We start from the raw sequence: 57,671 nt of genomic DNA, 5'->3' as shown, positions 1-57,671 counted from the left end.
ACCCAACGCAAATTTAAAAGAGCGTCTATTTAAGATTGCGGGTTCAAAACTACAAATAAATCAGGGAGCTAATAGCTCCCTTTTTTGATGAATATTTTCAACTTTATATTTACTTGACAAATAGTCGGTTAAATCGGCAGGAAAAAATAATTTTTCTTAAAATAGATAAAGATTACTTAATTTGGATTGTGACAATATCTACTGAAATATTACCACTGGTTAAAGAACCAGAACGACTGGAAAACCGTCTAGCCGAAATTCCACCGGAACCGGGGGTTTATTTCATGCGGGACAAGAGCGATCGCATTATATATATAGGTAAATCACGTAAGTTGCGATCGCGTGTCCGTTCCTATTTCCGCGATGGCTACAATAAGAGTGAACGCATCGCCACGATGGTCAAGTTGGTGACAGAAATTGAATTCATCGTCACTGATACTGAAGCCGAAGCGCTAGCGCTAGAAGCCAATTTGATCAAGCAGCACCAGCCATACTTTAACGTGCTGCTCAAAGATGATAAAAAATATCCCTATCTCTGCATCACTTGGTCAGAAGATTATCCGCGAATTTTTATTACCCGTAAACGTCAATTTGGCAAAGAAAAGGATAAATTTTATGGGCCTTATACTGATGCTGGTTTATTACGAGAAATTGTCCGCATCTGCAAGCGCATCTTTCCACAGCGACAACGACCTCAACCACTTTTTAAAGACCGTCCTTGCTTAAATTATGATTTAGGGCGTTGTCCGGGTGTCTGTCAACAGATGACTTCACCAGAAGAATATCGCAAAATTGTGCAAAAGATCGCGATGGTCTTCCAAGGTCGAACTCAGGAACTGATGGATATTTTGACCCAACAGATGAATGCAGGCGCTCAGGACTTGAATTTTGAGTCAGCAGCACGAACTCGCGATCAAATTTCTGGGTTAAAGTCGCTGACAGCTGACCAAAAAGTTTCCTTACCAGATGATACAGTTTCACGGGATGCCATCGCACTGGCAGCCGACGAACAACACGCCTGTATTCAACTATTCCAGATTCGCGCTGGGCAATTGGTAGGACGTTTGGCCTTTGTGGCAGATGCTCACGGGGAACCGGGGGCTATTTTACAACGAGCTTTAGAGGAACATTACCAAACTGCTGACTCAGTGGAAATACCCATAGAGATTTTGGTACAGCATGATTTACCAGATGGAGAAATATTGGCGGATGTCTTAACTCAACGTAAAGGTAAAAAAGTCACAATTTTAACTCCTTTGCGGCAAACTAAGGCAGAATTAATTGAGATGGTAGAGCGAAATGCTCAGTATGAATTGCAAAGAATGCAGAAATTTGGCGATCGCAATCACCAAGCAATGCAAGATTTAGCCGCCATTCTCGATTTACCAGATGTACCGCACCGTATCGAAGGTTATGACATTTCCCATATTCAAGGGTCAAATGCTGTAGCTTCGCAAGTCGTATTTATCGACGGTTTACCCGCTAAACAGCACTATCGTCATTACAAAATAAAAAATCCCACAGTGACAGCAGGACATTCAGATGATTTTGCCAGTCTTGCTGAAGTTATCCAGCGTCGGTTTCGCAAGTATGGGGAAGATCAGCAATTAGCACGTTTGGGTAATCCCGACTGGCCTGATTTAATCATGATTGATGGTGGTAAAGGTCAGTTATCATCAGTTGTCGCCATCTTGCAAGAGATGAATTTATTAGAAGACTTGCGAGTTGTGAGTTTAGCGAAGCAGCGAGAAGAGATTTTTTTACCGGGAGAATCTCAACCCTTGATAACTAATGCAGAACAACCGGGGGTGCAGTTGTTGCGGCGGCTGCGGGATGAAGCGCATCGGTTTGCAGTCAGTTTCCATCGTCAGCAGCGCAGTGATAAATTGAAGCGATCGCGTTTAGATGAAATTCCTGGTTTAGGACATCATCGACAAAAGCAGTTACTAGGGCATTTTCGCTCAGTTGATTATATTCGGCAAGCGACACCCACACAACTAGCTGAAGTAGCAGGAATTGGGCCGCGTTTGGCTCAAGAAATTTACGATTATTTTCATCCTGCTTAAAGTGACAACTCCCACTCTCACCTTGAATAGTTGTCGTTACCCACATTTACCTCGTTCCCAGTCTCCGACTGGGAATGCCACTCATTGAGGCTCCGCCTCCCTGACTCGCGGCAGAGCTGCAATGAGGAGCATTTCCAGCCATAGGCTAGAAACGAAGGTTTAAAATTTATTTCCAGGCTCTATGGCAACGAAGCCCAAGATTTATTTGATGTTAATAATTATCTCACCAGAATTTAATCTTATCAATATTGCCAGCAAATATTTATTAGACCTCTTGCAAAAGTTCCTAACACCCCACCCCCAGCCCCTAAGAGCAGGCTCTTAGGGGAGAATTTGACGTAAGTCAAAAGCGGGATGGAATTCTTTTTTTGATTTATGTAAGAAGTCTATTAAACAAATTCGCAATTACGTTTTGTAACAGAAATTTTAATTAGTTATCAAAACGTGCTGCCTCCCTGTAGATGTATATGAATTAAACCCCCAAACTTTGTTAACTAAATCTTAAGATAAAAATTTTGTTACTAAAGATACAGTAATTTCCGCGTTTTAATTTTTCAATACAAGAACGGCTTTTTTTCTAGTCGTCTGAAATAACTATAAACAAGGCTCTCTCAAGGGATTAATTATAGGGATCAGTAAATCTCTAAGCAGCATTTAATTAAAAAATAATTTATGTATCTAAAGTAGGAGGGTACAATCACCTAATTCTAGAATAATAAATTAGAGATATCGAAAAATTTTCAAACCTGAAATTTTGTTTAAAATAATCAACCAAATATTACAGCAGTTTGTTACGTTGGGTCGAACCAGAATTTTTCGTGGTTTAACTTGTAGCCTTACTAAGTAAAAAATAATTACCATCAGGAGTTTTAAAATGCAGACAGTACAAAAAATTTACTGCCCAAATTGTGGTAGTCATGCGGAGCGTTATTATATTTCTGATAGTCAATTAACTCGCACACAATGCCCAAGTTGTGACTACTTGATGATTAGTTGCACTCGCACAGGGAAAGTGATTGAGGCTTATGCCCCTGGCATTTACGCACACCGCTAGGCAATAAAAATTAAAAATTAGAGAAAACATTCTCCAATTTTTAATCATAAAGTTTTTTCTCAGAAATTTGCAACACTTCAAAGGTTGTTCTTCTGTTGTCTGAGTTCTTGCTGTCGTCTTTGTTGTTCTAATCTCAATTCTTCCTGTTGTCTAAATTCTTGATCTTGTCTGAGTTGTTGGTGTTGTAGTCTAAATTGTTGCTGTCGTGTAAATTCTTGCTGTTGTAGGCTTGTTTCTTGTTGTTGTAATCTTAGTTGTTGCTGGCGTCTAAGTTCTTGCCGTTGTCGTGAAAATTCTTGCTGTTGTATTTTCAGTTGTTGTTCTTGTTGTTGTGGTTCTTGAAAGTGTAGCCGTAGCCATGTTTCGTTAAATTGCTCTTGTGTTTGCTGAGTTTGTTCTTCTTGTTGTTGTCTTATTCTTTCTTGAAAAGACTCAGGTTGCTGAGGATTCGTCTGAATTATTTCTCCATAAGCAGGAGAATTCATTGTCAAAGCTTTTCCAAGAACAATCACTAATAACCATAATTTAAGCAGCAATGAGCGATTCAACATACAATTATTTGATCATTGGCGTGTGGCAATACACATAAGTGATAAGGCCGCTTCTGGTGAATTAGGATTGATACCAGAGCAGAATTGAGCAAAGCGATACTTCTTGTCAGATTCACCGTAATTACCTTGCAATACTTCTGCACCACAGGTATGGTTATGGGGATAAACTTTGACATTAAAGCCAAGTGGCTCCAGAATTTTGTAGTAGAGTTCTGGCGTTACTCCATCCCCAGGTCGGTGATGAACCTCAGTTGCTAATCCCCAAGTTTGCTCTGCTGCTGAGGTATGACCACCTCGTTTGATTAGCCGATATAGCCATAAGCGAAAGTTCCATAACCACAAACCTAGTCCTTGGAAGTTCCAAGCAGTCAAGTGAGGGTCGTGATCTGTGATTAGGATGCCGCCTGGACGCACTAAACGCGCTGCTTCCTCCAACACGACATCCATGTAGTCACAGTGATGCAGTGTAGCATTAAGTACTACTATATCAGCAAAATTAGAAATGAAAGGAAGTTGGTGGGCATCTGCAAGCACTGGTATATAGCCAAGACGTTGAGCCATAGACAATGCTCCATAGCTAATATCTACACCAATTAACAATTGTGGTTTTCCCCCAAGGGTTGCATACAAATTGCCCGGGCCACAACCAATGTCTACAACAATTTTATGATCCCAACTGCCCGTAGCCGCTTCCCAGCAGGACTTGAACAGTTGATCACGATGACAGTTTTCAAAATAGTTTTTTGCCCATTCTGGATGCCCAAAGTAATAACTATTTGCTTTGATGGCTGGACTGGAAGTAGAAATAGGAAAATTTACGATATCTTCTTGATCTAAATCCACCTTAAAATCAGCAGCAATATCAATATAAGGTTTGAGAACTGAATATGAAGAAGTTGGCATAGCTATCCCTGTATTAATATCCTGTTTCAGTTCACTACACGAGCCAACCCTTAAATTTCTGAACCGAGCAGTATTGCCAGGTATCTGTGAGATCAAAGTAATTAAGTTTACTGAGTACAACAGATCTAATTCTTACTTGCTCTTAGTTGTCCGCAAGCAGCATCGGCTTCTAAACCACGGGAATAACGGACAGTAACAGCAGTATTTTGCTGCTTGAGGACGTTGACAAATGCTTGAATGCGATCGCGGTTGGGGCGTTGATAGTCTACCTCTTGAATGGGATTATAGGGAATCAAATTTACATGACTTTGGAATCCTCGTAGGCATTTTGAAAGTTCTAATGCATGTTCTGGTAAATCGTTAACCCCAGCGAGGAGAACATATTCAAAGGTCAGGCGGCGGCCAGTGATTTCCACATATTCTCGACATTCAGTCAGTAAATCTTCTAGAGGATAGGCGCGGGCGCTGGGGATGAGTTTTTCTCGTAGTGCTTGGTTAGGGGCGTGGAGACTCACAGCCAGAGTGATTTGCAAATGGTTTTGCGCGAACTCACGGATGCGATCGCGAATCCCAACTGTAGAAACTGTAAGCGATCGCTGCCCAATGCCGACATCTTGATTCAGGCATTTCAGGGCTGCTAGGACATTCTCAGTATTTAACAACGGTTCACCCAGTCCCATGAACACGACATTACTAACCCGTTGCTGAAAATCTTCTTGTACAGTCAACACCTGATCGACAATTTCGTGCCGTGCTAGGTTGCGTTTGTAGCCTCCTTTACCAGTAGCGCAGAAATCACACGCCATTGGGCAACCCACCTGAGTAGAGACGCAAACCGTCAAACGCGATTTGGGGCCTTCTCCCCTTTCCGCGAAGGTTGGGATACCAACAGTTTCAATAATTTGTCCGTCTGTTAATCGTAAAAGATATTTTACCGTGCTATCGGGTGCCACAGAGCGGTAATGTAAAATTGAGCGCCCAATCGGAATTTCTGCTACTTCTTTCCGCCAATGCTTAGGGAAGACAGAAATATCAGATAGCGATCGCACCCCCTTGTCATAGATCCATTCATGTAGTTGCTTTCCTCTGTAAGCAGGTTGTCCCTGCTGTTGCACCCAAGTAGTTAACTCGGCAACAGTCGCACCTAGTAGAGGTGGAATTAGTTTTAATTTTTCTGGGTTGTGTAACTCAACTTGAGATACAAGAGGCGTAGCAGACATAAAAAATCACGAGTTGATGTATGATCTCTATCCTACACCTGCCAGATTAACTTAGTCTTGACCAAAGAAGATGGGTAATTAACCAAAGGTTTTGCCGTTCCAGCCCCACATTGCACCCTTGGCGTCTGCAAACTCTATGTAAATGCGATTTTTAGGCACACCTAGAGTTTCATTAATCTCCTGGCAAAAGTCCTGACTCATCGCTGCGGTTTGATCTGGCTTCATCGTGCCAACACTCTTAATTTCAATGTAGCAAACTGGGTCTGTATTCGCTGCAAAGGTCATGGTAATTCCTGCTTCAAAAGCAGTCATAATATATGATTCTGGTTTTCCCAAATGTTTCGCTAACTTCGCTGATAGGTTTAAAAGCATTGATTCAATTTCAGCTTTTTCAGGAGCAGATGCAGAAGTTTGCACTTTAATTAATGGCATAGCATCGAAATTAGAATTTATTTACATTGTTAAGTTTATTGAAACACAGAGGGATAGAGTACAAATATTAGGGAAATGGGGAGTTTTTCCAATGCCCAATGCCCCAGCATTTAGGAATGAGATGAGCGAAATAGATGACTATGTTCGGGATGATATAAACGCGATCGCCCTGTTGCTGTCGAGAGTGCTGGACTGATTATATAAAGTGTAGTACGAATTAGTTTTTCTTTATGAGTACAATCTGCCATTTGATTCAGGGGGACAACTCTAATTTTTTCATCAGGCCAGCCGATGCGAAAACAAATTGCAATCGGGGTTTCGAGTGGATAGTGTTCGAGTAGTTTAGCTTGGGCATTTTCAACGTGACGCGCACTGAGATATAGGCAGAGACTAGCCTGATGTGCCGCCAGAGAGCCTAATTCTTCAGTAGCGGGGACTTCTGTACGTCCACTGATGCGTGTCAAAATAATCGTTTGGACTAAACCGGGTACAGTCAGTTCTACTTTGAGTTTGGCAGCTGCTGCTTGAAAGGCGCTGATCCCAGGTATAACTTCAAAAGGGATATTTGCCTCTCTTAGGAGGTGCATTTGCTCATGGATGGCGCTGTAGAGACTAGGATCGCCAGAATGGAGACGGACTACAGATTTATGCTGCGATCGCACCCTATCGATCATCATCAGCAAAATCTCTTCTAAAGTCTGATTTGCAGTTCTAATTATCTCCGCATCTTCTCGGCAAAGTTCTAAAATTTGTTCAGGTACTAAAGAATCAGCGAATAAAATCACATCAGCAGCAGCTAGTAGTTTCTGCGCCTTCACCGTTAATAAATCAGGATCTCCAGGGCCTGCTCCCACAATATACACAGATGGTTCTACAGCATATAATGCTTTTTTATCCTTCAGGTTTTCTGTATATTCACCTTTAAAAGAACACACGGCAATCCCCCCAAAATTTTTTTGGCATTTTCTCAGTATCTTTCCGGATTCAGCCTCTTTCCTTAGTAGAGAGTAATGGTAGATGCACCCTGGTTAAGCCCTAGAGAATACTCTGGGGCATTTTTTATTTTTTGAGCATAGGGCATAGGGCATTGGTTATCTCCTTCTCTCCCTCATCTCCCTCATCTCCCTTGTCCCCCTAATCTCCCTCATCCCCTCATTTCCCCATTTCCCTTAGGAGTAGAAACTACATCGGGTAAAGGGCGTTTGAGTAAGTAAAGCCAAGCTAATCCAACTAATCCCAATAAAATTCCTAGACTACTGACTACTTGTGCCATCCGTAATGGTCCTAGCATCAAGCTATCAGTGCGAAAGCCTTCAATCCACAAGCGTCCTAAGCTGTAGGCTGGCCAGTAAACTAGAAACAGCGTGCCTACCTTCAGGCGTGGCTTACCGGATAAAGACCGGAAAAACAACGTTATTAATAGCGTAAACACCATTAAATCCCACAGAGATTCGTAGAGGAAGGTGGGATGAAAGTAATCGAAACTAGCATATTCTAGAGGACGATGGTCTGGTGGAATATACAGCTTCCAAGGTAAATCAGTAGGGTCGCCAAAAGCTTCGGAGTTGAAGAAATTGCCCCAACGTCCGATCGCCTGCCCTAAAATCAGCGAAGGCGCTACTAAATCTGCCAGTTGCCAGAAAGAAACCTGCTTAATTTTAGCAAAGATTAATGCAGCCAAAACGCCACCAAGAATTGCTCCGTGAATGGCAATACCTCCTTCCCAGATAGCGAAGATTTTTCCTGGAGTTGGGGCATATCTTGACCACTCAAAAAAAACGTAATATAGCCGTGCGCCAGGAATTGCCCCAATCAACAACCAAAAAAATAAATCCCCTAGCAACTCGGGATTAACATTACGGCGCTTTGCCAATTCCTGGGAAAGTATGACGCCAATTAACACTGCTGTAGCAATCAACAAGCCATACCAACGGATAGTTATAAACCCTATTTTCACCAGAATCGGTCCTGGAGAAGTAAATTGAAATGCCAAGGGCAAGGTGGAAAAATCCAGTGCCATGAAAAATTACCTAGAAAAGTTCGTTAACTACTCGCGCACTTTGCTAAGTACGGAGTTTCTTGCGTCTCGAATACTGGGGAGTTACGCTTGAATCTAGCACAATGGAATTGTGAAGATGTCGGTAAAAATCCAGTATCCATATTTAGGAGTCTAATTCCTAACGCCTAGTTGAGCATAACTTGTACCACTAAAACAATTGAAGAAAGCATCCTTACCGAGAGCGCAAGATGGTAGATTTGAGTAAGTTACACAAAACAGTTTCGATATAATCACCTAAACAACTTTGATATATTTAAAATTGTGATTGCTATTTATCCTGGTAGCTTCGACCCCATCACCTTGGGACACCTTGACCTCATCGGGCGCGGTAGTCGCCTGTTTGAGCGGGTGATTGTCGCTGTACTGCGGAATCCTAACAAAATGCCACTTTTTAGTGTGCAGCAACGCCTAGATCAGATCCGTCATTCTACACAACATCTACCGAATGTAGAAGTAGACAGCTTTGATGGTCTTACCGTCAACTATGCCCAAATGCGACAGGCACAAGTTTTGCTGCGGGGTTTACGGGCTGTGTCAGATTTTGAAGTGGAACTGCAAATGGCTCACACTAATAAAACTCTTTCTACCGAAATAGAAACAGTTTTTCTCGCAACCTCAAATGAGTATAGTTTTTTAAGTAGTAGTGTGGTAAAAGAGATTGCAAGGTTTGGTGGCTCTATCGATCATCTCGTTCCCCCACACATTGCCCTGGATATATACCAATGCTACAATCACAAGTCTCCAATGTTGAACCCAATCTCAACGGAAGCAATCCCCCCCCTAAAGAGTATCTCGGTGGAGAGGGAAGCATAGATATTCAGCAGGAACTCAACGGTCTAGAAGAAATGATTCTCTCTAGTCTCAGGATTCCACTGACGGGACGCACACTCATAGATGAAGAAAAGTTGCTGGATAAGCTTGATTACATCCGGCTGGCTTTACCATCACTTTTTCAAGAAGCAGCAGTGATCCTGGAACAAAAGGATGAAATTCTGCTGGAAGCAGAAGAATATGGGCAGCAGGTTGTTGAGGCCGCGCAAGCAAAAAGAGCGCAAATTTTAGCTGAAAGCGATATTATTCACCAGGCACAACAAGAAGCTGAACAATTGCGGCGACAAGTGCAACAAGAGTGTGAGACCATAATGCAAGAAACCCTCACCGAGATTGACCGCAAGCGGTATGCTTGTCAGCAAGAGTTAGAGGAAATGCGACAAACTGCGATCGCACACGCTCAAGAAATTGAAGATGGTGCTGATGTATATGCTGATGGCGTTTTGGGAAATATCGAGCAGGATCTCAAGCAGATGTTGCGAATTATCACCAACGGACGGCAACAATTGCAAATTGATAACCTCACTCAGCGCAATTCACCTCCTGCCAAGAAAAAATAAACTGTAGTCCTAGCATTTACCAGTTTAGGCTGACGGGGTTGTATAAAGATGGTTTGATGCATTTTTCTCATAGAGAGGCAATGTACACATCCCGTTTGTACAAAAGATGCTTTGCTAGAGGCGTGACAGCTGATTGAGCGGCATTGCGAGTATCAGGATATAACCAAGTTTTATCTAACGAGATTCAAAATTTCTCAGGTTGTACAGTCAAACTAGAACAAGGAGGTCTATTCTGTTTGTGAGCCACATCTGCTTGGCACATTTGCAATGTTTTCTGCCAACAGAGGAATATTATGCTAACTAGGTTGAAAGTTTCTGGTTTTAAGAACCTCGTCAATGTTGATGTCCGCTTCGGTCCATTTACTTGTGTAGCCGGGGCTAATGGGGTGGGGAAATCTAACTTATTTGATGCTATTAGATTTTTAAGTGCGATCGCGGATATTCAACTAATTGAAGCTGCCTTATCTGTGCGAGATGAAGGAGGTCGAACAGCTGATGTACGTAGTCTGTTTCACCGGGTTGGTGGCAAATATACAGATGAAATGTCCTTTGAGGCAGAAATGATAGTACCGGAGGAAGGCGTAGATGATTTAGGACAACAGGCAAAAGCTAGTATTACCTTTCTTCGTTATTCTCTCACTTTAGCTTACCGTTCAGATCATAGTTTACGGTCTTTAGGGTCGCTGCAAATCATCAAAGAAGAATTAGTTCACATTAACCTTGGTGATGCCAGAAAAAACTTATTGTTTCCTCATAGTGTTGAGTGGCGTAAATCCGCAGTTAAGGGAAAAAGAACTTCACCATTTATTTCAACTGAAGGTGATAAAGATAGGACAGTTATTAAGCTACATCAAGATGGTATTAAAGGGAAACCTCTGTCTCGATTAGCTGCCAATCTTCCCCGAACCGTGCTTTCTGTGGCTAATGCGGCGGAAAGTCCAACGGTGCTGCTGGCGCGAAGAGAAATGCAATCCTGGCGGCTACTTCAGTTAGAACCTTCAGCACTACGGCAGCCAGACGAATTTACATCGCCCACAAAATTAGACATGGATGGTTCTCACTTAGCTGCAACGCTCTATCACTTGGCACGGTTTAACAAAAATCAGCCAACAAATGGACTGTCAGATGATGAGGCGGAAGCACAAGTTTACAGCCAAGTTGCGAATCGGCTGGCAGAACTTATTGACGATGTGGATGAAGTAGGAATTGACCGGGATGAACGACGCGAAATTCTGACGCTAATAGTTACTGGCAAAGACAGTACATCACATCCAGCAAGGGCGCTATCAGATGGAACCCTGCGCTTTTTGGCGTTAGCAGTTCTAGAATTAGACCCTCAAGCACAAGGTCTTTTGTGTTTAGAAGAACCGGAAAACGGTATTCATCCAGAGCGTATTCCCAAAATACTCCAACTACTTCAAGACATTGCTACTGATGTTGATGAACCTATTGGGATAGATAACCCCCTTCGTCAAGTAATCATCAACACTCACTCACCTTCAGTAGTTATGCAAGTACCTGACGACAGCCTATTGGTTGCTGAATTAAAGGAAACAGTAGATTCAGGGAAGCGATTTAAGCGAGTGTCGTTTGCTTGTCTACCTGACACTTGGCGACAGAAAGACCCAGAAGGCATGAATGATGTACCTAAAAACAAATTACTTGCTTACTTGAATCCGGTAGTACTTGGTGAATCAGAGCCTGATAGCAATGGAAAAGTAGGAAATCTTCAGCAATCAAAACCAACACAACCCAAGAAACATCGAGTTGTGGATAGAGCTGATCTTCAACTACTAATTCCCGGTTTTCCTAGTGAATAAGCATGAAAGAACTTTGCTACACTTTGCTGTCAGACGGCAGTTCAGATAAAGCACTGATGCCTATCCTCACTTGGTTATTACGGGCGCATCAGGTAGAGTGTGCTATCCAGTCTAATTGGGCGGATTTGCGACGCTTACCCAAACCACCGAAAAAGTTATTACCACGTATTATCAACAGCTTAGAACTCTATCCTTGTGATCTCTTGTTTATCCACCGAGATGCAGAAAGAGAACCACGCGAAAAACGTATAACGGAAATCTTAGAAGCGCTAGAAGAAGCAGTTAAAAAACCAGTAGTAGTGCCACCTCATATTTGTGTGATTCCGGTACGTATGCAGGAGGCGTGGCTGTTATTTGACGAAGCAGCGCTACGGAAAGCGGCAGGGAATCCTAGTGGGCGTCAGGCATTACAACTGCCAGATATCTGTAGACTTGAACAACTACCTGATCCAAAAGATATTCTCTATGGACTTCTGTGCGAAGCTAGTGGGTTGACAGGTCGGCGGCTAAAGCAATTCTCGGTTAACGAACGTGTACACCGATTAGCTGAACTGATTGATGACTTTTCACCACTTAGAGCTTTGTCTGCTTTTCAATTACTGGAAACTGAAATTCAACAAGTTATAGAAACACAAGATTGGTGTTCCTAATAGAGATGCAAAATTTTGCATCTCCAAAAGATATTTGCATGAAATCATTACAAAGTATATGTAAAATCTTCCACCAGCATACCGGGAACCAAACTACCTCCAAGTTGACGACTTTCGTATGTACCTACTTCGGGAATGAATTCTTGAAAAGTGGTTAAATCTACTAAGTTTTCTCCCCAAAAGCCATAGAGACTTTCATCAAAACGTAAGTTTTCAATGGGAGCTATAATTTCTCCCTTTTCTACCCAAAAACAAGCATAACGGGTCATACCTGTGATTCTACCAGTTTGGCGATCGCTCCAATTCAAGTAATGCAAATTCGATACATATAATCCTGTATCTAAACTCGGAAGAATCTGTTCAAATACTAAATTTCCTGGACTCAATTCTGGCGCTCGTAAAGTCTCTGAACCATTAGCACCATTAGAAATTTTTTTATATTCCTTCGCAGTCCGAGAATTCACCAGAGTATTTACTAAATCTCCTTTTTCTATTATTGGTAACTCCAATGCTGCTATTTCTCCCAATTCATTAAATCGCGGTACTAATCCCCGTTGAAAGTTTTCTTTCAAACTAAATGCAGTCGAAAGTTGTTTTTCTTGACGCCATAGAGCAGCTAAAGAACTATTCCCTTGCTGAATATCAGCTTCGCTCACAGAACCCCAAGAAAGCATCATTAATAAATCTGCAACAGCAGCAGGTGCAAAATAAGTTTTGTACTGTCCCCGTGGCAATTCTTTAGCTGCGCGAGAAAGTAGTTCTAGTTGCTTTTTGGCTTCGCTGATTTTGGCTATATATGCAGATTTATCCCAATTACTCCCTGTAAATGTGCCCTTAACTGCTTGTCCATCGGTGGTAAATAGAGAATAATCTAAGGTAAAAGAATCAGTAGCAAACCAGTGTTTTTGCCCGTTGGAATCACCATAAGCTTTAATGATAAGACCTCCAGCGTATATACCAGTAAAATCCAATTCAGTAACTAGTTCTAGCACATTGGGTACTACTGCTTCCGCCGCCAATAAATTCCCAGAATGTAGTTCTCGACTGATATTATTTCCTGATGGCAAAACTAGATATGGGTCGATAGGTAATACAATAAGTTCCACACGTAGTTCTTGTAAAGCAGTATATGCTAACTGCCAATCTACCTCCCAATTTCCAGTAAAAGGAAACTGTCGAACACTGCTGCGTTGATCTGCCATCAAAGTTAGTTCGATCCAACCATCATCAACACAACCAGTTTGTCGTACTTTCGCATGATTGAAACGAGTAAATTGACTTCTTTCACTGCTTAGTCTCACAGTGAATTGTTCATTTTCTGCTTTTTTTATAAGTAGAGTTTCAATCAGTCGATTAAAGCTGATTTCTAGCGCAGATAATTCCTGAATTTGCACTTTTTCAAGTTCCTCCACCAAAAACTTCGACATTAGCAAATACACAAACTGGTGAACCGTGTCCTACCCAAATGGCCTGATTTGGTTCTCCTTTTCCACAATAAGGAGTACCATACATTTGCCAGTTATCAACATTCCCTACTTGGGTTAAGCTATGCCAAAACTCTGGTGTTGTGGCGCGATAGTTAGGATTACGGAGGGTTTTGGTGAATTTGCCGTTTTCAATTAATTTGGCGTACTCACAACCAAATTGAAATTTGTAACGGCGATCGTCAATTGACCAAGATCGGTTAGATTCCATATAAACGCCGTGTTGTATGCCGCCAATAATGTCTTCAAAGGTGGCGTTTAGAGGCTCTAAATTCAAGTTTGCCATGCGATCGATCGCTGGTCGATTCCATGAGGAAGCACGGGCACAGGCAACGCCTGCTACACCTGCTCTGGCTTGACTCTCCAGGCTCCCCAAACCCCGTTGGAGTACACCTTCTTTAACCAAATACTCCCGCGTTGCTACAGCACCCGTATCATCAAAACCATAGCTGGCATATTCACCAGGCACGGTAGGATCAAAAGTAATGTTCATCAGTGGCGAACCATATACTAGGTTGCCAAAATCACTTTTATTAACAAAGCTGCCCCCAGCATAGTTACGCTCATCTCCTAAAATTCGGTCAATTTCTAGGGGATGCCCGACACTTTCATGGATTTGCAGCATCATTTGGTCTGGGGCTAACACTAAGTTGGTGCGGGTGGTTGGGCATTCTTCTGCTGTCAAGAGTTCTATTGCTTGTTCGCCAATTTGCCGCACCCGATGCCATAAGTCTTCTTGTTTTAAAAGCTCTAGTCCGCCTTGGTAACAGTTGGCTTGCGAGCCGTTGTTGCTACGCTGCTGTACAATCACCCCATCTTGGGCAGTGGCTCCATAATTAGTGCCTATCAATAGTATTTTTTGATAGACTTCTGAGCCGTTGCTGCTGACAAACCAAGATTCTTTCTCGGTTGTGCTAGCACTAGCTAAGGTTTGCACTATCTTGTCGTCAACTTTCAGCGTTTGGCAAATCCGAACCAGTAAATCGTTGATTTCTCCCGGACTCAGAGCATCCAATGGCTGAAGATATGGAGATTTATATTCACCAACGACTTTAGGGCGCTCACTTTCACTGAAGGGATGTATCCACCATTCCCTGGCTGCTAGCGCCTGTTTATACGCTGTTTGAGCAGCAGCTTGTAAAGAAGACAGTTCTAGAGAGTTAGTTGCTGCATAACCCAGACAGCCATTTACTAAAACTTCCAGCATTGCTCCGACAGTGAAGGATTTGCCGTTTAGTTGGGGTAAGGCGTCACGGACCAAACGGGTAGTAGAAGTTTCCTTTACGGCTCTAATACCAATCCAATCAGCAGGAATGTCGAAACTAGCGATCGCTTTTTTAAGTTCAGACCACATAATTTAAGGAATTGGGAATTGGGAATTGGGAATTGGGAATTGGGCACTTGTACTGAGCGTTCGCGTAGCGTCTCGTAGAGAAGTTGTTGGCGTAGCCTCTCGTAGAGAAGTATTGGGCACTTGTAGTGAGCGTTCGCGTAGCGTCTCCTAGAGAAGTCGTTGGCGTAGCCTCTCGTAGAGAAGTATTGGGCATTGGGGAAAGAATTCTTATAACTCCTGTACAGACGCGATTAATCGCGTTTCTTAACTCCCCACTACCCTTTAATTCCGATGCCAGCGTGTGCCATCACGGCTATCAATTAGCGTAATACCTTCTGCTTGAAGTTGGTCACGAATGCGATCGCTTTCGGCAAAATTCTTGGCAATACGTGCTTCTTTCCTTTGCTGAATTCGCGCCTCAATTTCCGTATCGCTTAAACCATTACTCTGTTCAGGTTGTGTTTCTATCTCGGCTTCTAAACCTAAGACTCCAGCTAATGTAACAAGAGTTTGCCATTGACGCTGTAACTCCTCTGGTGATGTTTCGGTTTTCCCTTCATGCACAAGAAGATTTCCCTGACGGCGCAGTTCTTTGGCTAATTCAAATAGCACTGTTAACCCACCAGGAAAATTAAAGTCGTTATTCACAGTTTCTTGGAAACGTTCAACAGTTTCAGGGAGTAGTGAGACAGTTCCCACTCCCCAACCCAGTTTTTTCCCGTATTGGTAGCCGAAGACTAACCCTTCTTTAATGGTGTGCCAACCGTTGGTTGCTGCGGCGATCGCTTCATGGGTAAAATCAATTGGTGTGCGATATTGAGCGGTTAGCACGAACAAGCGCACCGCCATCGGGTCAACTCCTCGATCCAGTAAGTCTCTAATAGTAGTAAAATTGCCCAAAGATTTGGACATTTTTTCACCATCTACCTTCACCATGCCGTTATGTAACCAGTAACGCGCTAAGGGTTTTCCGGTAACAACCTCAGATTGGGCAATTTCATTTTCATGGTGGGGAAAAATTAAGTCAGTACCACCAGCATGAATATCTATGGTATCACCCAAGCGATCGCGCACCATTGCCGAGCATTCTATATGCCACCCCGGACGACCTGCGCCCCAAGGTGATTCCCAAGCAGGTTCTCCCGGTTTTGCTGCCTTCCATAAAGCAAAATCAAAGGGATCTTTCTTTTTCTGGTACTCTGGATCATCTACGTTGACGCGTAGGCGTAGCCCGCCGTAGGCATCGCTTTTCCCGGCTTGCATATCTTCTAACTTGCGTCCCGAAAGCTTGCCATACTCAGGAAACAGTCGTACTGCATAATACATATCGCCGTCAGCAGGGTAGGCAAAACCCTTATTTTCCAATTCGTGAATTAAGCGTTGAATGCCATTCATCGTGTGGGTAGCGCGGGGATACTCATCGGCTTCTTTGATCCCCAGCCGCGCCATATCCTCAAAATATGCTTTGATGAAGCGATCGGCTACAGCCTCCATTGATGAATGTTCAACACAGGCTCGATTGAGAATCTTGTCATCAATATCAGTAAAATTTTGGATATATCGGACTTGATAACCGATAAACTGGAGGTATCGGCGCACTACGTCCCAAACGATGCAAGCTCTAGCATGACCCAAATGGCAGTAATCATATACCGTCACGCCGCAGTAATACATCTTAACCTTGCCTGGTTCGACTGTTTCAAACGGTTCTTGACGACGGGTGAGGGTATTGTAAAGGGTTAAGGTCATAACAGAGTAATGCTGAAATAAGGAGATAGGTAATAATAGGGTAAAGCAGCTGGGATGACAGTCCAGCATCCCTATGCTAGTGTTTTCTGGACTATCTGCGCTACATTACTATTTTTTGACTCTTTGAATAACAGCGCTATGCAATCAGCAGTTACACCCCAATCTCAAGCAATGGATACGCCCAAACAAGGAATGCCAGTAACGATTATTACAGGTTTTCTCGGTAGTGGCAAGACGACTTTACTTAATCATATCCTCAACAACCAACAGGGTTTGAAAACCGCCGTTCTCGTGAATGAATTTGGCGAAATTGGCATCGACAATGAGCTAATTGTTTCCACTGGTGAGAACATGGTGGAGCTAAATAATGGTTGTATCTGCTGCACTATTAATAATGATTTGGTAGATGCAGTTTACAAAGTTTTAGAACGCCAAGAAAATCTAGATTATCTAGTAGTGGAAACAACTGGATTGGCAGATCCGCTACCAGTAGCTTTAACGTTTCTAGGTACAGAATTGCGGGATTTAACCCGCTTGGATTCGATTATTACCGTAGTAGATGCGGCGAATTACAGCCTAGATTTATTTAACTCTGAGGCAGCATACAGCCAGATTGCCTATGGTGATGTAATTTTACTGAATAAGACTGATTTGGTAGATGAAGCCACTTTGAAGGAGTTAGAAAGAAAAATTAACGAAGTGAAGGAAGGAGCAAGAATTATCCGCACTACGCGATCGCAAGTGCCACTTCCTTTAATTCTGAGTGTTGGTCTATTTGAGTCTGATAAATATTTTGACACAGTGGTAGATGACCACGACCATCACGATCATCATGACCATGATCACTCAACATGCGGTCATGACCATCACGATCATGATCACCATCATGACCATCATTCTGACCATTTAGAAAATGATGGTTTCACTTCCATATCTTTCCAAACTGACAAGCCTTTTTCTATTAAGAAGTTTCAGTATTTCTTAGATAACCAGCTACCTACAAATATCTTCCGGGCGAAGGGGATTATGTGGTTTGATGAAAGTCCGAAGCGTCATATTTTCCACCTTTGCGGTAAACGCTTTACCTTGGATGATGATGAATGGCAAGGTCAATTGAAAAACCAACTAGTGCTGATTGGTCAAAATTTGGATCGTCAGGCTTTAATTGCTCAACTCGAAAACTGTATTAGTCTACCTTCAACCAGTCGCGGTAAAGGCTTTGGGAAATAAAAGTTACAGACGCGATTAATAGCGTCTGTACGTTTAATGCTCGTTCCCAGGTGGAACCTGGGAATGCCTTCCTAATAGCTCCGCCATCGATTTTGAGCAATGAAAATCAGTGAATAGCGATCGCAATTATCGATAAAAAGAAATGGTATTAGGAGTTTTGAAGTAAACTACCCACCACCATACCGCATCTACTAATATCTAAGCTTTATTTAAACGTCTATTTTTTATCCAAGACATGATTAGATTTCTAAACCTGCCTGTTTTTGCTTCAGTAAAATGTGCTATCACAACCGCATACAAAAATACAAATACACCTATAATCAATCCTAAGAATAAGTGAAAAATATCTGGTTGCCAAGGGCGGTCATCAATTATATATGCTCTGATAAAGCACAGTATCGGCATGTGGACAAGATAAAGAGTGTATGAATATCCAGCTAAACCTTTAGAAAATTTTTCGTATGCTCCTTCTTGTCTAATTTTACTAGGATTATTAACTAGAAGATATACAGCGTATTGCAGGTTTATGAGGTACAGTAACAACAGTTTGTAAACCAGTTTTTTAAATGCACTGGATTAATCAAATCGAGTGCAGTCGCAATTAAAACATCAACCATTTTCGCAGTGGTTGGAGAAAAGGAGCGGAGAAAAGATTTTAATTGTGACCACCAATGTTCGATTGGATTAAAGTCAGGAGAGTAGGGTGACTGATAAAGAACACTTGCGCCCTTGGATTGAATTAAAGGCTCGATTCCTTCCACTTTATGTGCTGGAACATTATCCATAACAACTACAGCACCCGACCAGAGTTGAGGAACTAAGCACTTTTCGACAAAGACTTTAAATGCATTTCCATCCATTGAACCGTTTAAAGTCATAACAGCCAAAACTTGTTTCATACTTACTGCCCCAATTACTGTAACCTTCGCCCCCCGATAAAATGGTTTAAAATCATACACTCTACTTCCATGAGGGCTTCGAGCATGAGTTCGCGTTAAACCCAATAAAACACCCATTTCATCGATGAAAACTAAGTTTTCTGGGTCTATTTGTTGGACTTGCTGCCAATACTCAGTTCTCAAATAAGGTGATTCTAGCAACGCGATTGCTTTTGTACAATATTTAATTTCCCAGTATCCAAAAAGCCGAATTGCTCTAATTTGGGATGGAGCTAGTTATCATCGTTCTGCTGAATTTAAAGCTTACTTAGATCATCTGAATCAAGGGTTAAGTGAAGATGAATGGAAAGTTACTTGTATTCGATTTGCACCTAATGACCCAACGCAAAATCCTGTAGAGGACATCTGGTTGTACGCTAAAAAATTTATTAGAGAGTTTTACCACTTATGCAAATCGTTTCCTCAAGTCAAGAGATTATTTGAACTCGTTACTAATCATCAAGTTTTTGATTTTCCTAAAATATTTATGTATGGTTCATTTTTTTCACAACTCATTTAGGATTGCTATATTTATGTATGGTTCATTTTTTTCACAACTCATTTAGGATTGCTATAAACGTGTTAAACGAGTTACTAAATAATTAATCCATGACCATCGCTTTTGCTGAATTGTTCTTAGTACACTAGCTGAGATAAAAAATCCACTGAGAACAAAAAAAATAATTACACATTGATGACCCAATCCTGTTAATGAATTGAACCTTTTGATAAAAAAATTAGGATTACTAACTTCTGAATATTCTAGAAATAATAAGAATTTCAGATGACCGATAAAAACTAATAAAGAAGCTAATCCTCTTAATAAATCAAGATGAGTTGACCATCGATAACTCCTGATTGAAGGAATATTATAAATAGGCTGAGTATGAGTTTTTTCTACTAACATTTTTGTTCCGGGATAAAAGAGGCAATCAAAACTTGTATCGCAGCGATACAAAAATTAATATACAATTATCCGCTCTTAATATTTTCAAGATTACAATTTTTTTTTAAAGCTTTATAGCAGCTTTATTTTTTTTCAGAGAATAAAAGGATTCAGTCGCCATAACTCAGCATTAGTTTTGTACAACTGGTGGACTTCCGTGTGAGCGCTACTTCTCTACGAGAGGCTGCGCCAATCATAGGCTCAGTACAAGTCAGTTGAACGATGAATATAACTGTTCTCGGTTGAGTGAGGTAAGTGGGCGTGAATAATTAAAGGTTTGTATTAAGCGCTTCAGCCCTTACTAGAAGCAAGCCAATTTAATTAATTTTACATTGTGTAACATAGTTTTATTTATTCTTGCCCACTCACTTACTTCCAAAAAAATTGTTTCAGAAACAACAAAAACTTATGATTAGCATCTTTAGATATCAGGCTCATCTAAACAATGCTATGAGGATTCACAAACAGTAGGGTCGTATAAATAAATGTACGACCTTAAAGGTAGATTACGACTTGCTACTGATGACTACTTCGTTTAACACTAATTCTGGTTGTGGTACCTCCTCTTCTTCTTCTGGCAAACCGTAAATTGACCTGTACAACTTCACGTATTGCTTGGCAGATTGATACCAACTAAAATCTTGACTCATGCCCCGTTTTTGTAGTTCTTGCCATTGCGGTTTGAAACGGAAGCCTTCCCAAGCACGGATCATACAGGTGAAAAGGTCTAGAGGTTCATAGCGGTCAAAGCAATAACCTGTACCTATGACATTTTCGGGGTCATAATGGGTTACGGTGTCAACTAATCCACCTGTGCGGCGGACAATGGGTACAGAACCGTAGCGCAAAGCCATCATTTGGCTAATACCGCAAGGTTCAAAACGACTGGGCATTAAGAAGGCATCAGTACCAGCGTAGATCCGGCGAGACAGAGCATCGTTATACAATAAGTAAGTAGCCATGCGTCCGGGAAAGCGGGATGCTAATTGCCACATCTGAGTTTCATAGTAGCGATCGCCTGTTCCTAACAAGACAAACTGTGCATCTGTATAAGATAGGAAGCGATCGAGGATTTGTAATATCAAATCAATGCCTTTTTGTTCCACTAATCGGGTCACAATCCCAATTAAAAAGGCTTTGGAATTGACTTCTAATCCTAGTTCTTCTTGCAAAGCAATTTTGCTGGCTTTGCGTTTCTCTAAAGTATCAGCAGTGAAGGTTTGAACAATGTATTTGTCATTTTCGGGATTATAAACTTCAGTATCAATACCATTAATAATCCCAGATAATTTACCGCTAATAAAAGACAGCAAACCTTCTAATGTTTCACCATAGGTTGGTGTCTTGATTTGCTCGGCATAAGTTGGCGAAACTGTATTTACTTTATCGGCAAATTGCACCGCCGCCGCCATTACATTGTGTCCTTGCATATACCAGGGACACCAAGTAATTTTCTCTAAATACCAACGCCACGGACCTTGATAAGCCAGATTATGAATGGTAAAGACTGTGCTGATATCAGGATCTTGGTGCATCCACACGGGAATCATCCCCGTATGCCAATCGTGACAGTGGATAATTTCCGGTTTCCAGTAATTCCAGGCAAATTCGGCTGCTCCATTAGCAAACAGGGTAAACCGCCAGTCTTCACCATCTCCAGAATAAATGTGGCGAGGTAAAAAGGAGGGATGTCCAAATAAGTACAAAGGAACATCAGTACCAGGCAGAAGGCTTTCATAAACAGCAAATTCTTGGAACATGGCAGATCCCCGCCAGATGGGTTCTTTAGGAATTTCCATTTTGTCTGGGAGGAAGCCATAGTAAGGCAAGAATATCCGCACATCATGCCCCATTTCTCTCAGGAATTTGGGCAATGCCCCGACAACATCACCCATTCCTCCTACTTTGGCAATGGGTGCTGCCTCTGCTGCAACAAATAGAATCCGCATCGTAATTTTTGCTTCCCTGAGTCTATATTGTCAAATTAACTCTCTGATCCCGACCAACGCGATTTATCGCGTCTGGCACGTTTTTTGTGCAACGGCGATCAATTCTTATCTAATCACATCGGCTTACCTAATTGCTTAGGAACCGCGCTGAATCACCGCAAAAATTTCTGATAGAATTTCTTGCGCTCCCTGTTGCCGCAACAGTTCTGCTAGTTCTATGCCTAGTGCTTCGGCGTTGTTGGCAATGCCTGTGACGGTATCTTTTACCAGCTTTTGACCATCTACACTGGCGACTATCCCTGTTAAGGTCAAATTCTCACCAGATATTTCTGTATTTACACCAATAGGTACTTGACAGCCGCCCTCTAAGAAGCGTAGAAAAGATCGTTCCGCAAGACAGCGATCGCGTGTTTGGGGATGTTCGATCGCTTTGAGTAGAGATAGCAATTCACTATCATCAGAACGGCATTCTATCCCTAAAGCTCCTTGTCCAACGGCGTGGAGGGAGATTTCTTTGGGTATAACTTGATGAATGCGATCGCTCATTCCCAATCTTTCTAACCCTGCTGCTGCCAAAATCAAAGCGTCGTATTCGCCTGCATCCAGTTTGGCCAACCGTGTAATCAAGTTTCCCCGGACATCCTTAAATGCAAAATGGGGGAAGTGGTGGCGTAACTGTGCTAACCGCCGCAGTGAAGATGTACCGATTACTGCACCTGCGGGTAAAGTATCGATTTGTTTATCTTTGTGCTTTTCATGCACCACTAATGCATCTGCTGGATTTTCCCGTTCAGTAATTGCTGCCAGTGTTAACCCTTCTGGTAAGTGAGTTGGCAGATCCTTAAGAGAATGAACCGCAAAGTCAATCTCCCGATTGAGCATTCCAACTTCAAGTTCTTTAGTAAAAAGTCCTTTATCGCCAATCTTAGCTAATGCTACATCCAAGATTTTATCGCCTTGGGTAGACATGGTGTGGACTTCAAAAGTGATATCAGGAAAGCTTTTCTTGAGTTGCTCTTGTACCCAGTAGGTCTGAACCAGAGCAAGTTGGCTTTTGCGTGAACCAATCCGAATAGTGCGTGGGGGACTAGAAACTACTGTAGTCATAAAACAATATATCAAACCAGGCGATAAATTCACTCTGATCTAGACTACCGTAGTCAGGGACTCATACGAATTTTGGGTTTTGGATTTGGGATTTTAGATTACAATTCTTTACCAAAAGCTGGTTTTAGGCGATGTCTACGATGGTTACTGAGCTTGCCGTACCCTTCGGGAAGCCAGCTACGCGCAGCGTCTCGTAGAGAAGTACGGGCTACGCCTACGCAACCTGGGTAGCAAGTTGCTTCATCAACTCAATTTTCCAAGATTCCTATAGGCGAGGTACGATCGCGCGTAATACCCTTTGACTTTAAATACTGACGATTCGACTTGAGGAGGATGTCGTGAATTACTTTAAAGTTGTTGCTGAAGAAACTGGCATTTCCTATCAGAGCCTGATTAACCTTTATTTACAAGATTGTGTAAAGTCGCAGCGCAAACCCTCGTTGGAGTGGGTGAGCAACGCCTAACAAATCGGATTCCTATATAGGCAGGCGATCGCCTGGTTGTATCCAGCCAGTGCCAAACGTTGATAAACTGGATATAGTACTTTCGGAGTGGCAGAAGTCATGAGTGTTGCAAAATCTGCATTCCTAAGCTTAGAGGAGTTTCTGGAGTTACCAGAAACAAAGCCTGCAAGTATTTATATTGATGGTGAGATTATCCAGAAACCAATGCCGAAAAGCCGCCACTACCGACTTCAGACTAAGTTGATTAATCCCATTAATCAAGTCACAGAGAAAAGGCAAACCGCTTATGCTTTTCCAGAGTTGCGTTGTACTTTTGGTGGTCGGTCAATTGTTCCAGATGTGGCGGTTATTCGTTGGCAACAAATTGAGTTTGACGAGAACGGAGAACCTGTAGATGATCTGCTAATTGCTCCAAACTGGATAATTGAAATTCTTTCTCCCAGTCAGAGTTCCAATGGAGTTACAAGCAATATTTTGCACTGCTTAAAATATGGTTGTCAGTTGGGATGGTTGATTGATCCTAATGAGCGCTCAGTTCTGGTATTTAAACCACATCAACAACCAGAATTTTGTCATTGAGAAGATAGCTTAACTATTCTAGATGGTGTTGATTTAGAGTTGACAGTAGAACAGGTATTTGGCTGGTTAAAGATGAAAGCAGAGTCAGCAAGCCATTAACAGATTGTTTGGAAAGTAGTATAGTAAAGAATTTACACTGATACTTTATCAGTGTTAAAAAATCTAAAGTTAAAAAATCTAAAAATTTTAGTAAACATACTCAGTGCATTTAGCATCCTTGTATTTTTAGATATTTGTAAAGTGTCGGGGAGTGTAGTAGATGAAGATACTGGTACTGAGTTGGGAGTTTCCGCCAAGGATTGTTGGGGGAATTGCGCGGCATGTAGCGGAATTGTACCCGGAACTGGTAAAGCTAGGGCATGAAGTCCACCTGATTACGGCAGAGTTTGGTCAGGCGTCGATGTATGAAGTAGTTGAGGGAGTAAAGGTACATCGGGTGCCAGTCGGCCATAGTAACGACTTTTTCCACTGGGTAGTCAATCTCAACCTGAGTACGGGAGAACACGGTGGTAAGTTGATCTTGGAGGAAGGTGCCTTTGATTTAATTCATGCTCATGATTGGTTAGTCGGAGATGCCGCGATCGCACTCAAACATAATTTTAAAATACCACTAATTGCAACAATTCACGCCACAGAATACGGACGCTATAACGGCATTAATACGGACATCCAAGGCTATATTAATAGCAAAGAAATCTTGCTAGCTTACAACGCTTGGCGGATTATTGTTTGTAGCGACTATATGCGCCAAGAAGTAGAACGAGCGCTACATAGTCCTTGGGACAAAATTGATGTCATTTATAACGGTATCCGAGCCGAAAAGAAACAGCATCACGTAGATTTTCATGCTCTGGATTTTCGCCGCCAATTTGCCACAGACGATGAGAAAATCGTTTATTACCTCGGTCGTATGACCTACGAAAAAGGTGTACCTGTATTACTTCATGCCGCACCCAAGATCCTTTCTCAAATGGGAGGTAATGTTAAAATTGTGATCGTTGGTGGCGGCAATACTGACCATCTCAAGCGCCAAGCTTGGGATTTGGGAATTTGGCACCATTGCTATTTTACAGGTTTTCTCTCCGATGAATACTTAGATAAATTCCAAACTATCGCTGACTGTGCCGTTTTTCCGAGTTTTTACGAACCCTTTGGGATTGTGGCTTTAGAAAGCTTTGCTTCTCGTGTTCCTGTAGTAGTTTCTGATACTGGTGGTTTCCCAGAAGTGGTTCAACATACCAAAACAGGTATTGTTACTTGGGTGAACAATCCCGATTCTTTAGCTTGGGGAATTTTGGAAGTATTGAAAAATCCAGGTTATCGGCAATGGCTGGTGGATAATGCTTATGAGGATTTAGAGCGACGCTTTAGCTGGCCGAAATTAGCCAAGCAAACAGAGGAAGTTTATCAGCGAGTTGTGCAAGAGAAAAGGCAAATTGCGTGGTAAGACAGCACCCCGACTTCTTCAAGAAGCGGGGGATCTAAACGCTAACAAGTTTAGCCCAGTAGTACTTTTCTGTAATTTCCTGGTTGCTAATAAAATTAGTCGAATATAAATTAAGTACTTAGATAAGGAAAAGTGAAATGGGACTTAGCGACGGACTTTTGAACCCGACCAAAAAGGCGATGGTCATAGATGACTGTTGCAAGATGATAGAAGGACAGCTTGCATCCAAGTCAGGTATGAGCGGCCTCGCTTTGAAAACTGCCTTCGCCGCCCTCAAGGGGGTTAAGCCAGGGTATATCTCCTACGTCGTTGAGCAGATCCTGCCCCAGTGTTTCACCGCACTTGATCCCGTCTGGAATGAAGGCGTAGAGAAAGGCGATCCAATTGAACACCTGAGTACAAATCGCTCTTATACAGCAGACGCGCTACTCGGTGTTACCGATGCCAGAGTCAAGAACGCAAAGCGCCAAATCGTGCGCGGAACCTATGAAAAACTTCGCGGTTCCGCCAAAAAACACGTAGAAGAAGCAGTGCCAGACTTAGCAAAATTAATCAGTAATTACACTAAAGCCTGAGCCAGAAGGGAAAAATTATAATAAACGTATGCCGTCGTTCGATGCGTCGGTGGCTGGCATACGGAGCAGATATTATATCGTGTCCGATTAAATACTTCTCAATTTAATTTCCTGATATATACCGAGTAAGTTTGAAACAACAAATAATCAGAAACCATCTGAATTATTGTTTTAATCGGCTTACAACTTATGAAAAAAGTTACCGTTTCTCGATACCGTACTTATGGACTAATTGGGTTAATATCCTTAATTGGCGTATTAAGTACAACTACATCCGCTTTAACACAGTTAGCAAGTGATTCCCCAATTGGGCAAACTCCTATCCCTGCTTCTAACTTAATCTGGCCGACACAAGGGTTTATTTCTCAAGGCTTCCACAAATATAAACATGAAGGAATTGATATTGCCGGGGCATCTGGAACTCCTATTGTTGCTGCTGCATCCGGCACAGTTGTAAAAGCAGGCTGGGATGACTGGGGATTAGGCAATGCCATAACTATTAAACATCTCGACGGCAGCCTTACTGTTTATGGTCACAATCGCCGTTTGTTGGTGAGCAAAGGTCAACAGGTCATTCAAGGTCAAATTATTGCCGAGATGGGATCTACAGGCAATAGTACTGCACCTCATCTGCATTTTGAAGTTCATCCAAATGGTCGAATAGCAGTTGATCCGCTTCGTGTATTGACATCCTTAACTGCAAGTGTTGGTTCTGGTTCTATTCAGCAAGTGAATAACCCGAATCGCCCAGTCTCGCCACCCCCAGTAGCAAAGCAAGTTTCACCTTCACAGCCAATTCCAATAGATTTTGCACCTGTTAGCACTGATACTAAATGCAATGGAGTTACCATCATTGAGGGTCAGACTGCAAGTATTCGTGTAAAAGTCTGTGAAGAAAATGGTCGGTTCTTTTATATTGGGCAGTTAAAGCGAGACTCAAGCAAGCCTATAAAGATAGCAGCTTTGAATATTGGTAAAGGCAGATATCGAGCAGATAATGGGAGTTTTTATTATTTAGTCAGCCCTGAAAAAGTGGAAGTTTGGCGAAATGGCAGTAAGATACGTTCTGACAGTTTTTATAGTTTAACGAAATCGCCATAAAGTCCGCAATTATATCATGTCCGCTAAATTACTTGTGATATGTCATTGCGAACGCTGCCCTCGCAATGACAACATTTTGGTTTATTGTAATTCAAAGCTACACACGGTAGGGGCAATACCCTGCGGTCAGCTAAAGCTACATGAATTGCCCCTACGTGAAAATCATTCTTTTTGGCTATTGTTTGCGTAAGTCCTGCTATTTTCATAAACCATATGATGATTAATTTGTCCAGTGGGTAAGTCCTACTTTTGACTAATTTTATTTTTTCTTAATTTCGCTACCAGTAAAAATTTGTGAGAAAATAGTGATATAAAATATACTAAGAATAAATACAGAGAATAACCAAGTAATTCTCTGCCAAGACTCATTTTTTCATATAAAGGAGTGCATCATGGAATATCTTACTTATTCCCACATGTTTATTGCTCAAGAAGAAGCATCTGGAAATGCTAAATCTAATCCCCCTAAATCTCAATGGAATTGGAAAAAACTTTTTAAATCTTCCGAGATAATTATTACTCAAGAAGAGTTATCTGGAAACAGCAAATCTAAATTCAATTGGAAAAAACTACTTAAATCTTCAGCTTGGTTAGCTTTAGCTGGCGTTGGTGTATTAGTTGTTGCTGTCACCCAAATTCAAATGAGTTCGGCTGCATATGTAAAGACTAACGGCAGTTGTTTACGTATTCGTACAGGCCCAAGCGCCAACTACTCATCTGTAGACTGTGTACCAAATGGTGCAACACTTCCAGCGATTGAAAGGTATGAAAACGGTTTTGCAAGGCTTTCTACGGGGAGATACATTTTTGCCCGATGGATTGGTGATAAACCTAACAATCCTTCTGTGACTAGACCTGGTGGTGTTGGCGGTTCGTTGATTCTTACTCCTGGTTCTAAAGGTCTGCTTGTCAGAGACGTTCAGACAGCTTTAGGTAATCTCACGGTTGATGGAATTTACGGTCAAGAAACTGTTAGCCGAGTCCGAAGCTTTCAGGCAAGTAAAGGTCTACTTGTAGATGGTGTTGTAGGCCCCGAAACTCGATCAGCTTTGGGTATTTAGCCAGAAGCCATCCTTTGAAAATCTCCTTTCCAAGTTCTACCTTTTTTCTTCTGAGATACAGATATACATAGGTAGGGGCGTACATCTGTCATACGTGTCAACTTGAGATCAAATACGCAATTTACCGTAGTTTTAGATCCCCCAACCCCCGCAAATTGGGGGCAAAAGATTCTAGTTCCCCCTTTTTAAGGCTACGGTGTAAACACAAGTCCTAAAAACCTAGCTTGATGAGGTTTTCCTCGTTCCCATACTCTGTATGGCAACGCATTCATTGAGTCTCTGACTCAATATTTAACTGGAGGCGGCAGCCATTCTCATGATCTTCATGGAAACGAGAGACTTTGATTGGGAGATTGTATCAGTTTGAATCTACCTTTTTTGGCTGGAAACTCGCTCTAGGACTACTTGTGTGTACACCCTAGCTTTTTCAGGGGAGTTAGGGGGATCGAAAATCTAGGCAGTACAATCTTTGTTTAATCTAAATTCCTAAGTTGATATTTCTGATGAAAGACCCAAGTAATTTTGTACAATCTGCAAAATGCGCTCTGCTGCATGACCATCCCCAAAGGGATTAATTGCATTTGCCATTGCTTGATAAGCATCTGGATCACTGAGTAACTCCGCTGCTGCTGCAAAAATTTTCTGACTCGTAGTGCCTACAAGTTTAGCTGTACCGGCTGCAACCGCCTCTGGTCTTTCGGTGGTGTCTCTCAAAACCAACACTGGTTTTCCCAAACTGGGGGCTTCTTCTTGCAAGCCACCAGAGTCAGTCAGCAAAAGATGCGATCGCCCAATTGCTCCCACCAATTCGCCATAATCTAGAGGTTCTGTCAAGAAAATTTGCGGATGATTCCCTAAAAGTTCCTGCAATGGGACTCGCACTGTTGGATTGCGATGCAATGGTAGCAGCAAAGCTGTATCAGGAAACTTGTCTAAAATTTGTAAAAAGCCCTGAGCGATCGCTTGGAGTGGTTCTCCCCAATTCTCCCGGCGATGAACTGTTGCCAACAAAACGCGATATGATTCCCAATCTAAGCCTGGCACATTGCAGACTACTTGGGTTGCAGCTACATTTAACAGCGCATCAATTACCGTGTTACCCGTCATGTGAATTTCACCCAAAACACCCGAACGGTGCAAATTTTCTACAGCCCAAGGAGTCGGCGCAAAGTGCAACTGAGTAATTTGAGAAATCAACCGCCGATTAGCTTCTTCTGGGTAAGGATTGAATATATCATCAGTTCTTAACCCTGCTTCTACATGACCAACAGGGATTTTTTGATAAAAAGCTGCCAAAGCTGCGGCAAAAGCCGTGGTAGTGTCTCCCTGTACCACCACTAAATCTGGCTTTTTCTCCTGAAATAATGCTTCTAACCCTTGTAAACTTCGGCAGGTAATATCATTTAGAGATTGCCGAGCCTGCATAATTTCCAAATTATAATCTGCTTTGATGTTGAACAGTTGCATAACTTGCTCAACCATCTCCCGATGCTGTCCAGTTAGAATGACTTGCAACTCAAAACCGGAATATTTCTGGAAAACCTGAATTACTGGAGCTAATTTAATCGCTTCTGGACGAGTACCCAAGATAATGCAAACGCATTTTTGATTAGTCATTTGTCATTAGTCATCTGTCATTTGCCAATGGTTATAGTCAATGGTTTATGGTCAATAGTCAATAGTTGGCGGTCAATCATCACACAAATCATAAATATACCCCTCTTCTGTCACTCTCCGAAAACATTTGCCATTTCTGAACTCTAGAGCTTTTATCTACCAAGGGTTCACACGATTTTTTTCTAATAACAAATACAACACCCATTTTTTTCTAATAGGATAGCTTGTATTGATTGCCTGATGAGGCTTCTAGCTATTACCCTCCCAGAGAGTGACAAAAGAGGGATACAGCACATTTCATCTGAATGAGGTACACAAGGGCGGGCAGGATGCCCACCCCACAAGATTTATCATATTAAGATGTGTACTTAATTTACCTGCAAAGTGCTGTAAATGGGTAAATGACACAAAATATCAAAAAAACCCAGCTTAACCGGGCAAATGCATTGTTTCTCGAATTCAACTGTAATGACCATATCTTGATTTGACAAGTTCAAATCACAAAGAGCATGAAAAAACCCGGCTTAACCGGGCAGACGCACTGTTTTTTGAATTCACCTGTAATAACTACTTAATCTCACAAGTTAAAGGGCAAGCAGCATAAACAGTAGTCTGCATTTGGTCTACTTCTCCATGCAGCCAGCTTAACCATTTGATTTGATTAGGATGAACTCCTTTAAGAGTTAGGACACCCGCAGCCAATACAACTGCGATGACATTAAACATGATTAAAGCGCCTGCTACAAGCAAAACAGCACTAACAGGCATCACAGATTGCAAGACAATGGACAACAGACATCCCACCGTAGCCATCAAAACAACTAATGGAAAACCGACAACCAACAAGCATACTCCCAATGTAAAAGTCCATATCAAAAAGCTTTTAATCACCAACAAGGAGTAGGTCTTTCCTAGATTAGAGCTTTGAGCAGAAACCATGACTTTTCCTCCCAAAAATATAGAGCAAATTTTAACTTCAGCCATATCTCGCATTTGGCGAGTTAACTGATTTTCTTTCTCAGTGAAATTCAGTATATAAAAACTAATCAGGAAAATGAGCATTTATTTACTAAACTTTACAGTTAATTTTTTGTAATTATGATTTCAAAGTCAAGTCCGTATGTATTAAAAAAACTTATTTTATGCATCCCTCTTGAGGTATAGAAGCTAAAAGGTATGAGCTTTTAACCTTGATCCCCAGGATATTCCTCTGATTGAACTTAATATTTCTTATAAAAATTAGTAGTGGTTCTCATAATTAATAGATGGGCTGAATAAATGATCTGCTAGTGTTTGTGCTGTTAATTGCTGGCAATTCGTGTCCATATCTGGGATAAATTTCTCATCTAAATCCTGAGAATATTCATGTTGATATTAAAGTATTATAGTTTACTAAAAATCTAAGTATATTTACTGCTACACCTGGAGTCCTTATGTGTGTTAAACCAGGATGGATAGGTTAAATAATTTCTTTCAATTTTCTGAGTAGTAGAATTTTATGAAAAAAAAGATACAACCTGAGGGGGATAAAATGGATTGACCGTGGTTCACGAGTTTCAATCGCCTCCCATCACCGCCAGGGCTTGCACGCAAGCATCTTGCAAAAGTCATCGAAGCAAGTGACTTGACTTTTTGCTAATTCAACTTTTTAACTGCCAAATTTTAAGATATATGACAGAATCACAGTCTCCGTTAAATTCTAACTCTCCTGCCGGACGTAACCTGCCACCAATGCCGCCACCACCGCCACCCTCTAGCACGCAACGGCAGATGACACAAACAATAGATATGTCAATGGATAGGAGCGCCACCGCACCTGTTGTAGGTCATCGTCCGGTTAGTGCACCGCCAATACCTACTTCAGTACGCCCTCAAAACAGCACTCCACAACTCACTTTAGCCCAGTTAATCAGGCTAGCTTACGATCAGGGATATTCTGACTTGCACTTGGGCGTAGGTGAAGTACCCCGCTTCCGCAGCCGAGGAGAAATTCAATCAACGGATTATCCAGAAACAGATAAAGAAACTTTCATGAATTGGTTGCGGGAGGTGATGAGTCAGGGAGAAATTCAGCGCTTTGAAGAAAGCTTAGAATTTGACGGAGCAACTCAGTATGACTTTGCTCGCGTGCGGATTAATGTTTTTGGCTCCCTCAAAGGGCCTGCAATGGTGTTGCGGTTGATTCCACTGAAAATCTTAACTATGGAACAGTTGAATTTACCCACAATTTTTCGGGATATTTGTCATTACCACAAAGGTTTAATTTTGGTGACTGGCCCGACTGGTTCTGGTAAGTCCACCACAATGGCAGCGATGGTTGACTACATCAATAAGGAAATGGCCAAGCATATCATCAGCATTGAAGACCCGATAGAATTTGTCCATCAAAGCCGCAAGTCTTTAGTTAAACAGCGAGAAGTGGGAATGCACACCCGGAAGTTTGACAACGCTTTGAAAGCAGCTTTGCGGGAAGACCCAGATTTGATTCTGGTGGGGGAAATGCGGGATAAGGAAACAGTTAACACCGCCCTAAAAGCCGCTCAGACTGGTCACTTAGTCATGGGAACCCTGCACACCAATAGCGCTGTCAAAACCATTGAGCGGATTCTCAATCTCTTCTCTGGTGACGAACAGGATGCAATGCGGGTGGCAATTTCTGAGTCTTTAGTGTCAGTAATTGCTCAAGGTTTATGTCGCACAACTGACGGCAAGCGGGCTGCTTTCCACGATGTGCTGATTAATACTGAGGCTATTAAAGAATGGATCAAAGACGGTAAGTATGATGAAATTGGCGAGTTGATGAAACAAGCTAGCTTTGACGGCATGATTACGATGAATCAGTCGTTGCTCAACCTCTATCAAGCTGGTCGCATAACCGAAGAAACTGCTTTAGAAATGTCACCAACTCCTAATGAAATGGCACAGTTTCTCCGAGGTCGAGTTTAAGATTTGGGGCTGGGGAGTGGGGAGAGACGTGATTAATCGCGTCTGTACTAGGGAGTGGGGGTATGAGGGAGACGAGGAAAATAACCAATGCCCAATGCCCAATCCTAAATATCTTTGTATTCCTGGTTGAGGTTATAGCTAAGGTAAAAGGTAAAAGAGAGAATTTTTTACTTTTAGCTTCCTAGCCTCTGTGAATAACTTGACGACAAACAAACTATCTACACCCCAGTTGTTTAAAGGCATTGCGCTATTTACACCTGGAGGAGATTTAATTTATTGCATCGACCCTAGCAAGCAAGGTCGATGGCACTTGCATTTGTGTTCGGCTTTGCAAGAAATCCTAGATTTGCCAGAGCCGCCGCACTTTTTAGTGCCTTGTTATACTGCAACTATTGACCACTGGTTAGATCCGCGCACTCAACAAGTACAAACTTTTGCTGAAGCTTATCCGGCTGTCATTAGACATCAAGCTTTGCTTAATGCCATTTTTGGCACAGGGGAGTTAGTATGGCAAGCAGCTCCCTGGCAGGAGGGGTTGTGCGATCGCATGGTATTAACTACTTATCGTTCCTCATTCCCGCAGCTTTGGGAAGATCACGATTTAATTGTCCGTCTAGACCTTTCTGAACCTGTGCCAAAATACCACCAACCAGTTATAGTCCAAAAAAAGGAAGTGATTACACAAGGCTATGTTCTCCGCTTGTTTGTTGCCGGACATAGCAGTACTACTGAACGCATTCTCCAAAATTTACACGAATTATTAGAGCGATCGCTCGGACATCCTTATACTTTGAAGGTGATTGATGTTTTAACTCATCCAGAACAAGCTGAACTCAATCAGGTTTCGGCAACCCCTACCCTTGTCAAAGTTTGGCCTCACCCAATTCGGCGAATCGTTGGAGAGTTGGATCATGTAGAGAAGATTTTACAGATGTTAGCCGCTAAGGAAAATTTTAAGTAATCAGGCTAGTATTTTTGCCAACTGCGCGAATGGGTAGGTGTTGGGGAAGGGTAACAACAAAAATGGCTAGATTGCCGTATATGCAAGGAATTGAGGGTTGTAGCATCTTTAAAGTATCCGCGCACCTTATCTAGACTGACTTTCAGCTATTTACATCTTGCACAATTGCCTCTCCTGATGTTATGATTCTTGCATTCGCGCTATTGAACCTTGAAAACCAAATAACACACGGCTTTCAGACGCCTGCGATCGCAATGAACTAAAATCCCTATTAGGGATTGAAACCAACCCCTTTGGCGTTAATATTTATCTGCAACGACAAGATAATCGCAATGAACTAAAATCCCTATTAGGGATTGAAACGTGAACGCCAATTCACGACCTAGAAGAAAATTTTATATCGCAATGAACTAAAATCCCTATTAGGGATTGAAACTGCGCCAGATAAAAGCCTTCGCAGATTCTGCTCATTAATCGCAATGAACTAAAATCCCTATTAGGGATTGAAACATGAAGCGATCGCACATGGGATGACAGAGGCTATTGCATCGCAATGAACTAAAATCCCTATTAGGGATTGAAACGGGCTACTCTTATTGACTAGCCATGAATACAAACATCGCAATGAACTAAAATCCCTATTAGGGATTGAAACGTAAGTAATTTCTTGGGGGACATTTGTAGCGTACAAAATCGCAATGAACTAAAATCCCTATTAGGGATTGAAACTGACTGTTTACGATCCAACCACGACCCCAGCATCAGATCGCAATGAACTAAAATCCCTATTAGGGATTGAAACGATTAAATCGAAATCACCGCCAACACCTACCACCATCGCAATGAACTAAAATCCCTATTAGGGATTGAAACTGACGCGCTCCTCGAAGCATAAAATCGTAATGCATCGCAATGAACTAAAATCCCTATTAGGGATTGAAACCCTTCTCTACCTTGGGCTGCGCTCAGGGCAAGCCATCGCAATGAACTAAAATCCCTATTAGGGATTGAAACCAGTAATCGCACCTTTGTAATCAGGAGCAAGGAGCAAATCGCAATGAACTAAAATCCCTATTAGGGATTGAAACGGGGAAAGCGGACAGATCCCCAACCACTAAAAGCATCGCAATGAACTAAAATCCCTATTAGGGATTGAAACAGACTTATCAATCTATCCCCCCATAACTTTATCTATCGCAATGAACTAAAATCCCTATTAGGGATTGAAACCTCGAAGATGATGACTCCGGTAAGCTAACAAAAGTAATCGCAATGAACTAAAATCCCTATTAGGGATTGAAACAAGCGATCGCTCAACAGTTAGCAGGAACGAGCGTCATTAGGAATTATGAATTAGATTTATAACTACTTTCCCGAAGTGAGCCGCACTTTTGAGGTAATGATAAGCTTCCCGCGCTTCAGTGAAGGCGAAAACTCGATCAATAATCGGTTTTATTTGATGCTGTTGCATCGCCTGATTCATCGCTTCAAAGATTTCCCGACTGCCAACATAAATTCCCTGAACTGTTAAACTCTTAAAAAGTATTGGCATGGGGTCAATCTCATTTCCTCTGCCTGACAATAGGCCAATCAAACTAATACGTCCTCCAATGCGGACTGCTTGTAGGGATTTTGGCAAAGTTCCTGCACCGCCTACCTCAATTACATGATCTACACCCGTGCGATTGGTTAATTGATAAACTTGCTTTTCCCAATCTGGTGTTGTTTTGTAGTTGATTGTCTCGTCAGCACCAAGCTGTTTTGCTCGTGCCAATTTCTGATCACTGCTGGAAGTAATAATCACTCTAGCACCATGTATCTTGGCAAACTGGAGCGCAAAAATCGAAACTCCCCCAGTACCGAGTAATAAAATACTATCACCTGCGCGAATATTGCCTTTTGTCACCAGTGCCTGCCAAACTGTAACTGCTGCACAGGGCAAAGTTGCACCTTCAATGTCGGATAGATAGTCAGGTAATATCACCAAACTATCTTGGTGTAATACGACATACTCAGCCAGCATTCCATCAATACCGCCTCCGAGATCGAATTTCATTTTCTCTTTGGTTAAAGAGCCATAAATCCAGTCTGGGAAGAAAGTAGCAGCCACGCGATCGCCTATTTTTACCCGTGTCACACCTTCCCCCACGGCCACGACTTCTCCGGCACCGTCAGACAGGGGAATTAACGGATATTTCTGTCCAGCACCGTAAGCTCCTTCGGCAACAAGCAGATCACGGTAATTTAGGGATGTTGCTTTGACTTGAATCAGAACTTGTCCCGCAGTTGGTTTTGGTTGGGGGCGATCGACTAATGCCAAAGCATCAATCCCGGCGTTGCTTTGAATTTCGTAAGCTTTCATAGGCGGACTCCTTTTGCCAAAAAAGAAATTGTTTGCTGGTTATCTACACCAAATACCTCAGGACTTACGCAAACAATAACCGAAACCCTTATTTTTAGGTAGGGGCAATACCCTGCGGTCAGTCTTCATCTACATGAATTGCCCCTACAGTATGTAGTTTTGCATAAGTCTTATTTATACAGCATATTTCATCTGAATGAGGTACACAAGGGCAGGCAGGATGCCCACCCCACAAGATTTATCATATTAAGATGTGTACTTGATTTACCTACAAAGTGCTGTATAAAAAGCAGTGGTTTAATATAAAACCACTGCTTTTTAATAGTGACTATCCGAAGTTGATAGTCATTTCACCTTATGAGCTTGGTTGCTGATCGGGAAACATACATTTATCAGAGTCACAACCACTAGGTCCTGCCTCTGACATTTCGCCGGAATCGTAGCGGCTTAAGACTGCACAGAAATCATCTGTTTTGCGCCGTGCTTTCACCTCTTGATTCAAGCGATCGTAGGTTGATTTATCTATTGGTTCAAATGGCAAACGTGGGAATGATTGCAAGTCATCAAAACGGGCTAAAAGAGCGGCTGAAATATATCCTTGATCATTTTGGATAGTTTCATAGATACGCTCTGCTAAAGGTTCGATTTCATCAGAGCGAAGTTCTAAAGTAGCTGATGTGTTGTGAGTCACATACCAACGTTGAACCTGGAGGACAAAATCAAATTGGGCTAAAACTGAAAATTTAGAAACATCGATTTCATCACATCCTGATAAATCAGCCCAAGATACAGAAACAGGGATTTCTACTAGCCACTCATTCACCCGTGAATCAAAGGGATCGTTGAGCAAATTTCCCTGCTCATCTTTGTCGGATTGAGAGGGAATTACATTGTAACCATAGTCAATACAAGCTAAGGCTACTGGGTCATTTTTGCCGAAGGTGATGCGGCGAATAAATCTTTGGGCTTTCGGGGGATGCCATCCTGAACTAGCATTAGTTAATAAAGCCTTGGTGCCACTGGGTTGGACTGTGGTACAGCGATTTGGACGTTTGAGATTGTGGCGATCGCAGTAATCCCAAACAACCCGATGTACAATATCTCTCCAGGAACTTAGATATTTTTCTTCCTGACGTTTGAAAGCTAATCCTTGTGTAGTCGCAGGTCTTCCTTCTGACCACCAGCGCAGCCAATCAACACCAAAAGCATGGACAAAGAAATCAAATAAACCTGTAAAAGAAACTCCCACAATTGGGTCTAATTCACGGCTGTATTGATAGCGTGGTTCCAGGAATTTGTGATTTAAAAGTGCTGCTACAGATAGCGCCCCAGCAGTGAAAGCCTCCTCTTGTTCTTTGTAGTTATGTGGATCGATTTGATTCAGGTGAACCTCAGACAAATTGCAGTGGAAGTTACTACCGATGATTTCCAGATTTGTTACCCTAGAGGCTTTTTATCCTCTAGTTCTACTGCTTGATTATTTGCAGTAGCTCCGCGTACATTTTGCAAATGTGACTTCAGATAATAAAAGTCTTTTTCACATACGCCCCCGCACTCTTGGAGAGATTATATTCTAGACAGCAATTTTCGATGTAATCTAGTTTCACTCTCTACGCTGTACGGTGTTAAAGGCTTTTTAGTTCCTTTAATTACCACGGGATTAGCATCTCAGCCTTCCCCGTTTTTGCGAGGTTTTTAACGTGAGGCAAAATCACTTACCACACGGATTTAGCCCATACCGAGCCAAACGATGTTCTATCTCATTAGCATTAAGATTTGGATAACGTTCTTTTAACCACTGTTTTGCTGTTCCTTGTTCGTAAGCCTGCAAAAAATTAACTTTCAAAGCTTGTGTTGGCAGCAAATCAATGTTCGATCGCGCCACAGCTTCACCAGCCCATTGAATCGCTCCTTCGCCACTATAATATTGTTTGCGGACGGCATTCAGACATTCTTCTAAGGTTGGCTTGCGGTGAAAAACTCTGGTGTGGTTTGCCATCCTGAGTGCATCACGCTCTGGATCAATTCGCCAGTTGCCATTTTCATCTTGCTGCCATAAGTTATCTTTGGCATCGGCGAACAAACTATCTTCGCTAGAACCTTGCCTCATGCCAGCACTATTATGTGTCAGATAGCCATCACAATAGAAACAATGAGCTTCTTCGACTTCAATATCGTAAGTCTGGACATGATCATAACTCCCCAGTCCTTTAACACTGACTGGAATATCTAGCGAGATATCAGCTTCAACGATATAGCGTTCATAATTGGCATCAAGAGTGCGAGAACCTTGGAATCCCATGTCTCGCATTTCGCTATAGGTGTAAGCTTCCCGCATGATTGCACCAGGGACGGTGAAACCATACATTTTCGAGCCACTGCGTTGGGCGGGTTCCCCGACTTGTTCGCTTTTAGCGTTCCCGCAGGGTAGCAAGTGGCGTAGTCCTTTTTTCACACACCCTTTAACTGAGTGTGGTGCAATGAGTGCGTTGTAACGCTCTTTGAGGGCTGGTATTGTGAGGCTGTACTTAACTTGCCATCCTTGCTGTTGTGGATGGGTAATGCTAATTCTGCCAGCGATCGCCAAACTGGATAAAACTGCACTAACTTGTCTAATAAATGACCGATAGACTGAGGTAACTAAGTGAGGAGGTCGGTTATTCACAGCACCATCACTATCCATTAATCCAGCTAGATAAGCCGCCCTGATATCTACTGAACCCTGCAAAATAAAACTAGGAATTGCTAGGGGAATATTAGGCTGCTTGATATAGCGATAGAAGTACTCAGCTAGTCGAATAGATGAGCAGATTGATTTGGCAGTGTTTTCGCCCTTGATGATGCCATGAGTAGCAGTCAATCCAAATAAAGCTAAAGTAGCATCTATTTTGGCTTTAACTCTAGCTGTGAGTTCCGTATCTAAACTGTTCATTGCCCATTCAACCCGGCCATAAGGCTTATCATACTTATTGCGACCAAGAGCAATATAGCCGTCACCGTGGGTTAACCCAATTAGCCAAGCAACCTCAGCTGTCAATTCGGGAATTACAAACGACTTAGCTGTACGACTGTTTGAGGGTAGAGATTCAGTAAAATCAGCAGGTAGATGGGTAACTGTACCAGGTAGAACTTGTGTGTTGTGCAGTAGGCGATCGCCCTCAACTAGACTTGCAATGGACTTCCAGGTAATTTCCCCCTGAGCATTTGCTAGAACTGCTTGTCTGTGGTTTAAAGTTGCTCTAGGGTAAGTCGCATTAGTTTCAATTTCATAGACATCCTGAAATCCTTGGTCAAATTTATCAACAACTCGCCGAAATCCTAAAGGAGTTTGTACTAAGTCACCCACTTGGACATCGCAAATGGGAATAAGACCTTTAGAAGTATGAACTAAGGCATCTTCAGGTAGACAGCGGCGAATATTACCAGCAACAATTGTGACAGCCGCTTGATCAATTAACAAACAGCATTCAATTGAATTTAATTGCCGTCCTACAGCTTTATTCAGAATAGAGGCACAACGCTGATAAAGTCCGGGTAATTTCACAGGATTAGCAACTCCTCCAAAGCCGTTAAGAGTTTCTCCGGCTTTGCGGACATCGCTGATATCAACTAATACTTCAACTTCTGTTGAAAATTGTTGATCAGTGGAGAGTTCCAACAGGGTTTGATATGATTCAACCCAACCTTCACGGCTATCTCCAACGTGAATAGTGACGCTGTTGCCTTCTATATGAGTTTCAGTATATTCACGTCGTAATTGCACAGGAGTGCTGCCAATTTCACCTTGTACAGTGACATTCAGATGATTACGGATGGGGGGTAACTTGTTAATGAATTGTGGTTCTAGGACGGCTCCAGTGCCACAGCCCATCATTGCCAAATCCATCATTAATCCGAAGGCACTCCAGTCTTCGAGATTGGTAGAGGTGCAATTATAAGCCCCGGAAAAGTTCTTCGGCTTGGTGATCCAGTCTGTACCACCAACCCATAGCCAGCGTCCACTGGGCATAGCTTTCAAGTTGCGCTGCATCTGGTCGAGTATGGCAGCTTCTTCTGGAGTTAGCTTTCCCAGCTTGATTAAGCCGAGTAGAGTGCGATCGCACACGTCATCCCATGTTTCCCTTAGTCCCGCCTTTGTACGGCGGCTATAGGTTCTAAAAAATACGGGATTCGCAGCTGGTGCAGTTTCGGGAAAGTTTGCACTCTGGCGTTTTCTTTCGAGTTCTCGAACCATATATTAGGTGTCTTGCGTTCTGGTTGCGTGCGGACAGATTATGACTATACGCCAAGTAGTTTGAGTATTAAAGATTGTCAAATTGTCCACTTTACGCTAGGGATAGACCGTAATATTTGCAACAAAAATTTATGATGTATAATGTCCCTCACCCTTGGATAGAATCTCAATATAGAGTCTTAATAAGCACCGAGAATTACCCAAAACAAAAACCTCACCCTGTCCTAACAAACATCCCTCTCCTTAGCAAGGAGAGGGACAGGTTATGCGTAGCATAACCAGGGTGAGGTTTCTTTGGCCTTGTGTGTACAACCACGCTAGCCTCAGAGTGCAGGGGTTCCGTGAGAGGTCAGAAAAAGTTGGAGATCGCATTATGATCGAATTATTCAGAGAATCGGTAAATCCATCATGTTAGAGTACGATCCATTAGCTTGCTTGCCCTCTTCTGAGGAGCTACCAGACTCTGACGATACCCCTGTGGATAATGAATTACAAGATTTGATTCCCGGTTTACTCAAAGCTATATTGGCTATGGCTTGGGCAGAACGGATGGATTGGTTTTTTGGCGTTGATATGGGTATTTATTATCACCCAGATTTACCGCCGATAGTAGCAGATGGGTTTTTGAGTCTGGGCGTTGAGCGATTTTATGATGAAAACCTCCGCCCCAGTTATGTGCTTTGGGAAGAGAGGAGAGTCCCAATATTTGCGCTGGAAGTGGTATCTAGAAAATATCGCGGTGAATACTCGACTAAGAAGCAAGAGTATGCAAAGTTAGGGATTTTATATTATGTAGTTTACAACCCAACTCGTCGCCGCAAAGCCCAATTAGAAGTTTACAAGTTGGTTAATAATCTCTATCAATTACAAGATGAAAATCCCCTTTGGCTACCAGAGATTGGTTTAGGAATAGGTATGGAACGGGGAACTTATTTAGGCATTCCGCGCGAGTGGTTATATTGGTATAACCAGCAAGGGGAAAGGCTTTTAACACCAGAAGAACAGGCAAAACAAGCCCAACAACGCGCCCAATTATTAGCAGAAAGATTGCGATCGCTCGGTGTAGATCCTGATTCTCTATAGATGCTTGAGTATTTATAACCACAGCTTAAGTTGTATTAACCACAGCTTTAAGTTTACTTATAACAACATCAGCGTTTGTAACCACAGCTGAAGTTGTATGAACCACAACTTCAAGTTTACTTCTAAAAAGTTGAGGGTTCTTAATGTATTGTGTTAAAATTTGTAAGCCGATACAGCAAAGTAGCGAATATATGCTCTGCGATCGCTCTCAAGTAAAATAGCGATTTTCAAATGATTAGTTTTAGTTGATAGCCTTGAAAATCACTGGTGCTAAAACTACACCTTTTGCCTCTAACGCAGCCGCAACCCGTAAAATTAACGCTTCGTTATATGGTGCTGCGATCAATTGCACACCTAAAGGTAAGGCATTTGGGCGCTGAATTGGTACTGATAAAACGGGTAAACCGATGAAAGATAATGGTTGAGTAAATAGCCCTAAATGAGGACGGACAAGAATTTCTTCGCCATCCAAAATCATCGTTTGTTGACCAATTAGCGGTGCAGAAATTGGTGTTGTTGGGGCAAGAATTACATCCACATTTTGAAACACTTCCCGAATGCGATCGCGGTACCATCTTCTAAACCGTTGTGCTTGGAGATACCAGCTACTAGGAATTAACGCCCCAGCCAAAAAGCGATCGCGTGTAGCTGTGTCAAAATCTTGAGGACGACTTTGCAGTTTTCCCAAATGCAGATTTGCACCCTCGCTAGCTGTAATCACAAACGCTGCTGCACGGGCGCGGTGTGCTTCTGCTATGGTTACGTATTCAGTCACATCTAAAGCATCAGCTACTTTTTGGACTGCTGCTAAAGCTTCCGGTTGTGCGCCTTTGGTGAAATAATCAGCTGCAATTACAATTCTGATATCAGATATATCTTGTTTGAGTTGTGATAAAACCAATTCAGGCGGACGCTTTGTACAAATTGGATCGCGATCGTCTTCTCCTTGAAGCACATCAAACACTATGGCGATATCCTGCACCGAACGCGCAAAAGATCCAATATGGTCAAAACTGCTAGAAAATAAAGCTACCCCAGCACGAGATAAGCGTCCGTAAGTTGGCTTCAAACCAAAAACACCACACAACGCCGCCGGAACGCGAATAGAACCATTAGTATCAGAACCCAGCGTCAACGGTACTAACCCAGCAGCAACAGCCGCCGCCGAACCACCCGATGAACCACCAGCAACTCGTTGTAAATCATGGGGGTTGTGAGTAGCACCATAATGGGAGTTTTCCGTCACAAACCCATAAGCGTACTCATCCATATTCAAAGCGCCAACCAGCACCGCACCTGCTTGTTTCAGCTTCGCCACTGCTGTTGCATCTTGGCTAGCTGCTGGATTTTCTGCATTAATTTTCGATCCCGCCAGAGTTGTTAAACCAGCAATATCGAAGAGATTTTTCACCGCAAAAGGCACACCAGCCAGCATTCTGGGATGATTACCTTGGGCAATTTCCCTGTCAATGCGGGCTGCATCTCTTAAAGCTGTTTCAGCAGTCACAGCCGTAAAACAGTTGAGTTGATTATCGCATGCGGCGATTCGGGCGATCGCAGCTTTGGTAACTTCCACCGCGCTAACTTTACCTTCACGCACAGCAGCAGCTATTGATACAGCATCATTCATGGTTCAAAAACTGGTGCAACTTCAATATCCTCCGCTAAGGGAAACTCATTTACAAGATTAGCGATCGCCCTAATTCTCTCAAAATTTGCCACCACACCATCACGATACTCATCTCTTAACTCCAAATCCAACAACAACCCCATTTGGTCAACATAGTCACCCACATTAAACTCTTCTCTTCTCATCTCTCTTCCTTCTCTGTGAGACGCTGCGCGAATGCGCCCTTGTCTACGAGACGCTCCGTGAACGCGCCTTCTCTACGAGACGCTCCGCGTAGCTTGTCCTCCGCAGGAGTACGCGGTTCGTTATTCTAAATTTATAGCGGTTTTCGGCCTTTGTGAGGCACAAGAACCCCATCCCCGCCTGCCTACGGTGTACACACAAATCGAAGTAAACTACTAGGGGAAGGGATTTGAAGGGGCAAAAGAGAGTGGAAAATCCAATAAGAATTCATGCTCAACTGTAAGCAAGCGAGCAGGGAGACAGGTTTTGCGTAGTATAAAAACAAAAACCTCACCCTGTCCTAACGGACATCCCTCTCCTTAATAAGGAGAGGGACAGGTTTTGCGTAGCAGAACCAGGGTGAGGTTTATTTGAGCTATTGGATAAACCGTAAATTGCGGAGAGACTTGTGTGTACAGTGTAGGCACGCATTGGCATGGATTGAGTAAAGCTATGTCTTTTCTAATCTCTCTCGGATTTTGGCCTTTTCCTGCCAAACAAACTAGTCATACTTAATCCAGTAACCAACAACCCCAATAGTCCTAGTCCGTTCAAAATCGGGTAGATTCCCCCTAAACCGAAGATTTCACCACGATGAATCGAAAGCAGTAGACTACGCGGAACTCCAAGATTAGCTGACCACTCACCTACCAGCGTAACCGCAATCCCAGTTAACAATGTTAAAGCAAGCGGTAAAGCCAAAATAATTGCTAGAGTCCGGTGGTATTTGCGAAATGAACGCATTATCCAAATTCTCCAGTGGAAACTATAGCAGTTTGCAACTTGATAAGGTACAAAACTATTTATCTCAAAGTCAGATTTAAAGCTTGTTTTTTTACTGTCTTTTGACTCTTGCTGATATGTTAATTAACCTTTAGAAACAGTGGCGATATTTGTGTCAAGTGTTTGTAACCCCTTAAGAGCTTTCGCTTTATCTTTTACTTTCAGCGCACCCTTCACCTGGGTTGCAGCATCTTCGATCACATTATAGGTTTTTGAAGATTTAGTTTTGACACCATCCTCAACCTTAGACCAAGAGTTTTCAAACTTATCAAATTCCTGTTGAGCTTTGTCAAACTTTCCGGCTGACACCGCAGTTTTTGTATTTGAAACTACACTGACCAAAGTACCAAAACCTCCCTGCGTAGCACCAGGAGTTTTGGATACTGTTGTTGCCGCAGTAGTTTCAGTGGCAGCAGGAGTCTGGGTAGCAGATTCTTGAGCGCTGTTGCATCCTACCAATGTCAGTAAGCCAATTGCAGTAACGGGGATGATGTAGATTAAGCGTTTCATCACAAATACCTCTGGAATAATCATAAATCGCCAAGTACTGACGGTATCAGCTACTATATCAGCAAACCTGTCCTTTAAAGTTGCTGGAGAGGTTTTCGTTCGCGCAAATGCTGCAATCGGTTGTTTTTACATCTTAGTTGGGGGTTTATGCCGCATCATTTTTAATTGCTAATAAGGTATTATTTATTGCTTTCGTTCTGTTTAAAAAGTCTTGAATTCGGTTGACAAATTCTTCTAATTCTGAAACTAAGTTGATAGTACCTCTACGCTCTTGACAGTAAGCCAATTGTTCTAATTTGTCAGCTACTAGGTACATAGTTGTGGCTCCAATGTTGGCACTAGCACCTTTAAAGTGATGAGTTTCTCGCGCAATTTGCCCAAAGTCATGAGATGCGATCGCTTTTTTAATTATCTCTAAACGGGGTTTCATATCTTCAACGCATATTTGCAATAGACTTAATTCAAATTCTTGATCATTTCCCGATATTCGATGCAAGTGTTCCCAATCAATTGCGAGGTCAGAGTAAACTATCTGTTCAGACACAACTGCCTCTTGCTTTGAGAGAATCACGTCTGTCCAATGCTCTAAAGTCACAGCCAATTTTTCTTTAAACACTGGCTTACTCAAATAGTCGTCCATTCCGGCATTGAGACACAATTGTTCGTCTTCTTTCATCGCATTAGCCGTCATCGCAATCACCACAGGACGACGACGCAAGACAAAAGCATCCTCTTGCCAACGATGAATTTCTTTTGTGGTTTCCAAACCGTCGAGAATTGGCATTTGGCAATCCATTAAAATCAAATCGTAAGGAATTTTTTTTAATAGCTGCAAAACTTCCTTTCCATTCGCAACGACATCGGCTTTGTAGCCCAAACTCTGGAGTTGCTTCAAGGCAACTTTCTGATTCACCAAATTATCTTCTGCTAGCAGAATTCTTAACTTGAATTGAGTAGAAGGGTTGGGGGAAGAGGAAGTAAGAATGCTTGAAGTTTCTCTACTCTGGATTTCTTCTGTAGCCTCTAGCCTCCAGTCTCTAGCCCCTTGTTCTGATTCTGGCTGAGTTTCTAAAATAGTTATGAGCGTATTCAGGAGTCGTGATGCCTTAATGGGTTTGACCAAATAAGCAGCAATTCCGATTTTCAGCGCCTGCTGCACTTCATCCCGGTGATTACTAGAGGTGAGCATAATCAAAGGTATCTCAGCAATTGCCAAATTGGCTTTAATTTGTTGGCCTATTGTCATCCCATTTGTTTTGGGTATTTGCATATTAACTAAGACGATATGATATGATTTACCCTGCTCACCAGTTTCCTGAATAACTTTAAGCGCAGCAGCAACACTGTCAGCGTAATCTACCTGCATTCCCCAATGAGTCGCTTGATGGGAGATAATTTTGTAATTAGTAGTGTTATGATCCACCACTAACAAGCGGCGATTGTGCAAAAGTTCGCGATCGCTCTTGGCGTTGGTATTCGCGTAGCGTGTCGCAGACAAGCCATCGTATTTTGGCAAAACAGGCTCAACTTGCTTCGGAAAAAGCACCTCAAACCAAAAATTAGATCCTTTCCCCATCTGACTTTCTATCCCAATCACTCCTCCCATCAAGGTTACAAGTTGTTTACAGATGGCTAATCCCAAACCGGTACCACCATATTTGCGAGTCGTAGAATCATCAACTTGGGTAAATGGCATAAAGAGTCTGCGTTGGTCTTCACGACTAATGCCAAGACCCGTATCTGTGATCGCAAAATGGATGGTGGCTGTAGTAGAGGAAAGGGCTCGCAATTCGGCTTGCACTAATACTTCGCCAGCGCTGGTGAACTTGATCGCGTTGCTGATTAAGTTCATCAGAATTTGCCGCAGCCTACCAGCATCTCCTTTGAGGTAAATGGGGACGTTATGCTCAATCAGTGCGGCAATTTCTAACCCCTTGTTATAGGCTGAAGGAGCCAATAATTCCACCACTTCTTCTACACAAGTAGATAGGTCAAAATCTAGACTTTCGAGAGCCATCTCTCCAGCCTCAAGTTTGGAAAGATCCAAAATCTCGTTGATTAAACTTAAAAGGGCATCTCCACTACTACGAATTGTTTCAATAAAATCTCGCTGTTCTGCGTCTAAGGGAGTATCTAACATTAAACTGGTCATTCCCAATACAGCATTCATGGGAGTGCGAATTTCATGACTCATATTCGCCAAAAAGGCACTTTTCATCTGAGAAGCTATTTCGGCTTGGCGATAGGCAATTTCAAGTTCTTGTCGCTGACGAGTTTGTACTGCTAATAGTTCGGCTTGGGCTAAGGCAATACCTAATTGGTCGGCTATTTCGCGCAAGAGATGAGTTTCAAAGCTAGACCAGTGGCGGGAATTGTTAGACTGATGAACTACGAGTAAACCGCGAAGTTCTTGTTTAACCAGAATGGGCACAACCAAATTGAATTTGACCCCAAAGTGTTGCATTAATTCCAGATGGCTTTGTTCAACTTCCGGCAGATCCAAATTAGCTAGCCCCAAAATCCGTCCTTGACGGTACTGCTGTAGATAGTACTGTTGGAGATATTCGGCTTGAAAATAGGGGAGGGTGATATTTTCCTCTTTGATTGCTGCTAAACCAGAAACTACAGCTTCAACAACGGTGGTTACAGATTCATCGGGTAAAAACTGATAGATCAAAACTCGGTCAGCCTGGAGAATCTTTTGCATCTCCTGGACAGTGATTTGGAGAATTTCTTCGATTTGCAAAGACTGGCGAATCTTCAGGGTGATTTCGGTAAATAGTTGCGATCGCAAGTTTTGGCGTTGTATTTCTTCTTCAGCCTGTTTACGCTGGATAAACTGCCCCACTTGCTCACCGATAGAATTCATCGTTTTGATCAAATCTTGGTCAGGTGGCTCGATTTCCTGGTTGAAGCAGGTAATCACACCGAGGATTTTGTTACCGATGCGGATCGGAAAACCGAAGGCTGCGTGTAGTTGTACTTGATCGCTGATTTGGAAGCGGGAGAAACTGAGTTCTTTAACGACATCAGCAATCCAAACAGCTTCAGAACTCGCCCAAACACCACCAGGTAGTCCAATTCCTGGTGGAAACGTGGTTTGCCGATTCAGTGTTTCAAACTCTTGCACCTCAAAGGATGTTTTATGCCATGTATCGAGAAAACGCAGCACATTTGCTTCCTGATCTACCATCCAAATTTCACCCAAATCCCATCCCAAACTCTCGCAGATTCCTTGCAGGATTTGGTGAGTGGCTTCGTCCGTCGTAGCGGAATCTGCTAAAACGCGGGTTGCAGCATATTGTACACTCAGAAGCCGTTCAGATCGTTTGCGTAAGCGCAGATCCTCGTAAACATCGGTGATGTCAATGCCGGTGCTAACAATGTATTCTACCGCTCCTTCATAGTCTTTTAAGGTGGTATCTGACCAGGCAATCAGTCGCCGACTGCCATCCTTCATTAGCCAATAGTTTTCGTACTTCAGCAAGCCTCTACCAGCTTTCAATTGCTCAAAAACTGCTTTGACAGGCTCCACCTCTTCAGGAATTATAAACAAGTTCCAGAAATACCTATCCCTCACCTCATCGAAGGAGTAACCTGTTGTTTGCTCACAAGCTTGATTGAAGCGAACGATTTGCCCTTGAGAATTGAGAACTATTACCAACGCGCTGGCTGTATCCAGGACTGCTGAGATAAAGTTGCGTTCTTGGTTTAAGGTTTGTTCTGTTCTTTTGCGCTCACTCACCTCACGATAGATGAAGTAGTAGACTACAGCAAGAACGATAAAACTTAGGCAGATAGCGATCGCAAGTGTCAGAATTGTGTTGTGAGTCCGAACCCTTGCTACTTGTAACAGTTGCTGAAGCCGCCCCATTTCCTCGTTTTTGATCTCATAAATGATCTTCTCGATATCATTTATGAGATTTTGTTTATCATTTCTCAGTAATACTTGCAACGCCGATTCTAATCCCTTGTTCTGGCGCAACTTGATAGTCTGTTTTAGTTCAGTAACTTTAGCCGTTGTCAGAGATTCAAGCGTTGCGATCTGCTGTCGTTGCTTCGGTTGATCTGCTGTTAAACTCTTCAGCTTGGCAATTTCTTGATCGACGTTATTAAGTGCTGTTTGATAAGGTTTTAAATAAATTTTTTCTCCACTAAAAATGTAACTACTTTGTTCAGTTTCGGCATCCTTGATCTGGAACAGTAGTTGGTCTAGACTTTTGAGTTTTTGGTAAGTTTTTTTGGCTATACTACGATTATTAGTAGATCCTATTGTATTTTGATAAGAAACCATGCCAATCAGAACTAAAATTACCGACGCCAAACCAAAACCTGCTGCAATCTTTTGGAAAAACTGCTTGGGTACGTTCTGCGCCTGTTTGTCTTTCTTGGTAACAAGTGCCAAACTTGCTAAATTTCGGCGCAATTCCAGTTGCTTCATGACTTGACGACCCAAAGCTCGTAATGCCTCCACTTGTTCTGGAGTAAGTTCTCGTGGTACGTAGTCAATTACACATAGGGTTCCGAGCACGTATCCCTCAGGATTATTCAGAGGTACACCAGCATAAAATCGAATATTTGGATCAGATGTTACCAGTGGGTTTGTAGCGAACCGCTCGTCATCTGTTGCATCAGGCACAATCAAAACATCAGGCTGTAAAATAGCATGGCCACAGAATGCCAAATCTCGATGTGTTTCTAAGGCATCCAAACCGACATTTGACTTGAACCACTGACGATTTGTATCAATTAAGCTAATTAAGGCAATAGGAGTCTGACAAATATACGAGGCTAGATGGGTGAGGTCGTCAAAAGCAGCTTCAGATGGCGTATCGAGAATCTTATACTCCAAAAGTGTCTCGATTCTCTGTGCTTCGTTATCAGGTAATGGTGCTTTCATCCTTAAGCCTTATCTATATGGGAACTGGGGAAGGAAATAAGCAATGCCCAATGCCCAGTTCAACAAAGTTACTTTAATTAATGACAATAGTTTAGTTAAAAGTGTTAGCGTAATTTCACTGAGTTCGGCTTATTCAAAAATCGCTCAAATGATTAAGTCCCTGCTGTATTTTTTGTGGGCTGGTTTATTTGAAATCGGCGGCGGCTACTTGATCTGGTTGTGGTTGCGTGAAGGGAAGCCCTTCTGGTGGGGCATATTGGGGGGAATTGCTTTAGCTTTCTATGGGATTATTGCAACTCTTCAATCGGCAAATTTTGGCAGAGTATATGCGGCTTACGGTGGCGTGTTTATCGCAATGGCAATGCTTTGGGGTTGGAAGGTAGACGGGGTAACTCCAGATCGCTACGACCTAATGGGAGCTTGTTTAGCTTTCGTGAGTGTTTTAATTATCATGTTTGCACCCAGAACTTAAGTCAATTTTCTTCTATATGAATTTTGATCAATAAGTTTTATAAGACAAGCTTTTAAACAGATAATAACCTCACCCCCAACCCCTCTCCTTACTAAGGAGAGGGGAGATAAAGTACAGCTTTATCGGGGTGAGGTTTTCCTCGTTTCGATGCTCTGCATGGGAACGAGAGAAGCAGTAATTTACACACCTTTATTTAAATTTTGGCAACTACAATCAGGATTATATTTTTGTTAACATTTCCAGAAAATTATGGTTAAGTATCTTTTAAGACAAAAATGTGTCAACAAAAGTAATCAAATGTAGTTAAGAATACAAATCCTTAGTCTTAGAAAGAAAAAGAAGTGTTGAAGAAAGTTGTGATGATTGGGGCTATCACCCTACTGTTTTTGGGAGTCCCACTGGTGGGCAATGCTTTCGCCCAAACACCAGTCGCTCCTGTGCCGACTGCTGATACTGGAGATACGGCATTTATGCTGATTTCAGCAGCACTCGTGCTACTAATGACACCAGGATTGGCATTCTTCTATGGTGGATTTGTGCGATCGCGTAACGTCCTAAACACATTGATGATGAGCTTTGTGTTGATGGCGATCGTGGGTGTCACCTGGATTCTCTGGGGCTATAGTCTTGCCTTTGCGCCCGGTTTACCGTTTATCGGCGGATTGCAATGGTTGGGGTTGAATGGTGTTGGGTTAGAGATCAGCGATTATCTCAAAGGGTCAAACCCAGCGGAAGTCGTCTCCTATGCCGGAACGATTCCCCACCAGGCATTCATGATCTACCAAGCCATGTTTGCGATTATTACCCCAGCCTTAATTTCTGGAGCGATCGTAGAGCGGATGAGTTTCCGCGCCTATTCGCTGTTTGTCCTACTGTGGTCAACCTTTGTTTACGCTCCCCTAGCCCACATGGTCTGGGCGAAAGGTGGATTTTTAGGTTTGTATGGTGGTTTGGGTGCCCTCGACTTTGCAGGTGGCACAGTAGTTCATATTAGTTCTGGCGTTTCAGCTTTAGTCGCTGCGATCGTCCTTGGGCCTCGAAAAACCCATCCCGATCGCCTTAGCCCACCGCACAATGTCCCCTTCATTTTGCTGGGTGCTGCCTTGCTGTGGTTTGGCTGGTTCGGCTTCAACGCTGGCAGTGCCCTATCTGTTGCTAGTGGAACTTCTGGTAATTTAGTCACCAATGTGGCAACAACCGCCTTTGTTGCCACCAATGCGGCGGCGGCGGCGGCAGCTTTAATGTGGCTAATTTTGGAAGCAGTTTTACGGGGTAAACCGACAGCCGTGGGAGCGGCTACCGGAGCCGTTGCTGGTTTAGTTGGCATCACTCCCGCCGCCGGATTTGTCACACCGCTATCAGCGATTTTAATTGGTTTGATCACCGCCTTTGTTTGCTTCTATGCGATCAGTTTCAAGCACAAGCTAGAAATTGACGATGCTTTAGATACCTATCCCGTGCATGGCTTTGGTGGTACAGTGGGCGCAATTTTAACGGCCATCTTTGCCACGACTCAAGTCAACGGAGCAGGTAAAGACGGAGTGCTACGTGGTAATTTTGGTGAATTGGGAGTTCAACTAGCAGCAATTGCCGTTGCTTATGCGATCGCAGGTGTTGGTACGTGGATTATTCTCAAGATTATTGATGCGACAGTCGGGCTGCGAGTCAAAGAGGAAGCTGAATTGCAAGGTTTGGATATCAACGAACACGGTGAAGAAGGTTACAACTCCGAGTTTGGCGATCGTCCGACTCAGTAAAGAGTGGGGAGTAGAGACGCGATTAATCGCGTCTCTACAGGAGTTTGGAGAGACGCGATTAATCGCGTCTCTACAGGAGTTTGGAGGGAAGAACTTTCTGTTTGCTTCCCCCACTCCCTAGTTTAAAATTAGGTAATTTGCGATCGCTAGCGTTAAAATTTGATTCAAATAATTGGTAAATTTGGCTAGTCGTGTCTACTTCTGCAAAAACCTTTCCGATCTGGGCATTTTTATCGCTGTTAACCAACGGCATCCTCATGTTGGCGGTCATCCTGCTAATTTGGCAACAGCAAAGATTTACCGCTTTTTTTGGGGGGATAATCACATCCCCGGAGTCAATTAACCTGGACAACTCACCCGAAATTTCTACACCTGATTTGGGTCGCCATCACCAACTCACTTACCAAGAGTGGGTAGACATCCTCAAGCAAGAAGCCAACGTCGCTGCTGACCAACGTCCTCCGCATTTAACCATACTGGCGGGAGATTCTCTGAGTTTGTGGTTTCCCCCTGAGTTATTACCCGAAGGTAAAAATTGGCTCAATCAAGGAATTTCTGGCGAAACCAGCAATGGACTCTTGAAAAGATTGAAGATATTTGACCGCACCCGGCCAGAGGTGATTTTTGTGATGATTGGCATTAATGACCTAATTGGAGGGATAAGCGATCGGGTAATTTTAGATAATCAGCGGCAAATTATCAATTACCTGCGAAAGGTACATCCGACAGCGCAAATTGTTGTCCAATCGATTTTGCCACATGCAGCAGAGTCAGCAACTTGGAAAGGACGCGATAAACTTCTGGCTGTTACTAATAGTCGGATTCACGAGTTGAATCAACAACTGCAAAGCATATCTACCAAAAAAGGTGTCAAATATCTTGATTTATATCCCCTGTTTACGAACAAGCAAGGTAATCTCCGCCGCGAATTTACTACTGATGGCTTACACTTAAGTCCTGAAGGCTATATAGTTTGGCGTTCTGCATTGCAGATTTATAGCAATATCGAATTAAAACCCTAGCGTTAACTTGCTTCGGGGGAAAAAGGGTAAAGTACAAAAAGAAGTAATATCTTTGAATACAACTCTGTATAAATCGCGTCTGGGCGCGAGAAAATAAAAAATAGTGGTTGAAGTAGACAAATATAATGGATACAAAAGCTTTTAAGCGTAGCCTCCAACATTCAGAAAATTACAATCGCAAGGGTTTTGGTCATCAAGCAGAAGTTGCCACCCAGTTGCAATCTGAGTATCAGAGTAACTTGATTCAGGAAATCCGCGATCGCAATTACACCCTACAACAAGGTGATGTGACGATCCGATTAGCACAAGCTTTTGGCTTTTGCTGGGGTGTAGAACGGGCTGTGGCAATGGCCTACGAAACCCGTCAGCACTTCCCCACAGAACACATCTGGATTACTAACGAGATTATCCACAATCCGTCTGTAAATCAGCGAATGCAGGATATGGAAGTAGAATTCATTCCCATTGAAGCAAATCAAAAAGACTTTTCGGTTGTGGGAACTGGTGATGTAGTCATATTACCTGCTTTTGGGGCTAGCGTTCAAGAAATGCAGATACTTCACGAGAAAGGCTGCAAAATTGTTGATACAACTTGTCCTTGGGTATCTAAAGTTTGGAACACAGTAGAAAAGCACAAAAAAGTCGATTATACTTCCATTATTCACGGTAAATATAAGCACGAAGAAACAGTTGCTACTAGTTCTTTTGCTGGCAAATATTTAATTGTGTTGAACTTGCAAGAAGCGGCTTATGTTGCTGATTATATTATCAATGGTGGGAACCGGGAAGAATTTCTGACAAAATTTGCTAAAGCTTGTTCAGCAGGATTTGACCCTGATCAAGATTTAGAAAGAGTTGGCATTGCAAACCAAACTACGATGCTGAAAGGCGAAACTGAGCAAATTGGTAAGCTTTTTGAGCGGACTATGTTGCAGAAGTATAACCCTATTGAGTTAAATCAGCATTTCCAAAGCTTCAATACTATCTGTGACGCCACCCAAGAACGCCAAGATGCGATGTTGGAGTTGGTGCAACATAATTTAGATTTGATGGTAGTAATTGGTGGGTTTAATTCCTCGAATACTACTCAATTGCAACAAATTGCTTTTGAGCGCGGAATTCCTTCTTATCATATTGATACTGTTGAACGGATTAAATCAGGATATTCCATTGAACATCGGCAATTAAATGGGCAGTTAATAACTACAGAGAATTGGTTGCCAGATGGAGAAATTGTTGTGGGAATTACTTCTGGTGCTTCTACACCAGATAAGGTAGTAGAAGATGTGATTCAAAAGATTTTTGCAGTCAAGGCAACAGCAGTAGTAGTTTAAATTGTCGGGGCAATTCATTAATTGCCCCTACAGCGTATATTTTTTTGTAAATCCTAAATAAATTAACGTGAGTTCGATGAACCTCTCCCTCCCAGCCTCCCTCTCCGTTTCGGAAAGGGAGGAGCAAGAAAAATTCCGCTTTTTGCTCCCCTCTCCGCGTCGGAGAGGGGCTGGGGGAGAGGTCAAATAAGACTTGTCGAACTCACGTTAAATTACTTCTGAGATATCACTGCCCGTAAGCTGTAACTACCAGATTCTCCCGCTTCAAAAGTGTTAGCCAACAGATAATAGATACCATTTTCTGGTAAGGTAACAGTTAATCGAGAATTAAAATCCTTTGGGGAAATGTCGTCATTTTCTGCTATAAGTCGTTCTTTAGCAGGAAGCAGCAAGTATAAGTGAGAGTCTATTTGGTCACTATCCATCTCAATAGTTATCTGTTGACCTGCTTTACCTTCAAAGACATAAGTGTGAAAATAGCTATTATTTGGTAAAGTGCGATCGCCATTTTTCAGACTTGCTTGTAAAATTTGACCATTCAACGGTAAATCCGTGTCTTCATTATTACTAGGTTGTTTACGCCCACTTGCTAACTGAGCATTACCTTGTTCTACAGCTACCAAAAAAGGCTGGATTAATTCTGTAGGAATTGCAAAACTAATACCAATAAATCTTTTTATTTCAGTATCATTGAAAATTGCACTATTGACACCAATTACTTGCCCATTAGAGTTGAGGAGTGGTCCTCCAGAATTACCAGGATTCACAGCCGCATCGTGTTGGATTAAGCCTAATTTTTTATCAATACGACTGATAACACCATAGGTTAAAGTATTCTGTAATTCCAGACTTAGGGGAGTACCAATAGCATAGACAGATTGACCTACTTGTGCTGAACCGGGTGTAGCTAAACGCAGGTAAGGGAGATTTTTTTGATTGCGAATCTTGAGTGCGGCTAAATCTAAACCTCCAGATCCAAAACCAACCACATCAGCTAAAACTTGCGTACCATCAGCCAGTATTACTGCAACAGTTTTAGAACTATCTTCGACAACGTGAGCATTAGTTAAAATTAGACCATCTGGACTGACAATAAAACCACTACCATGTCCATCTGTAGTAACGATCGCAACTACAGCCGGACTAGCTTTTGCATATAGCTGAATCCGGTTTTGTTCTTCAGAATTTTCGGCGACAAAAATAGTTGATTTGATTTTTTCAGCCTGTTTACCTAATAAAGTAGGTTCACATTCTTGAGGGCTTTTGGCAATAGCAGGTAGTTGGCAACCAAATAAACTACTAATACAAACTCCCCCAATAACAGTTGTCAAAATTGCTGAAGTTCCTATTGTTAAAAATTTTCTGTTCATTTTTTAACCATCCTTAATAAGTGAAATAACCTTAGTAACAAAAAAATCCGCGTGCTTTATAGCGTTTCCTAATCGAGGTACATAATAGCCCCCTCCTCGCTTGCGGGGAGGGGGTTGGGGGTGGGGTTCTTGTACCTCACTCAACCGAGAACCGCTATATGTTCAGGAGACAGTTTTAAAAATCGTTCTTTTCCTACTCTTCTCTGGGCTTCTGCGTGAGACATAAAATATTTAACTTCTTCTACTAACAAGTATCTTATTCTGATTCAGCGAACCAACTCGCAATTTGAGAATAAATTCACCAATGGAAGATATTACACTATTTGAGTGAAGTTTTTTTCAACATTATCAGCTTCAGTTTCGCTAACAGACTTCAGTCTGAGGCTACTCCTAGACCCCCAGAGAGAGGTTTAAGGGAGGGTACAAACCCTGGCAAGCTTTAAACATTAAGACGCTACAGGAAGTCACTTTAGTATCCAGAGTTCGGGAATACAGAGAATATCGATGAGGTCACGCATTGACTTTACCAGTGCTATATTTAGAGACAATACCAATTGATAATACCCTGCGGGAAACTGCACTTCGCGCGTCTAAGTAATTAAGAAAGTTATATTTGAATGGCTGCAAGAGATATTTTTCATGGTGCTGTTAGAAAAGGGCTAGAGAAAGAAGGTTGGGTGATTACAGATGATCCTCTAGAAATTGAAGTCGGTGGACTTGAAATGTACATTGATTTAGGTGCAGAGCCGATATTAGCAGCTGAGAGAGCAGGAGAGAAAATAGCGGTTGAGATTAAGAGTTTTCTTGGTGCATCAAATATTTACGAATTTCATACAGCATTGGGTCAGTGTTTCAACTATAAAATTGCTCTAGAGATTCAAGAACCAGAACGAGTTTTATACTTGGCTGTTCCTTTAGGAACTTATAGCAGCTTCTTCGCATTGCAATTTATTCAAATTGTTATTCAACGCTCCCAAGTAAAGTTAATCGTTTACGATCCAGTGAATGAGGTGATTGTAGAATGGAAAAATTAGAGCAATATCGAGGTTATATTCAAGAGTTATTGGCAGCTTATGCTAGTCGAGGTTCGTCAAAAAGTGAAATAGAAAAACAAGTCATTTTTGATCCTATTCACGATCACTATCAATTAGTCTACGTAGGCTGGAAAAATCGACGACGGCAATATGGCTGTGTTTTGCATCTTGATATCAAAGATGGGAAGATTTGGATACAATACGATGGGACTGAGATTGGCATTGCTAATGATTTAGTAAAATTAGGAGTCCCAAAGGAAGATATTGTTTTGGCATTTAATGAACCGTTGGTAAGGCAATACACGGGATTTGGTGTGGGTTAAAAAGGCTAGAAGCACTGCCTATTGCTGTTATTAATTTGTTTGGTTATAAACACAAACTATTGCTTTGTTCGCAATGCTTGGATAGTAGGATGGGAAAGGAGTTTTCGCGCCTCATCAATTAGGTGTGTTCCCCAAAGATTTTGCTTGAGAACCTCGACATCAGCAAAACTTTTATCTAAATGCAAGGCGGCTTGTGCCATGTTGAGAGCTTTTTGTTGCTCACCTTTGGCATATAAAGCAACGGCCAATGCCATTTGCGGTTCTGCTACACTGCTATTGATCTGAACAGCTTTTTCCCACTGCCCAATTGCTCCATCTACATCTCCATTTTCATATTTGATGTAGCCAACATTGATGATAACTGCTACTAATTTTGAATCTTTAGCAAGCGCCTGATTGTATTCTGAGAGTGCGGCGCGATCGTTTCGTTGTATCTGGTAGATAACACCCCGCCCAAAGTATGCGTTAGCATTATCAGGCTGAAGTTTAATAACTTGGTTATAATCTGCTAGTGCTGCTTGATAATTTTTTAGTTGAGCGTAAACATTACCCCGCCCAAAATAAGCGTTAGCATTATCAGGTTGGAGTTTAATACCTTGACTATAATCAGCTAGCGCCCCTTGATAATTTTTCAATTGAATGTAAACATCACCCCGCCCAAAATAGGCGTTAGCATTATCAGGCTGAAGTTTAATACCTTGATTGTAATCTGCTAATGCTCCTTGATAATCTTTCAACTGAAAATGGACAACCCCCCGTGCCAAGTATGCTTGTACATTATCCGGTTGGAGTTTAATACCTTGATTGTAATCAGCAACAGCTAAATCCCATTTTTTCTGCTCATAATAAACATTTCCCCGATTTTTGTAACCTTGAGCATCCTGAGGATTAATCACAATGACTTTGGTGTAATCAGCAACAGCTAAATCCCATTTTTTCTGCTCATAATAAACATTTCCCCGATTTTTGTAACCTTGAGCATCCTGAGGATTAATCACAATG

48 protein-coding genes, 2 pseudogenes and 1 CRISPR repeat array (1 of these 51 running past the window's edge) are annotated in these 57,671 nt (G+C 42.3%); of the genes and pseudogenes, 24 read left to right on the top strand and 26 right to left on the bottom strand.

The window, feature by feature from the left end:
• From ACYTXL_RS10625 to ACYTXL_RS10615, 3 genes are all read left to right on the top strand, one after another.
• Positions 1-33: the final stretch of an NF038130 family PEP-CTERM protein gene (locus ACYTXL_RS10625; RefSeq protein WP_461924698.1), read on the top strand. Its footprint begins 846 nt before the window's first position; 33 of the gene's 879 nt are visible here — the last part of the coding sequence; its start codon lies off the left edge, out of view; the stop codon is at positions 31-33.
• 155 nt (positions 34-188) lie between these two features.
• Positions 189-2,066: an excinuclease ABC subunit UvrC gene (gene uvrC / locus ACYTXL_RS10620; protein WP_461924697.1), complete on the top strand. Its 1,878-nt coding sequence runs from the start codon at positions 189-191 to the stop codon at positions 2,064-2,066.
• Between the two features lie 874 nt (positions 2,067-2,940).
• Positions 2,941-3,120 (top strand): replication restart DNA helicase PriA, encoded by a 180-nt coding sequence (locus ACYTXL_RS10615; RefSeq protein WP_292836020.1) that lies wholly within the window; start codon positions 2,941-2,943, stop codon positions 3,118-3,120.
• A 77-nt stretch (positions 3,121-3,197) separates the two neighbouring features.
• Here ACYTXL_RS10615 and ACYTXL_RS10610 read toward each other — a convergent pair whose 3' ends face one another.
• The 6 genes from ACYTXL_RS10610 to lgt all read right to left on the bottom strand — a co-directional run bounded on the left by ACYTXL_RS10610 (position 3,198) and on the right by lgt (position 8,246).
• Positions 3,198-3,671 carry a hypothetical protein gene (locus tag ACYTXL_RS10610; protein WP_461924696.1) on the bottom strand — a complete coding sequence of 158 codons (474 nt, stop codon included), beginning with the start codon at positions 3,669-3,671 and terminating at the stop codon, positions 3,198-3,200.
• 12 nt (positions 3,672-3,683) lie between these two features.
• Entirely contained in the window at positions 3,684-4,574 is an 891-nt protein-coding gene (locus ACYTXL_RS10605; protein ID WP_461924695.1) for a class I SAM-dependent methyltransferase, read from the bottom strand.
• 125 nt (positions 4,575-4,699) lie between these two features.
• On the bottom strand, positions 4,700-5,794 hold the full coding sequence (gene rlmN / locus ACYTXL_RS10600; protein WP_461924694.1) for a dual-specificity RNA methyltransferase RlmN: 1,095 nt from the start codon (positions 5,792-5,794) through the stop codon (positions 4,700-4,702).
• Positions 5,795-5,872: 78 nt separating this feature from the next.
• Complete coding sequence (locus ACYTXL_RS10595) at positions 5,873-6,226, bottom strand: phenylpyruvate tautomerase MIF-related protein (RefSeq protein WP_461924693.1); 354 nt, start codon at positions 6,224-6,226, stop codon at positions 5,873-5,875.
• Positions 6,227-6,336: 110 nt separating this feature from the next.
• On the bottom strand, positions 6,337-7,161 hold the full coding sequence (gene cobM, locus ACYTXL_RS10590; protein WP_461924692.1) for a precorrin-4 C(11)-methyltransferase: 825 nt from the start codon (positions 7,159-7,161) through the stop codon (positions 6,337-6,339).
• Between the two features lie 209 nt (positions 7,162-7,370).
• Positions 7,371-8,246, bottom strand: a complete 876-nt coding sequence (lgt, locus tag ACYTXL_RS10585) for a prolipoprotein diacylglyceryl transferase (RefSeq protein ID WP_461924691.1) — start codon at positions 8,244-8,246, stop codon at positions 7,371-7,373.
• Positions 8,247-8,546: 300 nt separating this feature from the next.
• Here lgt and coaD point away from each other — a divergent pair, with 300 nt between their 5' ends.
• From coaD to ACYTXL_RS10565, 4 genes are all read left to right on the top strand, one after another.
• Positions 8,547-9,098, top strand: a complete 552-nt coding sequence (gene coaD / locus ACYTXL_RS10580; protein ID WP_461924690.1) for a pantetheine-phosphate adenylyltransferase — start codon at positions 8,547-8,549, stop codon at positions 9,096-9,098.
• Positions 9,008-9,676, top strand: coding sequence for a DivIVA domain-containing protein (locus tag ACYTXL_RS10575; RefSeq protein ID WP_461924689.1), 669 nt, complete (start codon positions 9,008-9,010; stop codon positions 9,674-9,676). The genes coaD and ACYTXL_RS10575 overlap by 91 nt, the downstream gene beginning before the upstream one ends.
• Positions 9,677-9,969: 293 nt before the next feature.
• The gene (locus ACYTXL_RS10570) at positions 9,970-11,496 is read left to right on the top strand and encodes an AAA family ATPase (RefSeq protein ID WP_461924688.1); all 1,527 of its coding nucleotides are present in this window, start codon (positions 9,970-9,972) and stop codon (positions 11,494-11,496) included.
• 2 nt (positions 11,497-11,498) lie between these two features.
• Complete coding sequence (locus tag ACYTXL_RS10565; protein ID WP_461924687.1) at positions 11,499-12,146, top strand: hypothetical protein; 648 nt, start codon at positions 11,499-11,501, stop codon at positions 12,144-12,146.
• Positions 12,147-12,193: 47 nt separating this feature from the next.
• On the opposite strand, the gene ACYTXL_RS10560 is transcribed toward ACYTXL_RS10565, so the two are convergent.
• From ACYTXL_RS10560 to cysS, 4 genes are all read right to left on the bottom strand, one after another.
• Positions 12,194-13,540: a TldD/PmbA family protein gene (locus tag ACYTXL_RS10560; RefSeq protein ID WP_461924747.1), complete on the bottom strand. Its 1,347-nt coding sequence runs from the start codon at positions 13,538-13,540 to the stop codon at positions 12,194-12,196.
• A 4-nt stretch (positions 13,541-13,544) separates the two neighbouring features.
• On the bottom strand, positions 13,545-14,984 hold the full coding sequence (locus ACYTXL_RS10555) for a TldD/PmbA family protein (RefSeq protein ID WP_461924686.1): 1,440 nt from the start codon (positions 14,982-14,984) through the stop codon (positions 13,545-13,547).
• Positions 14,974-15,177, bottom strand: a complete 204-nt coding sequence (locus tag ACYTXL_RS10550) for a hypothetical protein (RefSeq protein ID WP_461924685.1) — start codon at positions 15,175-15,177, stop codon at positions 14,974-14,976. The genes ACYTXL_RS10555 and ACYTXL_RS10550 overlap by 11 nt, the downstream gene beginning before the upstream one ends.
• 68 nt (positions 15,178-15,245) lie before the next feature.
• The gene (gene cysS, locus ACYTXL_RS10545) at positions 15,246-16,712 is read right to left on the bottom strand and encodes a cysteine--tRNA ligase (RefSeq protein ID WP_461924684.1); all 1,467 of its coding nucleotides are present in this window, start codon (positions 16,710-16,712) and stop codon (positions 15,246-15,248) included.
• Between the two features lie 138 nt (positions 16,713-16,850).
• On the opposite strand from cysS, the gene ACYTXL_RS10540 reads away from it, so the two are divergent.
• A complete protein-coding gene (locus ACYTXL_RS10540; protein WP_461924746.1) occupies positions 16,851-17,942 on the top strand; it encodes a CobW family GTP-binding protein in 1,092 nt (363 codons plus the stop codon).
• A 524-nt stretch (positions 17,943-18,466) separates the two neighbouring features.
• Here ACYTXL_RS10540 and ACYTXL_RS10535 read toward each other — a convergent pair.
• Positions 18,467-19,024, bottom strand: a complete 558-nt coding sequence (locus tag ACYTXL_RS10535; protein WP_461924745.1) for a transposase — start codon at positions 19,022-19,024, stop codon at positions 18,467-18,469.
• Between the two features lie 4 nt (positions 19,025-19,028).
• Between ACYTXL_RS10535 and ACYTXL_RS10530 the strand changes: the two are divergent.
• Positions 19,029-19,400: pseudogene (locus ACYTXL_RS10530) on the top strand (IS630 family transposase); the annotation flags it as partial.
• A 51-nt stretch (positions 19,401-19,451) separates the two neighbouring features.
• Here the strand turns inward: ACYTXL_RS10530 and ACYTXL_RS10525 are convergent.
• The 3 genes from ACYTXL_RS10525 to hemC form a co-directional block, all read right to left on the bottom strand.
• Complete coding sequence (locus ACYTXL_RS10525; RefSeq protein ID WP_461924683.1) at positions 19,452-19,787, bottom strand: acyltransferase family protein; 336 nt, start codon at positions 19,785-19,787, stop codon at positions 19,452-19,454.
• A gap of 545 nt (positions 19,788-20,332) precedes the next feature.
• Positions 20,333-21,775, bottom strand: coding sequence for a glycogen synthase GlgA (gene glgA / locus ACYTXL_RS10520; RefSeq protein WP_461924682.1), 1,443 nt, complete (start codon positions 21,773-21,775; stop codon positions 20,333-20,335).
• Between the two features lie 135 nt (positions 21,776-21,910).
• A complete protein-coding gene (gene hemC / locus ACYTXL_RS10515) occupies positions 21,911-22,882 on the bottom strand; it encodes a hydroxymethylbilane synthase (protein ID WP_461924681.1) in 972 nt (323 codons plus the stop codon).
• Between the two features lie 308 nt (positions 22,883-23,190).
• Between hemC and ACYTXL_RS10510 the strand changes: the two genes are divergently transcribed.
• The 6 genes from ACYTXL_RS10510 to ACYTXL_RS10485 all read left to right on the top strand — a co-directional run bounded on the left by ACYTXL_RS10510 (position 23,191) and on the right by ACYTXL_RS10485 (position 28,109).
• On the top strand, positions 23,191-23,346 hold the full coding sequence (locus ACYTXL_RS10510) for a hypothetical protein (RefSeq protein WP_461924744.1): 156 nt from the start codon (positions 23,191-23,193) through the stop codon (positions 23,344-23,346).
• A 99-nt stretch (positions 23,347-23,445) separates the two neighbouring features.
• Positions 23,446-23,925, top strand: a complete 480-nt coding sequence (locus tag ACYTXL_RS10505) for a Uma2 family endonuclease (RefSeq protein ID WP_461924680.1) — start codon at positions 23,446-23,448, stop codon at positions 23,923-23,925.
• 259 nt (positions 23,926-24,184) lie between these two features.
• A complete protein-coding gene (locus ACYTXL_RS10500) occupies positions 24,185-25,372 on the top strand; it encodes a glycosyltransferase family 4 protein (protein ID WP_461924679.1) in 1,188 nt (395 codons plus the stop codon).
• A 137-nt stretch (positions 25,373-25,509) separates the two neighbouring features.
• Positions 25,510-25,947, top strand: a complete 438-nt coding sequence (locus tag ACYTXL_RS10495) for a DUF6918 family protein (protein WP_461924678.1) — start codon at positions 25,510-25,512, stop codon at positions 25,945-25,947.
• A 189-nt stretch (positions 25,948-26,136) separates the two neighbouring features.
• On the top strand, positions 26,137-27,048 hold the full coding sequence (locus ACYTXL_RS10490) for a M23 family metallopeptidase (RefSeq protein WP_461924677.1): 912 nt from the start codon (positions 26,137-26,139) through the stop codon (positions 27,046-27,048).
• A gap of 392 nt (positions 27,049-27,440) precedes the next feature.
• Positions 27,441-28,109 carry a peptidoglycan-binding protein gene (locus tag ACYTXL_RS10485; RefSeq protein ID WP_461924676.1) on the top strand — a complete coding sequence of 223 codons (669 nt, stop codon included), beginning with the start codon at positions 27,441-27,443 and terminating at the stop codon, positions 28,107-28,109.
• 486 nt (positions 28,110-28,595) lie between these two features.
• Here the strand turns inward: ACYTXL_RS10485 and wecB are convergent, their stop codons facing one another.
• Together wecB and ACYTXL_RS10475 are read right to left on the bottom strand one after the other, a co-directional pair.
• Positions 28,596-29,726: a non-hydrolyzing UDP-N-acetylglucosamine 2-epimerase gene (wecB, locus tag ACYTXL_RS10480; RefSeq protein WP_461924675.1), complete on the bottom strand. Its 1,131-nt coding sequence runs from the start codon at positions 29,724-29,726 to the stop codon at positions 28,596-28,598.
• Between the two features lie 567 nt (positions 29,727-30,293).
• Positions 30,294-30,665: a hypothetical protein gene (locus ACYTXL_RS10475; protein WP_461924743.1), complete on the bottom strand. Its 372-nt coding sequence runs from the start codon at positions 30,663-30,665 to the stop codon at positions 30,294-30,296.
• Between the two features lie 732 nt (positions 30,666-31,397).
• On the opposite strand from ACYTXL_RS10475, the gene ACYTXL_RS10470 reads away from it, so the two are divergent.
• Entirely contained in the window at positions 31,398-32,672 is a 1,275-nt protein-coding gene (locus tag ACYTXL_RS10470) for a type IV pilus twitching motility protein PilT (RefSeq protein WP_461924674.1), read from the top strand.
• 190 nt (positions 32,673-32,862) lie between these two features.
• Positions 32,863-33,633, top strand: a complete 771-nt coding sequence (locus ACYTXL_RS10465) for a circadian clock KaiB family protein (protein ID WP_461924673.1) — start codon at positions 32,863-32,865, stop codon at positions 33,631-33,633.
• A 248-nt stretch (positions 33,634-33,881) separates the two neighbouring features.
• A CRISPR array of direct repeats spans positions 33,882-34,936; the repeat unit is 37 nt; unit sequence ATCGCAATGAACTAAAATCCCTATTAGGGATTGAAAC.
• A gap of 36 nt (positions 34,937-34,972) precedes the next feature.
• Here the strand turns inward: ACYTXL_RS10465 and ACYTXL_RS10460 are convergent.
• The 3 genes and pseudogenes from ACYTXL_RS10460 to ACYTXL_RS10450 all read right to left on the bottom strand — a co-directional run bounded on the left by ACYTXL_RS10460 (position 34,973) and on the right by ACYTXL_RS10450 (position 40,229).
• A complete protein-coding gene (locus tag ACYTXL_RS10460) occupies positions 34,973-35,995 on the bottom strand; it encodes a zinc-dependent alcohol dehydrogenase family protein (RefSeq protein WP_461924672.1) in 1,023 nt (340 codons plus the stop codon).
• Between the two features lie 355 nt (positions 35,996-36,350).
• Positions 36,351-37,424 (bottom strand): annotated as a pseudogene (nrdJ, locus tag ACYTXL_RS10455) (ribonucleoside-triphosphate reductase, adenosylcobalamin-dependent); the annotation flags it as partial.
• Positions 37,425-37,706: 282 nt separating this feature from the next.
• The gene (locus tag ACYTXL_RS10450; protein WP_461924671.1) at positions 37,707-40,229 is read right to left on the bottom strand and encodes an LAGLIDADG family homing endonuclease; all 2,523 of its coding nucleotides are present in this window, start codon (positions 40,227-40,229) and stop codon (positions 37,707-37,709) included.
• A 408-nt stretch (positions 40,230-40,637) separates the two neighbouring features.
• Here ACYTXL_RS10450 and ACYTXL_RS10445 point away from each other — a divergent pair, with 408 nt between their 5' ends.
• Positions 40,638-41,312: a Uma2 family endonuclease gene (locus tag ACYTXL_RS10445; protein WP_461924670.1), complete on the top strand. Its 675-nt coding sequence runs from the start codon at positions 40,638-40,640 to the stop codon at positions 41,310-41,312.
• 241 nt (positions 41,313-41,553) lie between these two features.
• On the opposite strand, the gene ACYTXL_RS10440 is transcribed toward ACYTXL_RS10445, so the two are convergent.
• The 5 genes from ACYTXL_RS10440 to ACYTXL_RS10420 all read right to left on the bottom strand — a co-directional run bounded on the left by ACYTXL_RS10440 (position 41,554) and on the right by ACYTXL_RS10420 (position 49,357).
• Positions 41,554-42,942: an AtzE family amidohydrolase gene (locus ACYTXL_RS10440; RefSeq protein ID WP_461924669.1), complete on the bottom strand. Its 1,389-nt coding sequence runs from the start codon at positions 42,940-42,942 to the stop codon at positions 41,554-41,556.
• Positions 42,939-43,127, bottom strand: coding sequence for a DUF4089 domain-containing protein (locus ACYTXL_RS10435; protein ID WP_461924668.1), 189 nt, complete (start codon positions 43,125-43,127; stop codon positions 42,939-42,941). Before ACYTXL_RS10435 ends, ACYTXL_RS10440 begins: the two co-directional genes overlap by 4 nt.
• 499 nt (positions 43,128-43,626) lie before the next feature.
• Positions 43,627-43,908 (bottom strand): peptidase, encoded by a 282-nt coding sequence (locus ACYTXL_RS10430; RefSeq protein WP_292796852.1) that lies wholly within the window; start codon positions 43,906-43,908, stop codon positions 43,627-43,629.
• Positions 43,909-44,031: 123 nt separating this feature from the next.
• Positions 44,032-44,457, bottom strand: a complete 426-nt coding sequence (locus ACYTXL_RS10425) for a DUF4363 domain-containing protein (protein WP_461924667.1) — start codon at positions 44,455-44,457, stop codon at positions 44,032-44,034.
• A gap of 145 nt (positions 44,458-44,602) precedes the next feature.
• Positions 44,603-49,357, bottom strand: coding sequence for a GAF domain-containing protein (locus ACYTXL_RS10420; protein WP_461924666.1), 4,755 nt, complete (start codon positions 49,355-49,357; stop codon positions 44,603-44,605).
• A gap of 148 nt (positions 49,358-49,505) precedes the next feature.
• Here ACYTXL_RS10420 and ACYTXL_RS10415 point away from each other — a divergent pair, with 148 nt between their 5' ends.
• From ACYTXL_RS10415 to ACYTXL_RS10400, 4 genes are all read left to right on the top strand, one after another.
• Positions 49,506-49,829 carry a YnfA family protein gene (locus ACYTXL_RS10415; RefSeq protein ID WP_334903930.1) on the top strand — a complete coding sequence of 108 codons (324 nt, stop codon included), beginning with the start codon at positions 49,506-49,508 and terminating at the stop codon, positions 49,827-49,829.
• A gap of 359 nt (positions 49,830-50,188) precedes the next feature.
• The gene (locus ACYTXL_RS10410) at positions 50,189-51,586 is read left to right on the top strand and encodes an ammonium transporter (RefSeq protein WP_461924742.1); all 1,398 of its coding nucleotides are present in this window, start codon (positions 50,189-50,191) and stop codon (positions 51,584-51,586) included.
• Between the two features lie 191 nt (positions 51,587-51,777).
• On the top strand, positions 51,778-52,608 hold the full coding sequence (locus ACYTXL_RS10405; RefSeq protein WP_461924665.1) for an SGNH/GDSL hydrolase family protein: 831 nt from the start codon (positions 51,778-51,780) through the stop codon (positions 52,606-52,608).
• A 125-nt stretch (positions 52,609-52,733) separates the two neighbouring features.
• Positions 52,734-53,942 (top strand): 4-hydroxy-3-methylbut-2-enyl diphosphate reductase, encoded by a 1,209-nt coding sequence (locus tag ACYTXL_RS10400; RefSeq protein WP_461924664.1) that lies wholly within the window; start codon positions 52,734-52,736, stop codon positions 53,940-53,942.
• Between the two features lie 212 nt (positions 53,943-54,154).
• Here ACYTXL_RS10400 and ACYTXL_RS10395 read toward each other — a convergent pair whose 3' ends face one another.
• Entirely contained in the window at positions 54,155-55,312 is a 1,158-nt protein-coding gene (locus ACYTXL_RS10395) for a trypsin-like peptidase domain-containing protein (RefSeq protein WP_461924663.1), read from the bottom strand.
• Between the two features lie 617 nt (positions 55,313-55,929).
• Here ACYTXL_RS10395 and ACYTXL_RS10390 point away from each other — a divergent pair.
• The gene (locus ACYTXL_RS10390) at positions 55,930-56,346 is read left to right on the top strand and encodes a XisH family protein (protein WP_461924662.1); all 417 of its coding nucleotides are present in this window, start codon (positions 55,930-55,932) and stop codon (positions 56,344-56,346) included.
• Positions 56,334-56,669, top strand: coding sequence for a XisI protein (locus ACYTXL_RS10385; RefSeq protein ID WP_461924661.1), 336 nt, complete (start codon positions 56,334-56,336; stop codon positions 56,667-56,669). The genes ACYTXL_RS10390 and ACYTXL_RS10385 overlap by 13 nt, the downstream gene beginning before the upstream one ends.
• Positions 56,670-56,725: 56 nt before the next feature.
• Here the strand turns inward: ACYTXL_RS10385 and ACYTXL_RS10380 are convergent.
• A partial coding sequence (locus ACYTXL_RS10380) for a tetratricopeptide repeat protein (protein WP_461924660.1) occupies positions 56,726-57,671 on the bottom strand: 946 nt, incomplete at its 5' end.

The organism is Nostoc sp. (assembly GCF_054880495.1).
The sequence above is the reverse complement of the archived record's forward strand: the minus strand, read 5'-3'. Positions and strand labels throughout refer to the sequence as shown.

Excerpts from the sequence above, each read along its gene's own strand:
- ACYTXL_RS10615 (WP_292836020.1), top strand. The coding sequence starts at position 2,941 with ATGCAGACAGTACAAAAAATTTACTGCCCAAATTGTGGTAGTCATGCG.
- ACYTXL_RS10610 (WP_461924696.1), bottom strand. The coding sequence starts at position 3,671 with ATGTTGAATCGCTCATTGCTGCTTAAATTATGGTTATTAGTGATTGTT.
- ACYTXL_RS10605 (WP_461924695.1), bottom strand. The coding sequence starts at position 4,574 with ATGCCAACTTCTTCATATTCAGTTCTCAAACCTTATATTGATATTGCT.
- rlmN (WP_461924694.1), bottom strand. The coding sequence starts at position 5,794 with ATGTCTGCTACGCCTCTTGTATCTCAAGTTGAGTTACACAACCCAGAA.
- ACYTXL_RS10595 (WP_461924693.1), bottom strand. The coding sequence starts at position 6,226 with ATGCCATTAATTAAAGTGCAAACTTCTGCATCTGCTCCTGAAAAAGCT.
- lgt (WP_461924691.1), bottom strand. The coding sequence starts at position 8,246 with ATGGCACTGGATTTTTCCACCTTGCCCTTGGCATTTCAATTTACTTCT.
- ACYTXL_RS10575 (WP_461924689.1), top strand. The coding sequence starts at position 9,008 with ATGCTACAATCACAAGTCTCCAATGTTGAACCCAATCTCAACGGAAGC.
- ACYTXL_RS10570 (WP_461924688.1), top strand. The coding sequence starts at position 9,970 with ATGCTAACTAGGTTGAAAGTTTCTGGTTTTAAGAACCTCGTCAATGTT.
- ACYTXL_RS10565 (WP_461924687.1), top strand. The coding sequence starts at position 11,499 with ATGAAAGAACTTTGCTACACTTTGCTGTCAGACGGCAGTTCAGATAAA.
- ACYTXL_RS10555 (WP_461924686.1), bottom strand. The coding sequence starts at position 14,984 with ATGTGGTCTGAACTTAAAAAAGCGATCGCTAGTTTCGACATTCCTGCT.
- ACYTXL_RS10550 (WP_461924685.1), bottom strand. The coding sequence starts at position 15,177 with ATGCCCAATACTTCTCTACGAGAGGCTACGCCAACGACTTCTCTAGGA.
- cysS (WP_461924684.1), bottom strand. The coding sequence starts at position 16,712 with ATGACCTTAACCCTTTACAATACCCTCACCCGTCGTCAAGAACCGTTT.
- ACYTXL_RS10540 (WP_461924746.1), top strand. The coding sequence starts at position 16,851 with ATGCAATCAGCAGTTACACCCCAATCTCAAGCAATGGATACGCCCAAA.
- ACYTXL_RS10525 (WP_461924683.1), bottom strand. The coding sequence starts at position 19,787 with ATGTTAGTAGAAAAAACTCATACTCAGCCTATTTATAATATTCCTTCA.
- glgA (WP_461924682.1), bottom strand. The coding sequence starts at position 21,775 with ATGCGGATTCTATTTGTTGCAGCAGAGGCAGCACCCATTGCCAAAGTA.
- hemC (WP_461924681.1), bottom strand. The coding sequence starts at position 22,882 with ATGACTACAGTAGTTTCTAGTCCCCCACGCACTATTCGGATTGGTTCA.
- ACYTXL_RS10505 (WP_461924680.1), top strand. The coding sequence starts at position 23,446 with ATGAGTGTTGCAAAATCTGCATTCCTAAGCTTAGAGGAGTTTCTGGAG.
- ACYTXL_RS10500 (WP_461924679.1), top strand. The coding sequence starts at position 24,185 with ATGAAGATACTGGTACTGAGTTGGGAGTTTCCGCCAAGGATTGTTGGG.
- ACYTXL_RS10495 (WP_461924678.1), top strand. The coding sequence starts at position 25,510 with ATGGGACTTAGCGACGGACTTTTGAACCCGACCAAAAAGGCGATGGTC.
- ACYTXL_RS10490 (WP_461924677.1), top strand. The coding sequence starts at position 26,137 with ATGAAAAAAGTTACCGTTTCTCGATACCGTACTTATGGACTAATTGGG.
- ACYTXL_RS10485 (WP_461924676.1), top strand. The coding sequence starts at position 27,441 with ATGGAATATCTTACTTATTCCCACATGTTTATTGCTCAAGAAGAAGCA.
- wecB (WP_461924675.1), bottom strand. The coding sequence starts at position 29,726 with ATGACTAATCAAAAATGCGTTTGCATTATCTTGGGTACTCGTCCAGAA.
- ACYTXL_RS10475 (WP_461924743.1), bottom strand. The coding sequence starts at position 30,665 with ATGGTTTCTGCTCAAAGCTCTAATCTAGGAAAGACCTACTCCTTGTTG.
- ACYTXL_RS10470 (WP_461924674.1), top strand. The coding sequence starts at position 31,398 with ATGACAGAATCACAGTCTCCGTTAAATTCTAACTCTCCTGCCGGACGT.
- ACYTXL_RS10460 (WP_461924672.1), bottom strand. The coding sequence starts at position 35,995 with ATGAAAGCTTACGAAATTCAAAGCAACGCCGGGATTGATGCTTTGGCA.
- ACYTXL_RS10450 (WP_461924671.1), bottom strand. The coding sequence starts at position 40,229 with ATGGTTCGAGAACTCGAAAGAAAACGCCAGAGTGCAAACTTTCCCGAA.
- ACYTXL_RS10445 (WP_461924670.1), top strand. The coding sequence starts at position 40,638 with ATGTTAGAGTACGATCCATTAGCTTGCTTGCCCTCTTCTGAGGAGCTA.
- ACYTXL_RS10440 (WP_461924669.1), bottom strand. The coding sequence starts at position 42,942 with ATGAATGATGCTGTATCAATAGCTGCTGCTGTGCGTGAAGGTAAAGTT.
- ACYTXL_RS10435 (WP_461924668.1), bottom strand. The coding sequence starts at position 43,127 with ATGAGAAGAGAAGAGTTTAATGTGGGTGACTATGTTGACCAAATGGGG.
- ACYTXL_RS10430 (WP_292796852.1), bottom strand. The coding sequence starts at position 43,908 with ATGCGTTCATTTCGCAAATACCACCGGACTCTAGCAATTATTTTGGCT.
- ACYTXL_RS10425 (WP_461924667.1), bottom strand. The coding sequence starts at position 44,457 with ATGAAACGCTTAATCTACATCATCCCCGTTACTGCAATTGGCTTACTG.
- ACYTXL_RS10420 (WP_461924666.1), bottom strand. The coding sequence starts at position 49,357 with ATGAAAGCACCATTACCTGATAACGAAGCACAGAGAATCGAGACACTT.
- ACYTXL_RS10415 (WP_334903930.1), top strand. The coding sequence starts at position 49,506 with ATGATTAAGTCCCTGCTGTATTTTTTGTGGGCTGGTTTATTTGAAATC.
- ACYTXL_RS10410 (WP_461924742.1), top strand. The coding sequence starts at position 50,189 with ATGATTGGGGCTATCACCCTACTGTTTTTGGGAGTCCCACTGGTGGGC.
- ACYTXL_RS10400 (WP_461924664.1), top strand. The coding sequence starts at position 52,734 with ATGGATACAAAAGCTTTTAAGCGTAGCCTCCAACATTCAGAAAATTAC.
- ACYTXL_RS10395 (WP_461924663.1), bottom strand. The coding sequence starts at position 55,312 with ATGAACAGAAAATTTTTAACAATAGGAACTTCAGCAATTTTGACAACT.
- ACYTXL_RS10390 (WP_461924662.1), top strand. The coding sequence starts at position 55,930 with ATGGCTGCAAGAGATATTTTTCATGGTGCTGTTAGAAAAGGGCTAGAG.
- ACYTXL_RS10385 (WP_461924661.1), top strand. The coding sequence starts at position 56,334 with ATGGAAAAATTAGAGCAATATCGAGGTTATATTCAAGAGTTATTGGCA.